Raw genomic sequence first — 57,671 nt, 5'->3', positions numbered from 1 at the left:
AAAGAATTTATTACACCAATTAACGCCCAAAGTGCAATAGATACTGCAGAAAGCGACAGGTCAAAATCCATTGCAGCATGAGCGTAAAGACTTACTATTGCTGTTATAACAGCAGAAATTAATATTCTGTCTTTTTCCTCCAAATATCCCTTATACACTCTGTACATACCCCTAAATAGTGACAAAAGCAAAAACATTATAGCGATAGCTCCAATAATACCCGTATCTAAAAGTACCTGCATGAAATAGTTATGGGTTTGTGTAGTCCAATACAGATAAGATTGGTATTTAAAATATAGTGATGCCCATGCGCCGCCACCTGCTCCAAATATAGGATAATCTTTGAAAATTTTAAATCCATCTTTATAAAATTGCATCCTCTGTGAACTACTGCGGCTGGTAAGGTCTATATCTTGCACACGTGATGCAATATCCTCTGGCAAGTACTTGTATTTTAACATTATGTTTTGTACTTCATAAGGAGCATTTTTAGGATATATTTGCGCCTTTGTAATAGTAACTGACGTGTTTCGGAAATTATTTACAAATGTTATGGCAAGCCTTTTTGTGTCTTTTAAAGTAGAAAATTCTATTGTTTTTTCTCCTATGAAATTGTCTTTGTCGTAGAATTCTGCAATTTTAGTCGGTTGGTCATTTTCATTTCTGCTGTTTATTATTATGCCGTAAGCCCAATCCTTATTCGAGGGATTTTTGGCTACAACATCGTATTTTAACACATAAACTCTGTCAGGTTCTGCACTCACAAATCTCGTGACGCTTTTTATGCTGTCAGACTCCTCTACATCATGTTTTAAAGTCAAAGGAACTTGCGTCGTAAAAACTATGTATCCTGCTACCAACACAAAAATTCCAATTACAGCAGCAATAGCTATTCCAACTTTCACATTTATTTTATTGACAACACTTACAAAAAAGCTTATTGCGTATGTAACAATTAGTGAAGCAAAAACGCCAATCAAATACCATTTGATTAAATTGAGAACTACACCGCTGGCAACTGCTGAATTAAATTTTACTATAGGCAGTGCTGAAGCAATTAAAACCCCTACAAAATACATAAAAGGTTCTATTCTTTTGCCTCTTGGCATCAAAAACATGAGGATAATGCCAAGGAAAGGAAGCATAAGCCATGCTCCGCGAGATAAGGTAAATACATAGGCGTAAAACTGTGTATAAGCGGTTACGCCGTATATTGCCTTTAAATATTTATTATCAGTATAAGAAATTAAAGCTAAATTGACAAGGAAAAAAGCCATCAAAAATGAAGCTGTTGTATTGGGGTACTGAAAAGTAGAGTTTATCCTGCCTCCTACCCATGAACCGTTGTAATGGATGAGATTAACTGAAGATCCCAGCCCCACAACCGCTACTACAAAAGAGCTTAAAACTAACACATTTAACAGTATAAAAATTTTTTTGTTATCTCTTACAGTCCTACTAACTATGAAATATATAAACAAATAATCAAAATATCTCAAAACTTCCCCTATGCTCGCCCTTATATTTACAGCAAAAAAACTAGAGATTATATACGCCCCTACAAGAGATAAAGCAGCATAGTCTAAGCTAGTACTTATTATGGGTTCTTTTTGCACAATTTTAAAAATAGCCCATATAATAAATACCGCAGAAGTCAATGCAATTGTGGGAAACATTTCTTTTTCAAAGTACATGCCTCTAAAAAAAGGTGGATAAAATACGAGAACTAAAAGCAATATATAAAATATTGTGTCTATGCTTACAAAACTTCTGTATGCTTTTTTTGTTTGTTTTTTTAATGTCTTGCCCTTTTTTTACAGCTACTTTTTGTGCCATTTTCAATCCCCTTTTCTTGTAGCATTTTAATCCATTAAGACCACAGTATATACATATTCGACAAAAATTTCACTTTTCCTTCTTTTTATCAAACTATCAATTACAAATTTAAAATCACAAAAACGCACAATTTGCGTCAATCACACATTTTAATTGAAAGAATATAATAAAGTGAAAATAGAAAAAGGAGGATGGGTATGAGGCTTAAGTACTTAATTGTATTCCTGTTAGTATTAGCCCTTACAGTTTCTTTATTTGCAGGGTGTACAAATAAAAGTCAAAAACTTACAAAAATTAATTTTGTAGAAACAGTCCATTCTATTTTTTACGCTCCCTATTACGTAGCTGTAAGCCAAGGCTTTTTCAAAGAACAGGGGCTGGAACTCGTCATTACAACTGCTCAAGGGTCAGATAAAGCTGCAACGGCCGTTTTATCTGGCACAGCAGACATAGGACTTCAAGGACCCGAAACCACTGTATACGTACTTAAAGAAGGTAGAGATGATTATCTTGTAAACTTTGGGCAGCTCACAAGAAAAGATGGGTCTTTCCTTTTGGGGAAAAAGCCTGAACCGGACTTTAAATGGGAAAATTTAAGAGGTAAAAAGGTAATAGGTGGAAGGCCTGGCGGGATGCCTCAAATGACACTGGAATACATTTTAAAAGAACACGGCATAAATCCAAAAACAGATTTAACCCTTATCACCAATCTTCAATTTACAGCCGCAGCGGGAGCTTTTATGTCTTCCGATGCTGATTACGTGGCGTTATTTGAACCTACAGCTTCCCTAGTTGAAAAACAAAAAGGTGGATACATTGTAGCATCAGTTGGCGCTTCCAGTCATGAAGTTCCTTATACGACTTTTAATGCAAGAAAAAGCTATATTGAAAAACATCCCGATATAATACAGCGTTTTGTAAATGCAGTGTATAAAGGAATGCTGTGGGTGGAATCTCATTCTCCTAAAGAAGTAGCGGAAGCAATTAAGCCTTTCTTCCCAGATGCTGATGTAGACCTTATGGCGACAGCAATTGAAAGGTACAAAAATCAAAACACCTGGGGCACTACTCTAAAAATGAAAGTTGAGGACTTTGATTTTCTACAAAATATACTTTTAGATGCAGGTGTAATAAAAGAAAAGGTGGACTCACATCCTCTAATCAACAACACTTTCGCTGAAAAAGCTGAAAAAATGATCAAAAAGTAAAGTTTTAAATTGTGCTCAATATGTCCCTCCCATATTGAGCACAATTCCCCTTTTATTAACTGACTTTTCACATAGAAGGGAGTGCTTTTATGAATAAAATAATGGTAAGCCTCAAAGATGTATCCTTTAATTATCACACTTTAGACGGTGAAACAGAAGCTTTAAAAAATATTTCTTTTGATGTGTACGAAGGAGAATTTGTAGGGATTATAGGCCCTTCTGGTTGTGGCAAATCTACTCTTCTTTCTATTATTTCTGGTCTTTTAAAGCCTTCTTACGGAAGTGTAGAGGTAAATGGAAAAATAGGCTATATGCTCCAAAAAGACCACCTTTTTGAATGGCGAAATATATGGCAAAATGCGCTACTTGGACTTGAAATACAAAAAAGTCTAACAGAAGAGTCTAAAAAATACGTAGAAGGTTTGCTTGTAAAATACGGCCTCGGCGAGTTTAAAAACCATTATCCTAATCAATTGTCAGGTGGGATGCGACAAAGAGCCGCTCTCATAAGGACATTGGCTTTAAAACCAGACATACTTTTACTAGATGAGGCCTTTTCTGCTTTAGACTACCAAACAAGACTTGCTATATCCGATGAAGTGTATAAAATTCTTAAATATGAGCAAAAAACTGCGGTCATAGTAACTCACGATATCTCAGAGGCAATTTCTATGTGTGACAGAATTGTAGTGCTATCAAATAGGCCTGCCCATGTAAAAAAGATTTATGACATTGTCTTAACCTGTGAAGATCGAACTCCCATAGGCTGCAGAAAAGCTCCTGAGTTTAGAGAATATTTTAATTCTATTTGGAAGGAGTTGGATGTCCATGTATGAAGCAGCAACCCCTTATATTTCAAAGGAGCACAGGGAATTTTTAAAAAAAGTTAAGAGAAAAAATGTATTGATACGAGTCACCCAATTTGCATTATTAATCCTCTTTTTCGCTACATGGGAAATTGTCGCAAGGTATAAAATTGTAGACCCTTTTTTGGTCAGCCAGCCTTCAAGAATGTTAAAAACTATGATGACTTTAAGCCAGAATGGTTCTCTTTTTATGCACATATGGGTTACTTTGAGTGAAACGATAATAGGTTTTACTCTTGGCACAATAATTGGCATGATAATCGCTATACTTTTGTGGTGGTCAGATTTTTTGTCAAAAGTTGCAGAACCTTATTTGGTTGTACTTAATAGCCTCCCTAAAATTGCATTGGGTCCTATATTTATAGTTTGGATGGGAAATGGAGAAGCTCCAATAATTACAATGGCTCTTGCTATTTCATTGATAGTAACTATAATCAGCTTGCAAACGGGTTTTAAAGAAGTTGACGAAGAAAAAATAAAACTTTTAAAGACTTTTGGTGCCACAAAAATGCAAATACTTACAAAATGTATTCTTCCCGCCAGTGTCCCAACGATTATTTCCGCCATAAAAATAAACATCGGACTTTCCTGGGTGGGAGTAATTACAGGAGAATTCTTAGTTTCTAAAGCAGGTTTGGGATATTTGATTGTCTACGGCGGTCAAATTTTTAAGTTAGATTTGGTAATGACAAGTGTCCTGATACTCTCAATACTTTCTGCCTTGATGTACATTTTTATAGTGTATCTTGAAAAAAAGCTGATAAGGTGGAGATAGAAAACAGTGTTTTTTGTCTTTTTATGTGCTAAAATATGTATTGTAGTACTATAAATGCGGGGTGAAAACTAATGAAAATTGCATTAGCACAAATAAATCCAGTTGTAGGAGATATAAAAGGAAACTTTAAAAAGATAGTAGAGTTTATAAATACAGCAAAATACCAAAAAGCTGACCTTGTGGTGTTCCCTGAATTGTCTACTGTAGGTTATCCTCCTAAAGACTTTTTGTTTATGCAAGATTTTTTAGAAGCCAATGAAAAATATATAAATGAAATAGTCTTGCCCGCTACTTATCAAATCGGAGTAATACTTGGTACTGTAAGGCAAGACACAGAAGGCAATCTTTACAATTCTGCTTTTTTTATTTATGACGGTAAAATAGTCGAGGTTTTTGATAAGACTTTATTTCCAAACTATGACGTATTTGATGAAAAAAGGTATTTCAAACCAGCACAAATAAGAAAGGTAGCTTCTTTTAAAGGGATAAAATTAGGAGTTAATATATGTGAAGACATATGGAAAGATTATGTTTTTGAGCCAAATGTAGATTATTCTGTTGATGTTTTAGAAGAACAATTTAAGCTAAAACCTGATATTTTTATAAATATTTCAGCATCTCCTTACTACTTGGGTAAGCAAAATATGAGAGTAGAAATGATAGAGAAAAAATAAAAAAGTACGCAATTCCTTTTGTTTACGTGAATCAAGTTGGTGCAAATGATGAATTGATATTTGACGGTTCTAGCTTTGTAGTAAATGAAGAAGGCAAAAGAGTTGTGCAGCTTAAAGCTTTTGAGGAAGACATTAAAATTGTCGATATGGAAGAGCTTAAAAATTTTAAAGAGTTACCTGAGATAAAAGAGGATATATCATGGGTATACAATGCTCTCGTAGTTGGTGTAAGAGATTATTGTAAAAAATCAGGTTTTAAAAAGGCAGTAGTAGGCTTAAGCGGAGGAATAGATTCTGCAGTAGTTTGTGCCATTGCAGTAGAAGCTTTAGGAAAAGAAAATGTTCTTGCAGTTTCAATGCCTTCAAGATATTCCTCTGAAGGAAGTAAAACTGATGCAAGAATACTGGCTGAAAATTTGGGAGTTGAATTTAGAGTAATCCCAATAGAGCCTGTGTTCAAAAGTTATTTATCGGTTTTCAATGGGGATAACAGCGTTATAGGTGACCTGGCAGAAGAAAACATACAGGCAAGAATAAGAGGTAATTATTTAATGTTTATATCAAATAGGGAAGGGCACATTGTTTTAACTACCGGAAATAAATCAGAATTGGCAATGGGATATTGCACTCTTTACGGAGATATGAGCGGAAGCCTTGCACCAATTGCAGATGTACCTAAGACAATGGTATACGAGCTTGCGAGGTATATAAACAGAGAAAGAGAAATAATTCCAATTTCTATAATTGAAAAAGTTCCTTCTGCAGAATTAAGACCTAATCAAAAAGATGAAGACTCATTGCCTCCTTACAAGATTTTGGATGAAATATTAAAGATGTATATAGAGGAAAACAGGTCAGCAAAAGAAATAATAGAAAAAGGATATGATGAAAGATTGGTAAAAGATGTTATAAATAAAGTCAACAGAGTAGAGTACAAAAGAAAACAAGCAGCACCTGGACTCAAAGTCACCACCAAAGCCTTTGGAACAGGAAGACGTATGCCAATTGTTCACAACTTTAAACTGTGATTTTTAAATAACTTGTGAGGAGGAGATATTTTGTCAAAACAATTAAAAAGCGACATTGTGCTTATCTTAGTAACTATGGTGTGGGGGTCTACATTTATAATAGTCAAAAACGCTATACAGACACTCCCGGTATACAATTTTCTTTTTATGCGCTTTTTATTGGCTTTTTTGCTTCTGGCAATAATATTCCATAAAAAGTTAAAAAACATTGACAATAAAACATTGGCTGCTGCTTCAATAATTGGCACAATGCTTTTTTTAGGTTATGCCTTTCAGACAATGGGACTTAAATACACTACAGCATCTAAATCAGGGTTTATAACAGGGTTTAGCGTAGTGTTAGTGCCAATTTTAGAAGCAGTGCTTCTTAAAAGAAAGCCTTCAAAACCTGCAATTTTAGGAATTTTACTCGCTTTTATAGGACTCATACTGCTCACTACAAATATTGACTTATCTATTAACATAGGTGATTTTTTGACACTTTTGTGTGCCTTTGCTTTTGGAATGCAGATTGTTTTGATAGCAAAATACGCTTCTACTTTAGATACTTATTTACTTGCTACTATTCAAATCGGAGTAGTTGCTGTTTTAAGCGGAATTGTGAGTTTAATATTTGAAAAGCCTTTTATACCCACTTCTCTTGATGTATGGCCAGCTATAATAATAACAGGGGTATTCGCAACTGCTTTTGCATATGTTGCCCAAAACACAATGCAAGCCTACACTACTGCCACTCATACAGCTTTGATATTCGCACTGGAGCCAGTTTTCGCTGCAATAGCTGCTTTTTTAATTGCCGGAGAAGTGATGTCTTTTAGAGCAATAATAGGCGGAATTTTTATGTTTGCAGGTATAGTGCTTTCCGAACTGCCTGAAAAGGAAGTGAGTAAATAATAAAAAACTTCCTACTGCTTTTAAAAATCATCAGTAGGAAGTTTTATTTTTACATTTTTTGATATTTGCTAGCAATTTGCAATCTCATCAAAGCCCTCTTTAAGGCTGCTTCTGCCAAAAGATGTTCCTGTTTGCTTCTTTTTTGCCTAAGTTTTTCTTCTGCTCTTTCTTTGGCTGCTTGAGCACGAGCTATATCAATTTCTTCGGGCCATTCTACTGCACTGGACAAGATTGTCACACTGTCTCTTTTGACTTCCATAAAGCCGCCGGAAATAAATGCCTCTCTCCACTGTCCGTCTTTTTTTATCTGTAAAGTACCTGTACCTACGGCTGCTGTCATGGGGATGTGGCCTTTTAAAATACCTATTTGACCTGTGGTTATGGTCACTATTATTTCTTCCACATCCCCTTCGTAAAATTTTCTATGAGGAGTTAAAACCTCGAGGTGAAAATTTTTATCCATTCTTTTCACCTCATTTCATTTTTTCAGCTTTCTCGTAGACTTCGTCTATGTTTCCTACCATGTAGAAAGCAGCCTCTGGGATATCGTCCATTTCTCCCTCTACAATTTTCTTAAATCCTCTTATCGTCTCTTTCAGCGGCACATATTTGCCAGGTGTTCCAGTAAAAGTTTCTGCTACAAAGAAAGGCTGTGATAAAAACCTCTGTATCTTTCTTGCTCTGTAAACTATGAGTTTATCTTCCTCTGTAAGCTCTTCCATACCCAATATAGCAATTATATCCTGCAGTTCTTTATACCTCTGCAAAATCTCTTGCACTTTTCTCGCAACATAATAGTGTTCTTCTCCTACTATATGAGGTTCCAATATACGTGAAGTAGAATCTAAAGGATCTACTGCAGGATAAATTCCCATTTCTGCAATACTTCTTGACAAAACTGTTGTAGCATCTAAGTGGGTAAAAGTTGTAGCTGGTGCTGGGTCAGTTAAGTCATCAGCAGGTACGTAAACAGCCTGAACTGAGGTAATAGACCCTTTCTTTGTAGAAGTAATCCTTTCTTGTAAAAGGCCTAAGTCTGTAGCCAATGTAGGTTGATATCCAACGGCAGAGGGCATTCTTCCTAAAAGAGCTGAAACTTCTGAACCAGCTTGGACAAACCTGAATATATTGTCTATGAATAAAAGAACGTCTTGGTGCTCTTCATCTCTAAAATATTCTGCCATTGTAAGCCCTGCAAGACCTACTCTCATTCTGGCTCCCGGCGGCTCATTCATTTGTCCAAATACAAAAGCAGTTTTGTCTATAACCCCTGATTCATGCATTTCATGCCACAATTCGTTTCCTTCACGAGACCTTTCACCAACACCGGTGAAAATTGAGTAACCACCATGCTCTATGGCAACGTTGCGTATTAGCTCCATTATTAAGACAGTTTTGCCAACACCTGCACCACCAAAAAGCCCTATTTTACCGCCTTTTGGATAAGGAGTAAGTAAGTCTATTACTTTAATACCCGTCTCCAAAATTTCAGTAGCAGGGCTTTGTTCTTCAAAAGGCGGTGCTTTTCTGTGAATTGACATGTACTTCACATCTTTGACTTCTCCTAACTCATCTATAGGCTGCCCCAATACATTAAACATTCTGCCTAAAGTCCCTTTTCCAACAGGAACCATTATAGGGCTGCCTGTATCTATACATTCCATACCTCTTTTTAAGCCATCTGTTGAAGCCATTGCAACACATCTTACTACATTGTCTCCTATATGCTGAGATACTTCTACAACTAATTCTCTGTCTTCCATAGGTATTTTTATGGCGTTGTTTATAGGAGGAAGTTCCCCTTCAAATCTTATATCAACAACAGGACCAATGACCTGTGTAATATACCCCTTCTTCAATTTATCATCTCCTTTTATACAGATGCCCCTGCGACTATTTCTGATATTTCCTGAGTAATAGAAGCCTGCCTGAGTTTATTATACTCTAAAGTAAGTCTGTTTATCATTTTATCGGCATTTGACGTTGCTCCATCCATTGCAATCATCCTTGCAAAATGCTCTGAAGCAAAAGCTTGAACAAGTATACTGTATATGAGACCTTTGAGATACTCAGGAACAAGCACATCAAAAACTTCTGAAGCAGAAGGCTCGTATATCATGTCACTGTCAATTACTACTTCATTCTTTTCAGCTTCTTCTCCTTCATTGGCTAACGCCATAAAGTTGTCAATGTCTAAAGGTAAAAGTCTTAAAACCCTTACCTTTTGTACAAGTCCTTGCATTTCAGTATAAACAATAGATATTTCATCTGTCAGCCCTCTATTGTAAGCATTTAATATGACATCGCTAATTTCTCCTGCTATGGCTGTAGTTGGATTTTGAGCGGTGTATAAAAATTCAATGTCTACATTATAACCTTTTTTGATAAAATAACGTCTTCCAACCTCTCCTATCACCATTAAATTTACATTTTCTTTGCCGATAAGTTCTTCAGCTTTTTTTATAACATTGTGATTGTAAGCGCCGCAAAGGCCTTTGTCACCAGTTACAACTATTAAAGATTTTTTCTTCTCACTTTTATCATCTTTTTTCTCAAGATATCGTGAAGTAACTTCTCCAGTGTGAAGTAATATATCTTTCATAGCTACTTGAATTTTATGATAATAAGGTCTCACATTGTCTAACATGACCTTTGCTTTTTGAAATTTTGAAGCCGATATTAAATACATCGCTCTTGTAATTTTGCGAGTTTCTCTTACACTTTTAATCCGCAACGCTATATCTCGCTTTCCCATTAATTATCACCCTTTGCGGCGTACTTTTCCTTATACTCTACAATTGCAGCTTTTAATTTTTCTTCTGCCTCGGAAGTTAAATCTTTTGTCTCTCTTATAGATTGTTTTATTTCCGGATAATTTGAATCCAAAAATTCTAAGAGCCCTTTTACAAAAGGTCTCACCTGCTCTACTTCAATATCAGCAACATATCTGTTCATTACTGTGTATATAGCTATTACTTGGTCCTCTACAGGCATAGGTTGGTATTGAGGCTGTTTAGTAATTTCAACAATTCTTTCCCCTTGTCTTAAAACTTCAAGTGTTGCTTTATCCAAATCCGAACCAAATCTAGCAAAAACTTGTAGCTCTCTATACTGGGAAAGTTCCAATCTTAATCGGCCAGCTACTTTTTTCATGGCCTTTATTTGTGCGGCACCGCCAACACGGGATACAGATAGACCCACATTTATAGCTGGTCTTATTCCTGAATAGAAAAGCTCTGACTCAAGGTATATTTGTCCATCTGTGATTGAAATTACATTTGTAGGAATGTATGCAGATATATCTCCCGCCAATGTCTCAACAATTGGGAGTGCCGTCAACGAACCTCCCCCGTATTCATCTGCAAGCCTTGCAGAACGTTCAAGAAGTCTTGAATGAAGGTAAAATACATCGCCAGGGTATGCTTCTCTTCCAGGTGGTCTTCTCAAAAGCAAGGATATAGTTCTATAAGCAATAGCATGCTTTGAAAGGTCATCATAAACTACAAGTACATCTTTGCCTTGATACATAAAATGTTCTCCCATAGCGCAACCTGCATACGGAGCAATATACTGAAGTGCAGCTGAATCACTGGCAGTTGATGCGACAACTGTTGTATATTCCATAGCCCCATACTTTTCTAACATGTTTACAATTCCTGCAACAGTTGAAGCCTTTTGTCCTATAGCTACATATATACAATATACTCCTTTGTCTTTTTGATTTATTATAGTATCTATAGCAATAGCAGTTTTACCTGTTTGCCTATCTCCAATTATTAATTCTCTCTGCCCTCTTCCTATAGGGATCATAGAATCTATAGCTAAAATACCTGTCTGTAAAGGTGTATCCACAGATTTCCTTCTTACTATTGGTGGAGCGGGATATTCAATGGGGCGTTTTGCTTCATAGTTTATTGGTCCTTTACCATCAATGGGCTCCCCTAAAGGATTTACTACTCTTCCTAACATTTCTTTTCCTACAGGCACTTCCATGATTCTGCCTGTTCTTTTTACTATATCCCCTTCTTTAACTTTTTCGGGGTCTCCAAGGACAACAACACCTACGGTATCTTCTTCAAGATTTAAGACCATTCCAACGACTCCACTTTCAAACTCCACCATTTCTCCGTAAATAGCATTGTCAAGGCCATAAATCCTCGCTATTCCATCACCTGATTGGATGACGTGTCCAATTTCCTGAGTTTCAAGGTTAAAATCGAAATTTTTTATTTTTTCTTCTATAACTGAGCTTATTTCTTCAGGTCTTATGCTCATACTCTTTCACCTTCTTAAATTCATTTTACACAGCTTGTTGCATATTTTTTAGAAGTGCAGTAAGTCTTGCTTTGACTGAACCATCGATTATTGTATTCCCAATAATAAGTTTTAAACCGCCTAATATGCTTTTATCTACTATTGGTTCGATATTGATGTGTTTTTCTAACTTTTTCTCTAATTTTTCTTGAAGCTTTTGCAATACTTCTTCTTTTAGTGGATATGCAGAAACGACTTTTACATCTGTAATATTAAAATACTCTTTGTATAGCTTTTTAAACTCCTTTCCAATGTCTTCAATTAGATCTTCTCTATGTTTTGATATTATTATTTTGATAAAATTGATAACTTCTTTATCGGTATCCTTTAAAATCTGCTCCACAAATTCTATTTTCTTTGTTTTATCAATACTTTTATTCTTAAAAATCCGCTTTACTTTATCCACTTGAAGAATTTCAATTGCTTTATTTAACTCCTCATAATACTCTTTCACTTTATTTTGCTGCTTCGCAACATCAAAAAAGGCATAAGCGTATCTCTTCGCAATTATTTGTGCCATGATGCCCCCGCCTCCTCGATAACCTCATTGATGAGGTCTTCGTCAGCAACAGGTAGCTTTTTCTCCAGCACACGGGAAGCGGCATCTATGACTAATTGCGATATCTCTGTCCTTAAATCATGCATAGCTTTGATTTTCTCTAACATTGCCTCTTCTTTTGCCTTTTCTATTATATTTTCTGCCTCTTTATTGGCATTTTCTATAATTTTGTTTGCTTTGTCTTCTGCTGCCTTTTGTGCCTTCTCAATAATAGCTTTTCCTTCATTATCAGCATTTTTTAGTATTTCTTCGTACTTAGCTTTTAAATTATGAGCTTCTTGCCTTTCTCTATTTGCTTCTTCTAAGGAGGATTTAATTTTGTTTTCTCTATTTTCAAGAAATTGTGTAACAGGTTTGAATAGAAGCCATTTCAAAATAAAATAAAGAACTAGTAAATTAATTATTGTAAAGATGAAAGTCGATATATTAAAAATGCCCAATTTTTTCCCTTCTTTCATCAGGAAATTTGTCTCAAACTTATGGCTTTAATATTATTATCAGGAATGCCACCAGCAAACCGTAAATAGCTGTTGCCTCTGCAAGCGCGCCTCCCAATAAAAGAAGCTGCATAATTCTTCCACCTGCTTCTGGCTGTCTTGATACAGCTTCAACTGCCTTTCCTGTCGCAAGACCTATACCAATACCTGCACCTATCCCTGTTAATGCAGCAATAGCTGCTCCTATAGCTAATAAATCCATTTAAATCCTCTCCTTTTCTTTTTATTTTTATTAAAATTTTTTAATCATTTCATTATTTTTATTATACATTATTCTATAGCTTCTTCAATATATAACATGGTCAAAAACACAAATACCAACATCTGTAATAATCCATCAAAAAGGTCAAAATATAAACTAAATACTGCAGGAACTACTATTGGCACAGCCCTTTCAATAAGTTCCATTATCGTAACTGCTGCAAATATGTTGCCAAAAAGTCGGGCTGCCAGCGACAAAGGTCTTGTAAATAAATCCAAAACATTGATAAAAAGGTTTATAGGAGACTTAAAAAAGTGCTTTACGTACCCTTTAAGCCCTCTTGCTCTTATGGAAGCTATAATAACAGTAGTAATCGACATAATGGCAAGGGCTGAAGTTGTACTAATATCTTTAGTAGGAGGTGTTAAGCCAAAAATGCTTATAGTGTTGGCTAAAATCAAAAAAGCTGCTACAGTTCCTAAATAAGGAGCATAATCTCTCCAATGCTCTCCTAAAGCACCTTCCACAAATTTATTAAATCCCTCCACCATAAGCTCTACAACATTTTGTGCACCCTCAGGAACTAGTTTCCATCCCTTAGTAACAACAGCAGCACCCAAAATTAGTACAGCCATTATAATCCATTCTACTACTATTGTTTCTGTAATAGGAATACCTCCAAATAGCGGTATGGTAAATACCACTGAAGACCCTATCTCCAATTACCTCACCTCCTCTTATATACCCCCAACATGTATAATTATATACTTATTAAGAAAGATTTTCAATTTAGTATATTTACTTTGTTGTTAAAAATAAGCAATTTGTTACAGTTTTTTACCTACTTCGCAACTCTTCTTCTAGATTTTTGTCTAACACAAATAGATAGACGTATTCTCCTTTTTGAGGATTCATATCCTTATAGATACTTATAACATTACAACCTGTAAGGCGCATTATCATCTCCTTAAACTTGGGTTTTAATATTTCATCCAACAACTCCCTTAATTGTTTTACCAGCCTTTTACCCTCTTCAGTAGATATAATTTGCATCTCCTCATGGCTCAAAGATTTACTAAGCCTTACAATAATCATATCCTCGCAAATTCGGGTTTTTGCTGCCTCTGCACCTCTTCCAATTGCTTCTTTTGTGAGTTTTATCATTTCTTCGTTTATTTTACTTTCTAATACCCCTTTCATTATTTTCTCCCTCCGCACAAATAAAAACAAAAATTTTTATCAATAGTTAATAAAAATTATACCCCTTATAATGTTCTAACACAACAATTTTAATGCTGCTAAATTTTTTATTTCATCAAAAATAATCAAAAATTTAACGATTTTCTCGTGCTTTTTTACAAAATTAAAAATTTATTTTTTTGTCCACTCCTCAAAAATTGATAATACTTGGGATACTCCCATTTTCTTTAAAGAAGAAAAAACTATAATTCTTTCGCTATCAATGTTAAAAGTTTTACAAATGCCTTCTACCGTATTTACTATCTCTGATTTATTGACCTTATCAGCCTTTGTTAATACCACTGTAAAAGGTAACTCTTTATGTCTAAACCAATTTACCATTAAAAAATCGTCTTCTGTAGGAGTTCGACGTATATCTATTAAAAGCAAAGCATGCCGCAGATTCTTAGAAGTATTTAGAAAAGTCTCTATGTTATGTGCCCACTGTTTCTTCATTTCTTTTGAAACTTTTGCATATCCATATCCCGGCAAGTCTACTAAATAAAAGCCATTATTTATCAAATAAAAATTTATGCCCCTAGTTTTTCCAGGTTTAGAACTTGTCTTTGCGAGATTTTTTCTGTTTAATACAGTATTTATCAAAGTGGATTTGCCCACGTTTGACCTTCCTACGATTACTATCTGAGGAAAATTATCTTTAGGATACTGCTCTTCATTAAAGGCAGTACGAACCAGCTCTACAGTTTTAATTTTCATAAATGCCCTCCTTAGACAAGGCATAGTCAAGAACTTCATCAATTTTTTCAACAAATTTAAATTCTAATTTTTTCTTTACGCTTTGAGGAATTTCATCCAAATCTCTTTTATTTTCCAAAGGAAGTATAACCTTGCGTATCCCTGCTCTGTGAGCTGCCAAAACTTTTTCCTTTACTCCTCCTATAGGTAAAACTTTGCCGGTTAAAGTTATTTCTCCTGTCATAGCTACATCTTTTTTTACAGGAACTTTTTTAAGTGCAGACACCATAGCAGTAACCATAGTTATTCCCGCTGAAGGACCATCTTTTGGAATTGCACCTTCAGGCACATGTATATGTATATCGACATTTTTGTAAAAATCTTTATCTATATTCAGTTTCTCGGCATTCGCCCTTATATAGCTAAAACCAGCTTGTGCAGATTCCTTCATCACATCCCCTAATTGCCCTGTGAGATTGAGCTTGCCACTTCCTGGCATTATAGAAGCTTCTACAGTTAAAATTTCTCCTCCTACCCTTGTCCATGCAAGTCCAAAAACTATCCCTACTTCGTCTTTTTGATTTGCTTTATCAGTGCGGTAAATAGGCTTGCCTAAATAAGACTGTAGATTTCTTTTTCCCACTTTTACTACTTGTGCGTTTTCTTCAACTATCTTCTTTATAGCTTTCCTCACAATTTGAGATAAATTCTTTTCTAAGCCTCTTACTCCTGCTTCGCGAGTATATTCTGAAATTATTCCGTAAATAGCAGATTCTTGGATTATTATTTTGTTATCTGGCACCCCATGTTCTTTTAAAATCTTAGGTATTAAATAATCTTTTGCAATGTGAAGTTTTTCTTCTTCAGTATATCCAGAAACATATATAACTTCCATTCTATCTAAAAGAGGTGCCGGTATGGTATCTACCGTATTAGCCGTTGTTATAAACAATACCTTTGAAAGGTCAAAAGGTAAATCAAGATAATGGTCTCTAAAAGTGGAGTTTTGTTCTGGGTCAAGAACTTCAAGCATTGCAGAAGCAGGGTCTCCTCTAAAATCTGAGCTCATTTTATCTATTTCATCCAGTAAAAACACAGGATTTTTTGAACCGGCTATTTTTATGGAATTTATAATACCTCCTGGTATAGCTCCGACGTAGGTACGCCTATGTCCCCTTATTTCTGCTTCATCTCTCACTCCACCAAGGGATAATCTGACAAATTTTCTGTTCATAGCCCGCGCTATAGACCTGCCTAATGAAGTCTTACCAACACCTGGAGGACCTACAAGGCATAAAATAGGACTTTTAATTTTGTTGTAAAAACTTCTAACTGCTAAAAACTCTATTATCCTCTCTTTTACTTTCTTTAAGCCGTAATGGTCCTCATCCAATATTTTTTGTGCTCTTTTTAAATCTAAAATATCTTCTGTTTCGTAATTCCATGGCAAATCCAAAATCCAATCCAAATAAGTTCGCACTACAGAAGCTTCTGCAGAACCAGGCGCCATTTTAGAAAGGCGTTTTAATTCCTCTTTCGCCTTTTTTCTAACCTCTTCGGGTAAATCTTTTTCATTTATTTTCTTTTCATACTCCTCAATCTCTTGGTCAATCTCATCTGTCTCTCCTAATTCAGCTTTTATAGCTTTTAACTGTTCTCTTAAATAATATTCCTTCTGTAATTTGTCAATTTGACTTCTAACTTTGGCATTTATCTCTCTTTCAATGTTTAGTATTTCTAATTCCTTCATTAAAAATCCTAAAAGAGTTTCTAGCCTTTTATTTACATCAAAACACTCCAAGAGCTGCTGACTTTGATTTGTATTTAAAGATATGTGAGCCGCAATCATATCTGCAAGTCTTCCAGGCTCTTCTATGCTTATAACACTGTATAAACTATCTATAGGCAGTCTCGAAGTCATATTTACATATTCTTCAAAAGCAGAAATAACACTTCTCATTAAAGCTTCAAGCTCTGGTGTCTTTTCAATTTCTTTTTGCTCTTCTTTTTCTATAACTTCTACCTCAAAAAATTCATCATCTCTTGTCACTTGCTGAATTTCAGCACGACTTATCCCTTCTACCAAAACTCTTATAAGTTCTCCTGGCAGTTTTAACATTTGTTTGACTTTTGTAATAGTGCCAACTTTGTAGACGTCGTCAATAGAAGGGTCTTCTATCTCAGCTTCTTTTTGCGTTGTAACAAATATCAACTGATTTTTCATAAAAGCTTCTTCCAAAGCCCTAATTGACTTTTCTCTTCCTATATCAAAATGAAGCACCATGTATGGAAAAATAGTTAATCCTCTTAAAGGAATCATTGGCAATATATACTTTTTTTCTGTCATATCTTCACCCTCTTTTATGCAATATAATCCAAGCCCCCTTCCCATTCACTATTTTAGTATGTGAAGGAGAAGGGGGATTGATGTAAAAATTTTATTTTTTTTACGAAACAGACTCCGTCTTTTTTATTTTCTTTTTGGCTTTTTGAGCATCTGAGTAAACCAATGTTGGCGGAGCCTTCTTTAGTACCGTCTCCTCTGTAATTATACACTTTTCTATGTTGTCACTGGATGGTATTTCGTACATCACATCCAACATAATTTCCTCTAAGATTGCCCTCAGTCCTCTTGCGCCGGTCTTTCTCTCCAAAGCCATATCTGCAATGAGCCCTAAAGCTTTCTTATCAAATTCAAGCTTTACACCATCTAATTCAAACAATTTTTCGTATTGTTTTGTCAGCGCATTTTTGGGCTCTGTCAAAATCCTTACTAAGTCATCCTTACTCAATGGGTCTAATGTAACTACTATTGGCACCCTTCCTATAAACTCGGGTATCATACCGAATTTAAGAAGGTCCTGTGGCATTATATGACTTAAAATCTCGCTTAAGTCTTTTTCTTTTCTGCTCTGTACTTCTGCGCCAAATCCTAAGCTCTTTTTCCCTATTCGGGATTCTATTATTTTTTCTATGCCTTCAAAAGCGCCACCACATATAAACAATATATTAGTTGTGTCAATTTGTATAAACTCTTGATGAGGATGTTTTCTTCCACCTTGTGGCGGCACATTTGCAATGGTCCCTTCTAAAATTTTTAACAAAGCCTGTTGTACGCCTTCTCCTGAGACGTCACGAGTAATAGAAGGATTTTCTGACTTTCTCGCTATTTTATCTATTTCGTCAATGTAAATTATACCTTTTTCAGCTTTTTCTATGTCATAATCTGCTGCTTGTATGAGTTTTAAAAGTATATTCTCTACGTCTTCACCGACATATCCAGCCTCAGTTAGAGAAGTTGCATCAGCTATTGCAAAAGGAACATTTAGAAGTTTTGCCAGTGTCTGAGCCAATAAGGTTTTCCCAGAACCTGTGGGACCTAAAAGTAAAATATTGCTCTTTTGAAGTTCTACATCGTCTGGCTTTATCCTGCTGTTAATTCTCTTGTAGTGATTGTAAACAGCAACAGCTAAAGCTTTTTTAGCTTTTTCCTGTCCAATTACATATTGGTCAAGAAATTCTTTTATTTCCTTTGGCTTCGGAAGTTCTCCAATTCCCATATCCATATCTTCTTCAAATTCTTCATTTATGATTTCTTGGCAAAGTTCAATGCATTCATCACAAATATACACGCCAGGCCCTGCAACTAGTCTCTTTACCTGGTCCTGTGTCTTTCCGCAAAAAGAACACTTTAATTGCTTTTGATTATCGTATTTAGCCATAATTTCACCTCTTCTGGGGCATCACTTTTTGTTCCTGATAAGCACTTCGTCGATAATGCCGTAAGCTTTTGCCTCCTCCGCGTCCATGAAAAAGTCTCTTTCAGTATCAGCTTTTATCTTTTCAATAGGTTGCCCCGTATTTTCTGCTAATATTTTATCCAGCTTATCTCTTAATTTCAAAATCCTTTCTGCATGAATTTTTATGTCTGTAGCTTGGCCTTGCATTCCTCCTAAAGGTTGATGAATCATTATTTCACTGTTAGGAAGTGCAAACCTCTTTCCTTTTGCACCTGCTGCTAGTAAAAATGCAGCCATAGACGCAGCCATTCCAACGCACAAAGTCACTACATCTGGCTTTATATACTGCATGGTATCGTAAATTGCAAATCCTGCAGTTATTGAACCGCCTGGACTGTTTATATAAAGCCAAATGTCTTTGTCGGGGTCCTCAGCTTCCAAGAACAAAAGCTGAGCAATAACTAAACTTGCTGTAGTATCATTTATTTCTTCTCCTAAAAATACAATTCTGTCTTTCAAAAGGCGAGAAAATATATCGTAAGAACGTTCGCCTCTATTTGTCTGCTCTACAACAATAGGTACAAGACTCATAATAATCACTCCTCTTTACTTATTATTTTACACTCACTAAAAATAAAGTCAATCGTCTTATAATACGCTATATCTTCTTTTATGCCATTTATCTGGTTTTCAGTCAAGCTTTTCTTGAATTCTTCCAGATTTATTCTGTAATTCTCTGCCATTTCCTTTAATCTGTTTTCTAATTCTTCCTCTGTAACTTGAATATTTTCGACCTTAGCTATTTTGTCTATGACTAGTTGAGTTTTCACTCTATTTAAAGCTCCATCCCACATCTCTTTTCTTAAATTTTCTAAGGTCTTCCCTGTAATTGATAAATAGCTATTTAAATCCAAACCTTGATATCTCAAATTATAATCTAAATCCCTCAAAGAAATATCTATTTGCCTTTCCACCATAACATCTGGTATATCAACTTTTGCATTTTCCACAACTTTCATTACTGCTTTTTCTTTCATCTCATTTTCTGCATCTAATCTATTTTTCTCTTCTAATTTCTTTCTTATGTCGGCTTTTAACTCTTCTAATGTCTCAAACTCACTTACATCTTTCGCAAACTCATCATCCAATTCAGGCAATTCCTTTTTATTTAAAGCCTTAAGAGTGACTTTAAAAACAGCCGATTTGCCTCTTAATTCTTCTACCCTATAATCTTCAGGGAAAGTTACACTTACATCAAAAGTGTCATTTACATTATGGCCTATTATTTGGTCTTCAAAGCCAGGAATAAAAGTATTGCTACCTAATTCTAATTCATAATTTTCCGCCTTGCCGCCTTCAAAAGGCTTGCCATCTATAAAGCCTTCAAAGTCTATTACAGCAATATCTCCACTTTCTGCTGCTCTTCCTTCAATAGGTATAATTCTCGCATTTTGCTGCCTTAATTTTTCTAATTCGTATTCTACATCCCCATCGTACACATCATACTCTATTTTTTCAATTTCTATGCCTTTATATTCACCTAACTCTACCTCAGGCATGACAGGTACAGTTGCTTCTAAAATCAAGTCTTTTCCTTTGCCGATTTGTAAAATGTTAATATCCGGATAATCTACTGGCTCTAAATCAAACGTTTTAAGAGCTTCCTTGTACGCTTCGTCAAAAACATACTCTACAGCATCTTCGTAAAGGACACCTTCACCATAATATCTTTCTACAATAGCTCTTGGCGCTTTCCCTCTTCTAAAACCCGGTACATTAAATTTTGAAGCATTCTTTTTAAAAGCAAAATTTAAACCCTCTTCAAACTTTTCACTTGGTATTGTAAGTTCAATCGTCGCAATACTTTTCTCTAATTTTTTAAGACTCGCACCCATTAAGTAAATCCTCCTATTCTCTTTCTTTCGTATAAAGTCTTCTAAACTTATAATATTATAACATAAAAAAACGGTGAATCAAACTCAAGTTGTCATAATTTTATGCAAAAAAAATAATGCCTACTGCATTATTTTCCTGTCAAATATATATTTTTCTCCCTTAAATTTTTATTGGTGCGGGCAAAGGGACTTGAACCCCCACGGGTAACCCCACCAGATCCTAAGTCTGGCGCGTCTGCCAGTTCCGCCATGCCCGCATATTAAAATGGTGCACCATTAGGGACTCGAACCCCAGCCCCGCTGATTAAGAGTTTACACAAGACCATTTTATCAAAGTTTTTTTAATATGTCAAGAATGCCTCTAAGCAGGATCGCATTTCCCTTTTAATAATTTTAGAAGTACTTCAGGGTCATTTTCTTTTTCAATCATTCTAGCCTCATCTTCACCTCTATGAATAATATTTCTGACTACACTATCTGCTAATTTTGAAATTTTTAGCTCGTTAATTTCTCCATATGCTTCGTACAGTCGTTCATCTTGTATTACAAATGCATGCAAAAATATCCAAGTATACGTTCCGCCGTAGGATTCCAAAAAGTTACGTTTCATTTGTCGTTAATCATGATAATAGCATTGGGGGAGTATTAGAACGCTCTCATACTGACATTATCGCAGAATACTTTTAATATGACAATATCACAGAATAATAACACATTTTTCTTTTTACTTATTGACAATGCAAAGAAAAATAAGTATAATTAAAGTAACAAGTAAATAGAAAAAAAGGCAAAGGCGCCTTTAGAAAAAAGGTGCCTTTGCCTTTTTTAATTATTAGCCATCAAATTTAAATTTCCATCAAACTTTATACCAAATATTATCCCCTAAAAAACCTTTTTAAAATATGCAGACCATTTTTATTATACCACAAATTAATTCAAATTTGAAAAAAGGGGCACAAGGAGGTGAAAATGGTTACTAATAGGACGTCCCTAATGTATACTGAATATTTTAAGAAAAATAGAGAAAAATGAGAAAATTGTAGATATGCTTTATAAAATGATTATAATTGATAGCCAGCAGAATTTGCAGTGTATTTGCACCCTTTTAAAAAGGAGAGGGGTGTAGCAGGACAGGTTATGTGCTTATAGCAAAAATGTAAGACTATTTTAAAAAAACATGAAATTTTAAAGGAGGATGGTAAGCCGTGCGTAAAGGCTTTGTTAGGGGAGTAGCGGCAGGTTTATTATCGTTTTTACTTTTATTTGCTTCGGCGTGTGGAAATAAGTCTGAGAGTAGCGATGTTATAAAAATTGGAGCAAACTTAGAGCTGTCGGGAAATGTTGCCACATTGGGTCAATCAGGCTTAAATGGAATTATGTTAGCAGTAGATGAAATTAATAATGCTGGCGGAGTTCTTGGTAAAAAGATTGAAATAGTCAAGTATGACAATAAGTCTGATAATACAGAAGCCGCTTCGGTTGCGACTCGGTTAATTACCCAAGATAAAGTAGTTGCTATTATTGGTTCGATGACTTCTGGCAATACCCTATCTTATGTTAATATTGCCGAAACTAATAAAGTTCCTGTGATCTCGCCCTCGGCAACTAACCCTGATGTTACAGTAGATCCTAAAACAGGCAAGGTAAGGGAGTATATTTTCCGGACTTGCTTTATAGATCCTTTCCAGGGGACGGCAATGGCGAAGTTCGTTTTAAATGAATTAAAGCTTAAAAAAGTTGCTGTTTTAAAAGATAATACAGCTCCTTATTCGGTGGGTTTAGCTAAGTTTTTTGTAGAAGCTTTCAAAGCTGGCGGTGGCGAAATTTTAGCTGATGAAAATTACACTAGCCAAGATCAGGATTTTCGCTCGGTATTAACCAAGATTAAAAATTTAAAGCCTGAATTTATTTATGTACCTGGTTATTACGAGCAAGTGGGCCAAATTGTAAAGCAAGCACGTGAGCTTGGTATTAATGTTCCTATGGGCGGTGGTGATGGCTGGGATTCGCCAAAACTTGTTGAAATTGCTGGTGCAGCTGCGCTTAATAACACCTTTATTACCAATCACTATTCGTCTTTAATGCCTGACCAAAAAGTTCAGGACTTTGTTAAAAAGTATAAGGAAAAATACAGCAGCGAACCGGATGCAATGGCTGCAGTAGGTTATGATACGGTACTTGTTTTAGTTGATGCCATTAAACGGGCTGGTGAAGCTACACCCGAAAAAATCAAAGAAGCTTTAAAGACCACCAAGAATGTAGAAGGAGTTACTGCCAAAATCTCCTTAGATGAAAATCACAATGCTGTTAAAGGCTTAGTGATTTTGGAATACAAAGACGGTAAGCAAACCTATAAAGCTTACGTAAATCCTTAAAAGATTAAAGGGGGGGAATATTCCTCCCCTAAAGAAAATGAATTTAATTAGGTTAGAGGTGGTTAATATGATGGAATTTATCCAGCAGTTAATAAATGGAATATCAGTAGGAAGTATTTACGCTTTAATTGCGTTAGGATACACTATGGTTTATGGTATTATAAAACTCATCAATTTTGCCCATGGCGATGTTTACATGCTTGGTGCCTTTGCAGGACTATATGCGACCTTGGTTTTAAAAATGTCTTTTGTTCCAGCGTTAATTTTTTCCATGATTGTGTGTGCTATTTTAGGCATTATTATCGAAAGATTGGCATATCGTCCTTTAAGAAACTCACCTAAAATTGTAATTTTAATTACTGCAATAGGCGTTTCCCTTCTTTTAGAATATACCACGATGTTTTTCCTGGGTCCACAGCCTCGAGCATTTCCGGAGGTTTTTAAAGAGGTTTCGTATTCATTACTTGGCGGAAAGGTTACCATATCAAATAGGGAAATTTTAATTATTGCGGTCACGGTTATCTTAATGATTTTACTACAGTATATAGTTCATAATACGAAAATTGGAAAAGCAATGCGGGCAGTTTCTTATGACATGCAAGCTGCTCGTTTAATGGGAATAAATGTGGATACGACAATATCCATCACCTTTGCTCTTGGTTCAGCTTTAGCTGCGGCAGCAGGGGTACTGGTAGGGATATATTACAATAAAGTATTTCCCTTAATGGGAATTATGTTTGGTTTAAAAGCCTTTGTTTCAGCGGTTTTAGGAGGAATAGGAATTATACCTGGAGCAATGACCGGAGGGCTTATTTTAGGGATTACCGAGTCCTTAGTAAGTGGGTACGGCAGTTCTTTATATCGGGATCCTGTAGCTTTTGTGATTTTGATTATTATCCTATTAGTTAAACCTTCTGGCTTATTTGGGAAAAACGTTCGGGAGAAAGTGTAGGTGTTACAGAATGCTGAAAAATTGGTTTACAAAGGAAAATCTTGCAGTAACGTTGTTGCTAGTAGTGCTTATGGTAGGAGTTCAGGTTTTGTATTCAGCAGAAATCATTAGTCCTTTTGTGATGTTAAACTTAATTATTATCGCAATCAATATTATTCTTGCAGTAAGTTTAAATTTAGTGGTTGGTTTTACGGGACAATTTTCTATTGGCCATGCGGGATTTATGGCATTAGGTGCTTATGCGTCGGCTATTATGTCTTTAAATTTTAATGCCCCTTTTATTGTATCCTTGTTAGTTGGAGCAATAGTGGCGGGTATTGGCGGTATTATAATTGGCATACCTACCTTGCGTTTAAGAGGCGATTACTTGGCTATTGCTACTTTAGGACTGGCTGAAATAATCCGGGGGGTAATAACAAATATTGATTATTTAGGTGGAGCTTACGGTTTAATGGGGATACCACAGAGGACTAATTGGCTGTGGGCTTTTGGGTGCATGCTGGTTACAGTTTTAGTTATCAAAAACTTTGTTCAATCCAGCCACGGTCGGGCGTGTATTTCAGTTCGAGAAAATGAAATTGCGGCGGAAGCCATGGGAATAAATACCACGAAATATAAAGTTATAGCTTTCACTATGGGTTCATTTTTTGCTGGAATTGGCGGGGCACTCCTTGCTCATTATATTACCTTTATTGAACCAAATGCTTTTAACTTTTTAAAATCCTTTGATATACTTGTGATGGTAGTTTTAGGAGGACAGGGGAGCCTCACCGGTTCAGTGGTAGCGGCAATTGTACTAACGTTAATTTCTACATTTTTACAGAGTTTAGCAGAACTGCGACTTATAATTTATGCCATAATCTTAATCTTGGTGATGTTATTTAGACCCCAGGGACTTCTTGGAACCCATGAGTTATCCTTTAAGCTTTTGCAGAGAAAGAGAGGTGTAAGTCATGGCAGCCATTCTGCAGACGCATAGCGTGGGGATTAGTTTTGGAGGATTAAAAGCAGTTCAGGATTTAAATCTTACCTTAAATGAAGGAGATTTAGTTGGGTTAATCGGACCAAACGGTGCAGGTAAAACGACGGTTTTTAACCTTTTAACCGGGATTTACCTTCCAACCACTGGTGATATAATCTTTAAAGGCGAAAGCATAGTAGGGTTAAAGCCTTACCAAATTGCTGCTAAAGGCATAACCCGTACTTTCCAAAACATTCGTTTGTTTGGCGAACTTTCGGTTTTAGAGAATGTTTTAATTGCCAGGCACTTGCATGTTCCATATAATATGATGCATGCTATATTCCGTCTTGGGAAGTTTTACCGTGGAGAAAAAGAAATGCGGGATGAAGCTTATGAGCTATTAAAAATCATGAACTTAGCTCATAAGGCAGAAGAAAAGGCCAAAAACTTACCTTACGGAGAACAGCGCCGATTAGAAATTGCCCGGGCGTTGGCTACTCACCCTTCCTTATTACTTTTAGACGAACCAGCAGCAGGCATGAACCCTCGAGAAACGACGGAGTTAATGGAATTAATTGGCTTTATCCGGAGTAAGTTTAACGTGACTATTTTACTCATTGAGCACGATATGCATTTGGTAATGAACATTTGCGAGCAGATTTACGTCTTGGACTATGGAGTTAATATTGCTCACGGGACGCCTGAAGAAATTAAAAACAACCCTCGGGTTATTGAAGCATATTTAGGAGAGGGGGCGTACCTATGAGCGGGAAGGAAGTATTAAGAATTGAAGAGTTAAATGTATTTTACGGGGCCATTCATGCTTTAAAAGGAATATCGCTTACCGTAAACGAAGGAGAAATAGTAACCTTAATCGGGGCAAATGGTGCGGGGAAAAGCACTACTTTAAATACAATTTGTGGATTGGTCAAGCCTAAATCAGGAAAAATAATTTTTGAAGGTAAGGATATTACTGGTAAAACTGCTCATGACATTGTAAAAATGGGTATAAGCCAGGTGCCTGAGGGCCGACGGGTTTTTGCTAACATGTCAGTATTGGAAAACTTGGAGTTAGGTGCTTATCTTTTAAAAGATAAAGCAGAATTTAAACGCAGGCTTACCAGGGTTTTTGAACGGTTTCCGCGGCTTGCGGAAAGAAAGGGACAACTGGCCGGCTCTTTATCTGGCGGAGAACAACAAATGTTAGCGATGGGGCGAGCATTAATGTCAGCACCTAGACTTATGCTTTTAGATGAACCTTCAATGGGCTTAGCCCCCCTGTTGGTTAAAGAAATTTTTGCGATCATTAAAGAACTAAACGAGCAAGGAACTACTATTCTTTTAGTAGAACAAAATGCACATATGGCTCTTTCTATTGCTCATAAAGGCTATGTATTAGAAACAGGAAAAATTGTGTTATCTGGCCCCGCCTGGGAGCTGGCGGAAAACCCGCAGGTAAAAGAAGCTTATCTCGGGGGGTAAAGGAAGTTAGATAAGGCATTTTACTCGTCAGATTAAAGGCGAGCCCTCTGCTTTTATACATAAAGAGTTTGGTTCGTCATGATATTATTTTTATCAAGAAATTTACATTATAATAAAATTTTGAAAGTTTGCTCTAGGAATTTACAGTAGGCATTTAGTATAAGTACTCTATTTTTTTATAGGTTGGTTCTTAACCAATTCAACATTTATTATACAGCCTTAAAAATAAAAAATATAATCTTACAATGAAACAAAGGCGTTTCATTTGTATGAGTATGCCTTTGTTTTATTTTCTTAATATTTTATGCTTTAATTAATCATTATTTTATCTACGTAAGAAAATGGCATTTTAGTTCTTATAATGCCATCTGGTTGTGGCAAGACTAGAGGATGGAAGACTACATCACTAGAAGATTCGGTTAAAGGAGGTGAAAGGGTGAATCGCACTCATTTTGAAAAAGAATTAGAAGAACTTCATTATGACGTATTAAAAATGGGTAGCCTTGTAGAAGAGGCGATAGCAAACGCCATTGCTTCTTTAGTAAACCATGATACAGAATTAGCTCAAAAGGTCATCGATGGTGATGACAGAATAGACAAAATGGAAGTAAAAATTGACAATAAATGTGCAAAGATTATTGTAACCCAGCAGCCAATTGCAAGGGATTTGAGAATAGTTTTGACAGGGCTTAAAATTGTTACAGACTTAGAAAGAATGGCAGACTATGCAGTAGATATAGCAAAAACTACTTTGAGGATTGCTCATCAAAAATATACAAAACCATTGATAGATATTCCTAGAATGGCTGAAATCGTAAGAGAAATGGTAAAAATGTCATTGGATTCTTATGTTCACCAGGATTTAGACCTTGCAAGAACGATTGGCGAAAAAGATGATATAGTAGACGCTCTTTACAAACAAGTATTTAGGGAACCATTAACTGATATGATAGAAGACCTAAGAAACATCGACCAAGCGAGTCAGTTTTTGTTTGTAGCTCGTTATCTTGAGAGAATTGCTGATCATGCTACTAATATATGTGAATGGGTAATTTTCTTAGATACAGGAGAGCATATAGATTTAAATTAAAAATATTAATTTGGTGTATTTTGGTTTTCATTTTTATACATTTTTTAATAGCTTCAATAGGAATTCCTCCTGTAAATTGTTGATATGGAGTGTATTAAAGCAATAAAGTTCCATATTTTCATCAGCTGTTATTTAAAATACCTATGGTAGCTACTTTACTTTGCTTCCATTCAAAAGTTATCTACCTGCCATTAAATATAATGATACACCTTCAAAGCTTCAAAATTAGCATGTTAATGCTTATAATTCTAAATTTTAGCAATGCTTTGCAAAATCAATTTTCCTTTTTATAGCTGCACATCTTCCCTGGTTAAGGATAGCAGGTATTTTATATTTATGTACATGGCATTTGAAATCGCGGTAAAATCATATGCCTCTTCTTGCAACATTGCCATTGCAGGTGATGCTCCAAAACTCAAAAGTGCGTTTGCATTATCATTCATCACAACATAATTTGTGATGACATGTATAAGTGGCACTTTCCCTTTTACGAGTTCAAAAGTTTTACAATTTCATCAATCATAAAATTTTCTCTTTTCTTTTAAAAAAAGTTTGTGTTACAGTATAAATTACAGCAGTCAAAAATATTGTTGTTATGGTGGGAGTTAGATACCATTTTAATAATGAAGTACCGTTATATACCATGTAATTATACGTAATAATTCCAATGATAGATGATACAACTGCAGGAATATTAAGGTACCCACTTTCTTCATATTTTAATATAAAGAAGCCTACAAAAACTACTGTGTATACTGGAATAAATACACTACCGATAGCATATAAAAAGTTTTGATATTTATCAATTGGGAATAAATATGCTGCTATGATACCTATCAGCGAATAAATTATTAATAGCTCTTTTTTACTGAGCCTTGTTTTAATAACTGCCATTGTAGATATCGCAGCAGAGTATACATCCATAAAAGTAGTCGTCACTGTTGATAAAAGTATTATTAGCAATGGTACAAACCCAGTTTTTATTGATGCAAAATATGAAATTATATCTTTTCCTTCCGTTTTCAATGAAACAAAAAGACCTATAAAATACATAAAACAGCTTGCAATAAAATAACCTAAAAATGTATATATAAAGCTAGATTTTCTATTTTCACTGTTGATCGTATAATCTCCTACTAAAGGCAGCCATGATACAGGCATAGCAACGGCAAGTTCGATTGCATCTACAAAACTTATATTACCTGTTGGTGTTAAAATTTTCCCGCCCTTTAAAAATACTACAACACCAATAGTCAATATAAACAACAATATTACTGCAATGTTATTTACCCAGTATGCTTCACTTTCAAAAAATAGTGACCATAATAAAACAGATATGCCTACAAAAAGTATTCCTACACCAACAGACATACCAATGGCACCATTAAAAGCTTTTGCTGATTGTATAATCATGACTGCTGTCCATCCAATCAATTGTAGAATGTTTAGTGCTCCTAAAAAAATTGTACCTTTATTGCCCAAAACAACTTTTGTTGATTTTATTGCTGGCAACTTAAGGATGTATGACATAAGCCCCCCAAGCGAGAAAAATAATGTACCAATGATATGGCCTATTAAAATAGCCAACAAGCCTTTAGTTAAACCTAGAGGTGCAAATAGCGAACCTGTATAGATTTCAGCAATTGAGATTGCTGCACCTGCCCATATTAGAAAAAGGGTAAAATTTTTAATTTTCATGATTCACACCCGCCTTTCTAAAGTAAGTTTATGAGATAAATTTCTTATATTTTACTAAAACCAATACCACTACATATCCTATAACCGAGCCTATTGTACTGGAAAGCGAAAATGGAATGACAAACATAAAAGCCGAACCGGAACTTCCAAGTATATACTTAGCTATAGGATAAGAAAGCAAAGCCCCTATAATGCCTGTACCTATAACTTCTCCTATAGAGGCAAAATAAAATTTACGTGTAAATCTATAAAGATATCCAGCAATGAACGCACCAACCATTCCTCCTGGAAATGCCAAAAGCGATCCAACACCAAGGATGTTCCTCAAAAGTCCTATAATAAAAGCTACTTCTAACGCTCCCCAAGGGCCCAAAAAAACTGCTGAAATAACATTAATAGCATGTTGAACAGGTGTAACTTTGGCAGCACCTACACTAAACCATACATATTGAGAAGCAAAGGTGCCTATAGCAATAATAAGTGCCATAAAAACCATACGATGTATTTTATTCATACTCCACCTTCTTATCTTTTTCTATTATCTCCGGCGTGAGATTATATATCTCATCAAAAAATGTCACTTTAAAACTGCCGGGCCCTTTGACATTGCTGCTTTGAGCGGCTCTTTCACCTGCTATTCCAAAAGCTACAAAAGCTTCTACTGTAGCTGCAAAATAATCTTCACATACTCCGCAGAAGCTCGCTACTACAGAGGTAAGCATACAACCTGTGCCAGTAACAGTGCCCATCATAGGATGCCCATTTTTTACATACGCAATTCTTTTTCCATCAGTAATTATGTCAGTAACACCTGACACTGCTACTACAACGTTGTACGCGTTTGCTAAATCTTTTGCAGCTTCAGAAATATCATCTGCTCCGCTTTGAGATTCTACACCGCGTATCTTCCCACCTTTGCCTGCAAGTATTGAAATCTCAGCACTATTCCCTTTTATCACAGAAATTTTTACCTCTTCTAATATCTTTTTTGAGCTTTGTGTCCTAAGCTTCGTAGCTCCCGCTCCAACAGGGTCTAATATAACTGGTACTTTAAGTCTATTTGCAGCCTTTCCTGCCTTTATCATCGCTTCTACTTGTTCATTTGTAAGAGTGCCTATATTTAAAACTAAAGCATCTGCTGCACTTACCATTTCTTCTACTTCTTCCAAGGCATGTGCCATGACTGGCAATGCTCCTATAGCCAGTGTTATATTAGCACAATCATTGACAGTAACTATATTTGTAATATGGTGAACTAAAGGTTTTTTCTCTCTTAAAATTTTCAACAATTCTTTTTTCATTTCAAATTCCTCCTATCGTTTATCGCTTTTGCTATAACCTCCAAAAGTTTTCTTGTATTGTTTTCTATATCCCCATAAAATACAGCTGAAACTGAAGATATCCCGTCTACTCCCGACTTTAACATGACTTCATAAGCATTATCTTTTGTTATACCTCCTATTGCAACTACGGGAATAGTGACTGCCTCTTTTATCTTTTTCAGCCCTTCTATTCCAATAGCTTCCGCCTCCGGCTTTGTAGGAGTCTTAAACACCGCTCCCACTCCTAAATAATCCGCTCCATCTCTTTGTGCTTTTAAAGCTTCTTCCACTGTCCTCGCTGATACCCCTACTATTTTATCATGACCTATTACTTTTCTTACAACATCTGCCGGCAAATCCTCCTGTCCAACGTGAACTCCATCTGCATCTACTGCCAAAGCTATATCCACTCTGTCGTTAATAATGAGAGGGATTCTATTTCTTTTTGTCACTTCTTTAACTTTGAGAGCAATTTCATAAAATTCCCTACTTGATATGTCTTTTTCTCTCAGTTGAATTACTGTTGCACCGCCTTTTATTGCTAATTCTACTGCGTCAGCAATATCCATATCCTTTATGTAAGACCTATCCGTTATAGCATAAAGGGTTAAGTCCATATCTCACACCTTCCTTATTTCTATATTCCAAAAATGGTTAGTGGGACCTACTCCATGCCCTATGGCCAACGAATGTTTTATAGCCCCTGTAATGTATGACTTCGCTCTTTTTATTGACTCAACTAAATCATAGCCTAAAGCGATATTGGCAGCTATAGCTGAGGAAAATGTGCAGCCTGTACCATGCGTGTTTTTAGTATCGATTCTCTCTGATGTAATTTCATAAAACTCTTTTCCATCGAAAAATACATCTAAAGCATCTCCTGTAAGATGTCCACCTTTTACCACCACTGTTTTTGCACCAAAATCTAAAATTCTTTTAGCTGCCTCTTTCATGTCATACACACTTTTGATTTCCCTTCCAATTAGCTCTCCTGCCTCCATAAGATTTGGCGTAACTACAAGGCTTAAAGGAATCAGTTCCTCTTTCAAAGCCTCCACTGCTTCCGGCTTCAATAAATAGCTTCCACTTTTTGAAATCATAACAGGGTCCAACACAATATTTTTTACATTGTAATCTTTTAACCCTTTTGCAACCATTTTAATTATGTCTTCATTAGACACCATACCTATCTTCACTGCATCTGGATATAAATCCTCAAAAATTGCCTTCATCTGCAAATACACCATATCAGGACTTATATCCTCAATTCCCAAAACCCCCATTGTATTTTGCGCTGTTATTGAAGTAATGACACTCATGCCGTATACTCCATGGGCTGAAAAAGTCTTTAAATCTGCCTGTATACCTGCTCCTCCCCCAGAGTCAGAGCCGGCAATAGTAAGGGCTAATTTCATAAAAACACCTCCAAATAATAAAATAAGCCCACCTGTGAGGTGAGCATTTTTACAAATGTTTTAAAAAGCATGCTTCCCTACGCAGGCATTACCCTGACAGGTTCAAAGGGTCGGGAACGAATCCCCTCTCAGCCACTTTTTGGCTCCCCTAGCACTTGTCATATTTAGTTTTAAGTAAATTGCTTAAACTAATTATACCACAAACGCAAAAGAATTCAACAATTATTTTGAAAATGATATCAATATTTAATGAGTTAAGTTATAAATTCCCCTTTTTCTGATAAAATTTAAGTGTTAACAAAAAAACATAAAATTACTGCCCTTAGCTCATTTTTGTAAGCTAAGGGCTCTCCTCAATTTCTCAGTCTTCATTTCTTATTTATCAAAAAGATATCCTATTTGAACTTGTTGTGCTATTGTTTGTCCTTCGCTGTCTGCAAAGATTAAAATTTCTTTGCCTTCAACATGGTTAAAATAATAACTATACTGTTCTTGTTCATTGCCTATTGTCTATCTGCTTGCTGTGAAATTTTTAAATTAAATTTTAGAAAGATTCTTCATAAATCTTGGCAATAACAGCTTCAGTTGCTTCCACTGGTGCATTAGAAAGCAATCCGTCCAGCGAAGGCGTAGTTTTAGCAAGCCTTACCAGAGTCGGAATATCCTCTTTTGTGAATCCAAAGTCCGAAAGTTTTTGGGTGCATCCTACATTAAAGAGCCATTCTTCAACCTTTTTAGCTACATATTCTGCTTCAGCAGGCAGACCTTTTAGCCCAGGCACTATAGGACTATATACTTCAGCCAGAACTTCTGCAACAGATGGATAAATAGCCTTTACCACCGCAGGCAGTATAGCACCAAGTCCAAGACCATGAGCTATCTCGGGTTTTACTGCACTCAGAGGATGCTCTAGCGCATGGGTAAGGTGCAAAAGGCCATTGTCAAAAGAAATACCAGCTAAAGCAGAAGCGTAAAGCAAATAGTATCTGGCCACAAGGTTTTCAGGGTCATTTACAGCAGCGGGTAGGTAACGAACTATCAGCCTCACTGTTTCTTTTGCCATTAGGACGCTGTAAGGTGACGCTACAAGAGTGGTAGCAGCTTCGGTAACGTGGTTTAAAGCATCTATAGTAACCGCTATTGTCTGTCTTTTGTCAAGCTTTGTCATAAGGGAAGGGTCATCTATGGCATACATAGGATACAGGCAATCATAAGCAATTGCAGGCTTATAATTTTTTTCTGGGATTGTAGCCACCGCAAATCTGTCTACTTCGGTACCAGTACCATGAGTAAGGTTTATAGCTATAATAGGAGCAGCTTTTTCAGGTATGAATTTCTGTTCATAAAGTTCTCTTGCATTTTTATCAGTGTATTCCAGCAGTACAGCCACACTTTTCGCGGTATCTATAGGGCTGCCACCGCCAATGCCGATAACAGCTTTTGCCCCGGTTTCCCGGCCGATTTTGGCCGCCTCATCGATCATGTCAACAGTAGGATTGGGCCCAACTTTGTCATAAAGTGAATATTTGAATCCGAGTGTCTCAAGAGCCGGTTTTACCACATCCCAGGCCCCACTGGCTTTATAGGAACCTTTACCGGTTACAAGAATGACATTGTTGATACCTTTGTTTTTAAGAACTTCTAGAATATCTTTTATCTTTTTTATACTACCTATTCCAAAATAAGTCGTGTTTTTGCAGCGAAGTTCAAAAACCTTATTTGGATTTATTTTTGTTTCCCACACTTTAATTACCTCCTATTGTTAAATTTATAACAATCTCTGTATACAATTATAGCACTATCTTAGAAAATGGTCAACCCCAAGTTATAATATCTATTCTTATCTATTACCTTTATTGCCCCATTTATAAATCCTTATAGTATAGTAAGTAACTATATTTACTTATTCTTTCTTTAAAGAAGTATGAAAGGATTCTATACATGCATTATCATAAGGACATCCTTTACTGCTAAATGAATGTTAATTAATCGGCGTATACTAATAATATTAAAAGTCAGGGGCTTGAAATTATCAAGCTTCCCTGACTTTTAACATATTTTTGTCTCACGTTTGCTAGTCTACAATTACAGTAGCTGTACCAGAGGTAGGTGTAGTATATACATGGCTATACCCGCCTTCTCACGTTACAGTACTACCACACAAAATCTTCTTTTGCTTTTATTTTACACCGCACTTGGTTCTCTGAGTTTGGATTAGGGCAAAACAAGGCTTGAGTTATACTGGTCCTCGCTTATTTGGACTCAAAGGACTAAAACTCCTCTGCTTGCATTATTTCGTAGAATTTCTTCGTAAAACTTACTCGGCAGCATATATCCTAGTGATTGATGGGGCCTTATACAGTTGTATTCTACAATAAACTCATCAAGTTTTTTAAAAAACAGGCCATACCCAATAAACTCATGTAATTTTATAAATTCCTTCTTTAATGTTCTGAAAAATCTCTCCATGTTAGGATTTCTCACCGGTGATCTTACAGGTATTCGATCATGCAATACCGTGGGATTCGCAAAATTTTTTAAATTCCTTTGACTTAAACTGGGAACCATTATCTAAGTCTTAAAGATATTTGTGCGAAGCCGTTTTAAAACAATTGAAATAACATAACAACTACGATAAAACTAAGCAACAGCGGTTTTTTCCTTCTCTTTTTGCTTGATACAATGCTCGATCTGCCCTCTCCAGTAAGGACTCAACCGAGTCACTGTTCTTTGCTAATGTTATACCCAAGCTTGCAGTAACCCTACGATGAGGAAAAGGATAATTCTCTATGGTTTTTCGTATTCTCTCTGCAACTGCAACAGCACCTTCTTCATCAGTCCCCGGAAGAATAATTATAAACTCCTCACCGCCAAAACGTCCTGCAATATCCACAGTCCTTATAGAATTCTTTATTATCTCTGCCGTCTTCTGCAGCATCACATCGCCAGCCACATGGCCAAAGGTGTCATTGTAAGTCTTAAAGTTATCAATGTCAAGGAAAATAACTGCTAAAGGAAGTCTATACCTGACTGTCCTTTCAAGTTCACTAATCAACATGTTACGGATCGCCCGTTTATTGAAGAAACCTGTTAAAAAGTCGGTTTCAGCCTCTTTTTCTATGCGACTTACAATCTTTGCATTAGCCAAAGCTATTGCGGCAAAATTCACATATATCTGTAGATTTCTGTTATCATTGTCATCCACAGAATCAGGTGAAAACATTATGCCTAGCAAGCCCACAGCGCCAATAGAAGTCCATAAGGGATAAATCATAGTTTTACTTTCAACATCAATCTCCAAATTCGTGAAACCAGTTAATGTTTTTAATTCATCAATATCAAGAAATGATGGTTCAACTTTTGAAAAAATCTTCTCAATCACTGGCTGAATCATCGACCATTCCTTCCCAACCAAAAGTTGGCCGTACTCGCCTTTAGCCTTTGCTATCTTAATCTTATCACCCTCTCGCAGACCAATAAAACCAAGTTCGAGCCTGTATATTATTATCAAGGAATTTATTATAAGTTCTAAAACCTTATCTAATTCTACAGTCGAAATTAACAAACGACTAATTTCGTAAATACTGTTTAATTCAAGTCTACGTAATCCAAGGATGTTCTTTTCAATGATGGCTCTAAGGACCTCATTTATTGTTTGATAAATGTTATTAGCTTTAACAGCAAAAGTATTTTCTTTTTCAATATTTGCTTCAGTTACACCCTCATTTGGTGTAACAATGAGGAAGCCTATCTTTTGAACATGTGTGCCTAAACGATAAGCATACAGTCTAACACCATAAGGACAGGTAAATACACCTTTGTCCTGTAAAGAGGTTAGAGTGTTTTTGTAAAAAGTGATACATTCCTTATCGCAGATTTTATTTCCATTATTTACATTTTGGCATACTTCAACTTTTTGGCTAAATTCAGAAAAAGGATTACCATTTACATCAAATATATAAATATTTGTGCCCATCACCTTGGCAAGAGTATCTTGAAAATCTTGCCAATATTTCAATGAGATATTTAGTAGAAGATTTGTCGGCATATATAAGTACACCTCATTTCAGCATATTAGTTTCGTTTAATTTTCCAAGGATATCTATTCCGTTTGGTGTGATTTCATATTTCCTAAGGTCACGGCTATGATTGATGCCACGTGCTTTAAGAACTCCAACCGCTTTTTTAATGCTTGAATTGCTTTCTACATATCTGAAGATGATTATATTATCTACTGCAAATGATAATTGAGCTTTAGATACCATTAACGGTGAAAATGGATTTTCAGTAAGTACAGTAAATATAGTGGTAATATTCCTCCTTTTTAACTCTTGTGCTATTGCCCAGATGTAATCTTTATATTTCTGTAGGTCAACTATACTACTTTCAAAAGAAGTTATACTATCGATAACAAATCTGTTTACATTATTTTTTTCTATCATATCTATTATTTCAAAAGCATGTTTATCTATATCTAGCTCTATTGGAGAAATAAACCTAATATCCAAACGACCGTCTTGCAAATATTTATCTATTTCCCATCCTAGCGAGTAAGCGTTTCTCTTAAGCTGAGCAAGAGGTTCTTCAAAGGATAGTAGTAATCCCTTCTCACCTTTTTCTGCTCCTTCAAGTAAGAATTTGAGAGCAAACAAAGTTTTGCCTGTACCTGTTCCGCCCGAAAGGATAGTAATAGTCCCTTCTGGCAATCCACCGCCCAGCATTTCATCTAAACCATTGATTCCAAATCTCTTTTTCTCTGTTGTGACCTCATATTCAAGTTCTTTACCAACCGGTTTCATCCTTGGGTATATTTCTATTCCTGCAGGAGTTATTTCAAACATATGTTCGCCTTGTTCAAAAGAAGTTCCTCTCATTTTTAAGATTCGCAAATATCTTTTTTGAAATCTCTTTTCTTCCTGTCCATAAAGATGAAAAATGCCATCTGCAATAGCAAATTCACTCAAAACGGTTAGTTCTTTCTCCTCATATTCGCCTATAAGAAACACAGTAACCTTCCATATTGACAAAGCAGCAGCTAAATCAAAGACAAAAACCTTAAAAGTTTTTCGTCCGGGAATAGGTCTCTTATAGCTTTAAAACTATCAATCACAACTATATTAGGCTTATACTTTTTCACCATGTCAGTTAAATACCCTAAAATCTTATCATAACCTTGTTTACGTGCAACGCTTCCAAGGTCTTCATAAATAAACTTATCACCAAAAAATTCGTCAGAAAAAAACTCAAATTCTTGTAAATGTCTTACCATCTTAAATTGCGATTCTGAAATAGTTGTTAGGTATAAACTCTTAAGTTCATTTCTTGCACTATTAAAAATAATGTTTTGAACAAATATTGTTTTTCCACTACCTGGTGCACCGGAAACAATATTAAGCGAATATAGAGGTATACCTCCACCAAGAATACGATCAAGATTTTTAACTCCCGTTTTCAATCTTTCCATCTTCTTTGCCCCCTTATGAATTGTCTCCATTATCTTTCATTTCTTCACGTAGTATTTTCATAATTTTCTCTGCATTTTCACTACCGATCAACCTGCTTAGAATTTCAACGTATCTTGTAATAAACTTCATGAACATTTCATCTACCGGGAAGTCTTGGTTTTCCTTTAAACTGGTTAATATTTCTTTACACGATATTCCATTTTCATCAAGGTGAAGCAGTTCTATTTCCTTATATTCTGCTGAAAGATCCCACACAACTCTTTCTACTAAAAGCTGAACAGAAGCTTTACCAAGGTACTTTTCAGATGCAGTCCACATTTCATTTAGCAAATTTTCGTATCGTCTCACTTTTTCATCAATTAAATCATGCATAGCCGTTCCTCCTATCTTGATTTTTAAGTTTTGTAAGCCCAAAATCCACCAATGATTTATAAGCGTTTATTTAATATTCTTATTTAGATATAAATTTCTCTTCTACAAAATGAATAAAAACATCCACTATCTGAGGGTCAAAATGCTTTCCACTCTGTTCACGAATGTATTCAAGAACCTTCTCTATTTGCCAAGCTTTTCTGTATGGGCGATCATTGGATAATGCATCAAAAACATCAACTATCGCAAAGATACGTGCTGCTAATGGTATCTCTTTTTCTTTTAATCCACGAGGATAACCAGAACCATCCCATTTTTCATGGTGACAATAAGGTATATCCAAAGCTGGGTGTAAGTATTCAATCTGAGAAAGCATCTGATAAGCATATACAGGGTGCATTTTCATTATTACCCACTCCTCATCTGAAAGTTTCCCTGGTTTTAGCAATATACTGTCCGGTATACCCAGTTTACCAATATCATGTAACAGGGCACCACGTTTTATGTGGATTAGTTTTTCTTCAGGAATACCCATTTCTTTAGCAATGCTAATAGTCAATTCTGTTACGCGTCTACTGTGCCCTTCAGTTTCTTTATCTCTAAGATCAAGGGCATAGGAAAGAGCCTCTATTGTTTCGTCATAAGCTTTTAAAAGCTCCAAATTTGATTGTTGTAAATTATGAAAAAGTTCAGCGTTGTCCATTGCAATTGCAATTTGCCCTGCTAATATTTCTAAAAATTCTTGCCATTCATCAGTAACATTGCGTTGATTTCTCAGAAAAACTTCTAATACTCCTAATATACGACCTTTTGCAATAAGTGGAACAACGTAATAAGACTTGAAGCCTTCCAATCGGAAAAAGTCTTTAGATATATTTTCATTCACTTTTTCAATGTCAGGTATATAAAAAGTTTTTCTTTCCAAAATAGCACGCCCTGCAAAGCTCTTTTCTACATCGAGAAAGATTTTCTCAATCATATTAGTATAAAATCCTTGTCCAGCCATATATTCTAATTTTTGAAAATAAGAATTCAGCCTGAAAACAGCAGCTGCATCAATATTTAATTCTTTCATAGTCTGTTCTAAACCTATATGAATTGTAAGGCGTGGATCAATGCTTCCGGTAATAGCCATATCGATTGTCCTGAGAGCTTGAATATGCTGCAAGCGTCTGGTTGCTTTTTCAAAAAGGTTGGCATTTTCTAAAGATGCAGCAGCTTGATGAGCAAATGTCTGAAAAAGCTGCACCTTTTCAAAACCAAAAAACCTTTTTGTTACTGTAAATATTTAGAGAACCAAAAGTGTGTCCTCGTGTTGTTAATGGAAAAGCAGCAGATGTAATAAACCCTGCTTCAGTCAAAGCTTTCATTCGCCATGGCTCAAACCTTTGATCGGCTGAAATATCTTCAATTACCTGTGGAATGCCAGTTCTAATGGCAACCCCTGTGGGCACTTGCCCCTCTAGAGCATCATCCCAACGCACATTTAAATCTTTAGTATATGGATGTTCGGTCGGATATTGATATAAGAGTGTCACTTTTCCACCAGCCTCTGCACGTCCTATCCAAGCGAAAGAAGCTCCTAAATCTTCCACACATGTTCGAGTTATTTCATACGCTACCTTTTCTAAATTTAAACTCTCTGAAAACTTTTGAGTTGTATTGTATAGTATTTCTAAAAGATGTAACCGTTTTAGTTTTTGTTTCTCAGCTTCTTTTATCTTGGTTATATCATGAGCTATCCCTAAAAGAAAATCATTATCTAACTTTGAAATATTTATCTCTACCGTAACCTGTTTCCCTTCTTTTGTATTTAAATTTCTCTCAACAGTTATAGATTCTTCGTTTAAAACCCTATTGATGTCGATTGGTTTTTTAGCTAAATCTTCAGGTGAAATAATATCAGTTAAAGATTTTATCAGCAGTTCATCTCGAGTATAACCTAATAATTTACAAGCAGCTGGATTGAGATCTTGAATCTTTCCTTTTGAGTTAACGATGAAAATAGCATCGTTGGCTTTTTCGAATAAATCTCTATAACGACCTTCACTTTCTTGAAGTTCAGCTCTTTGGTTTCGAATAATATTTACAAATCTGCCTAACAATATTCCTATTGCAAAATAAGCTATGCTTCCTACAATTAAGCTACGGATTGTTGCTTGTTTTGTAACATAAAAAGAAATAATATTTATAAAAGTGGCTAAAATTGGTGATACTATGCCACCTACTAATCCCCAATATAAAGCAGAGCCAATAATTAAAAACAATGCCAGAATTGCAATAAAAAATGTAGGTAGTATCTTTACTAAAAATAACAAAATTATCGAATAAAAAACAAGTAAAATAAATATCTTGTCAATCTTTCCTATAAAATCTTTCATGTTACGAACGAAGTTGGACATAAAAATTACTCCTCCACAGACAAACCGTTTTGCAAACTTAAATGAAAATTGATGACTTCAATTCTTTCTGGTGCAATGTTATGCAGGAAAAACAAAATACCCCCCAGAAAGGATGAAGTCCTCATGCAAAACATTGTATCATTAAAGTGTCCAAAATGCAATAATACTCATTCGTTTTATAAAATATGGCAAAGATAAAGACGTGGATTTATGTCAATATGGTAGACACAAAAACTCGAAATTTTTATGCAGATTTTTTAATCAAATCCTCAAATTGTTGCGGAGTTATATACCCTATACTGCTATGTAGTCTTTTTCTATTATACCAAGCTTCAACTCTACTATAGTGTTTTTGAACTCTTCACTATATTTTCTTTGACCTCTTGGCATTTTGTGACACTTTCTCTCTTTATATTTTTATTTTAACCTGTTCGAGTTAAAGTATCTACAATAATATAATAACACCATATCACAACATTAAAGTAATGTGAATGGATATATTGACGATAACAAATATATTTTAAAAACATCTTTTCTTTTAGAGCATTAAATGTTAAACTCATATCGTAAAGGTTTCTCCTTCTATCAATGTTTTTAGCTTTAACAACTAATATTAGAGAAATACGGTACTTTCACGCATATTTTAAAAAATTACTCATTTTTATTTAGCCACAAAAAACTTTGCTATCTTTTTAATAATTTTATTTGCCAATTTGAAGTTTAAATTTATTGAGGTAGGTGAACTTTTTGTTAGAACTAATAAAAAAAGCTGAAGAAACACACACTCTCTCAAAGAATGAAATAGTTGAGCTTTTAAAGGACGATCAATATAACGATGAATTATTTAAAGCCGCGGATAGAGTAAGAAAAAAATATGTGGGAGATGAAGTGCATTTAAGAGGACTTATTGAATTTTCTAATATATGTAAGCAAAATTGCTTATATTGTGGTCTAAGAAGAGATAACAAAAATATAAAACGTTATAGATTAAAGCCAGAACAGATAATTAATTTTGCCAAAAATGCCCGCAATTTAGGATATAGAACTGTAGTATTGCAGTCTGGCGAAGATGATTTTTTCAATGTTGAAAGGATGACTAAAATCATAAAATCCATAAAACAACTCGATATTGCAATAACTCTAAGTATAGGCGAAAAAACAAGAGAAGAATATAAGGCATATAAAGAAGCTGGAGCAGATAGATATTTGTTAAGAATAGAAACAACGGATAAAGAACTTTATGAAAAACTCGATCCTAATATGAGTCATGAAAATAGAAAAAGGTGTCTTAAAGATTTAAAAGAATTAGGTTACGAAGTTGGAACTGGATGTCTCATAGGACTTCCTGGACAAACTATAGAATCCATTGCAGATGACATTCTATTTTTTAAAGAAATTGATGCTGATATGATAGGGGTTGGTCCATTTATCCCGAATCCCGATACACCATTAAAAAATGAAAAGGGAGGCACATTTGAACTCAGTTTAAAAGTTATGGCCATAACAAGGCTTTTGATGCCTGATATTAATATTCCGGCAACTACAGCAATGGAAACCCTAAATGTTAATGGAAGGTTGATAGCACTTCGTAGTGGAGCAAATGTTGTAATGCCAAATGTTACAGAAGGGGAATACAGAAAATTGTACGCATTATATCCAGGCAAAATCTGTATAAATGACACTCCCGCTCATTGCTTTAGCTGTATTACTGGTAAAATAAATAGCATAGGCAGACCAATTGCAAAAGATTATGGCTATAGGAAAAAGGTCATGTCAAAAAAGTAAGGGACGGGGTCTTCCCCGTCTTTTATGCATACATATTTCCATAGGGTCTTTTGCCTATCGGATGCAATTTGACAAAAGAATGATTCATAATCTTTTGAAAATCATAATCAAAATATTGACAAAAATTTTTAACATACTTTTGGATAAACGCGTAATCTTTGTCATCTATCTTTTCTTTAATAACTTCTTTTCCAAGTTTATAGTCTTCTACATCTCCTCTCAAATATATAACTCCTCCATGCATACCTGTACCACAATATTCTCCAACTATATTTTCATCATTTTTCAAGTTTAGCACAATCATACATCCACCTGCCATATATTCACCAAAGAAATCTCCTGCACTTCCTCCAATAACTATTACGGGAACTTTATCTTTGTATTCTTTCATGTGTATGCCAACTCTATAACCAACACTATCTTTTATATAGATAGATCCACCCCTCATTCCGTAACCAACGACATCACCTGCATGTCCATGTATAATAATATTCCCATCGTTCATTGTATTTCCTATTGCATCCTGTCCATTACCAAAAACTTCTATTGTAAGGCCGTCCATAAAAGCCGCCATGTCATTGCCAGGTGTACCTTCGATATTTATTTTTGTAGTCCCAGATAAATTATCTCCTATATATCGCTGACCATTGACATTTTTTAAATTAATTATGTCTTCACCTGAACGAACTAACTCTTTAATTATTTCATTAAGGTCTCTATAATAAATTCCTGACGCATTTATGGTTTTCATCGTACCACCTCCAGGTCAAGCATTTTTGCCTTTCTTAATTCTTTTGGCAAATATATAAATCCAAAATCATCATTTAAAAGATATTTCTTAAATAGAGTTATATCCGTTTCATTTTTTATAAACCCAGTAAATAATCCAGCCCTATCAATATCATTAATTAATATAAATCCTACTAACCTATTTTCTTTTACCACAAATTTTTTATAAGACCTCCTGTTATGATCAATTTTAGAGATAATCTCAAATTCCTCCTGCTGTGGATTTGTTATACCAGCTGTTATCATATTTGTATTTTTATAACCTATTGAGTTCATAGGGAAAATTCCTTTAAAACTTTTATTTATGCCAATCATGCTAAGCCCTGCAATTTCCCCTTGCATGTATGCATTTGGCCATATTGGCACAACCCTATTTGACTCAACAAGCATATCATAACCTTCGGCTACATCTCCTGCTGCATACACATCTTCAACGCTTGTTTTCATAGTGTTATCTACTAAAATACCACGGTTTATAGAAATTGATGTGTTTTTTACAACATCAACGTTTGGCACAACGCCTATCGCGATAATAAGATTGTCGGCTTCTAATTCCTGCCCATTTTTGAGCAAAACCCCTTTAACATATTCATCTCCTATGATTTTATCCACTGTTGTTCCCGTAATTATTTTTATGCCGTCATTCTGAAGACTTTGAGATACCAAAGATGCTCCTTCTGTATCAAGAATTGTACTTAAAATTCTATCGGCAAGTTCAACTATTGTTACATCTACCCCTAAATGGTGAAGACCTTCTGCTGCTTTGAAACCGATGAGACCACCCCCTACAATTACAGCTTTTGAACCCGGCTTGGCAGCTTCCTTTAATTTTTTAGCATCGTCCATTTTAATAAAAGTATGAACATTTTTTTTGTTTAATCCTTCTACTGGAGGTATTATAGGTTTCCCGCCCGTTGCAATGAGAAGTTTGTCAAAACTTATGCTATCCCCGTTTTCAAGATACACTTCTTTTTTTCTTTCATCAATAGAAACAACTTTAATACCAAATATAGTTTCTACTTTATTTTTGCGATAAAAATCTTTCTCTCTATATATCATTTTGTTCTCAGACACTAAATTCCCAAGATAATAAGATATAAGGGGCCTTGAATACACGTGATATGTTTCATCCGAAATAACAACTATTTCAGAACTTGTATCATATTTTCTTATTGCCTCTACTGCACCTACCATCGCAACAGAATTACCAATTATTACTATTCTCATGCAGAAATGCCTCCTTCACTATAGACAAGTGCCTCATTAGGACAATTCTTGACACAAGCCGGCTCTCCCGCTTCAGCACATAAGTCACATTTTGATGCAACCTTATTATTTACATCTCTTATAATTGCACCAAACTCACACACAAGCACGCAAGTCCAGCATCCAACACATTTATCTGTATCACAAATTACAACACCAGTTGACGGATCCTTTTGCATCGCTCCTGTAATACATGATTTAACACATGGAGCGTCATTGCAATGCCGACACTGGAGTGAAAAAGATACGGATTTATTTTCTTCTATGACAATTCGTGGTGTCGGCCTCTGGGTTTCCAACTTAAATGCTTTTAAAACATCTTTATACTTTGAATGAGATGTAATACAGTATACTTCACATAATCTACATCCAACACACACTTCTTCTTTCACATAAACCTTTTTCACAAATATACCTCCTATTCGCCGGCAGCAAGAATGCCAAGTATATCAAGTTCCTTTTGTGTCATTCCTATGCCACGAAGCATTAACCTATTGCCTTTAAGACTTTCAATATCATTTATACCCATTCCACCAAGCATCTCTTTTATTTCATGACTCCATGCTTGAACAAGGTTAACAAGACGTTTATATCCGATTTCTGGGTTTAATCTTTTAACAAGGTTAGGATCTTGAGTAGCAATTCCCCAATTGCATTTACCAGTATGGCATTTTTGGCACATATGACATCCCAAAGCAATCAAAGCAGCTGTTGCAATGTAAACAGCATCTGCACCAAGAGCTATTGCTTTGACTATGTCTGCACTGTTTCTAATACTACCCGCTGCAACTAAAGATATTGTATGTCTTATACCTTCAGAACGGAGTCTTGCATCTACAGCAGCTATTGCAAATTCAATTGGAATTCCTACGTTATCCCTTATTCTCTTTGGAGCAGCCCCTGTACCGCCTCTAAATCCGTCTATTGCTATATAATCTGCTCCAGCTCTTGCTATTCCCGAAGCTATTGCCGCCACATTATTGACTGCTGCAATTTTAACACCAACAGGTTTTTGATAATCGGTAGCTTCCTTCAATGAATATATTAATTGCGCAAGGTCTTCAATTGAATAGATATCGTGATGCGGTGCAGGAGATATAGCATCACTTCCAGGTGGTATCATCCTTGTTGCCGAGATGTCCTCACTCACCTTTTCACCGGGTAGATGACCACCTATCCCAGGCTTTGCACCCTGACCAATTTTTATTTCAATAGCCGCCGCAGTATTAAGGTATTCTCTATCAACACCAAAACGTCCTGATGCTACCTGTACAATTGTGTTTTTGCCATATTTCCGGAAGTCCTTATGAAGCCCCCCTTCACCAGTATTATAAAGTATCCCAAGCTCTTCAGCAGCTCTTGCCAAAGCTGCGTGAGCATTGTAACTTATTGAACCATAAGACATTGCTGAAAACATTATTGGTGTCTCAAGTTTGAGTTGTGGAGGCATTTTTGTTTTAACATTAAGGTTTTCGTCTATTTCTATCTTGTCAGGCTTCCTACCTATATATACCCTTAATTCCATAGGTTCTCTTAGTGGGTCTATAGAGGGGTTTGTAACTTGGCTTGCATTTATAACCATTTTATCCCAATATACAGGATAAGGCCTATCATTTCCCATGGATGACAGAAGAACTCCACCTGTTTCTGCCTGTCTGTATATATCTCTTATAGCATCGTAAGTCCAATTGGCATGTTCTTTAAATGTTTGAGGATGTTTAATAATTGTAAGAGCTTGTGTTGGACACAATACGACACATCTTTGACAATTTACGCAATTCATATCATTTGAAATCATTTTATCTAGATGTTCATCATAACTGTGAACTTCAAATGAACACTGTCTCATACAAACCTTACAGTTAATGCATTTATCGTAATCTCTGAGTACTTTAAATTCTGGAGTAAGGTAGCTTAAACTCATGCAGTAACCTCCTTTGTAGAATACATTTCTTTTTCGTTGTCACGTATGAGCTCAGCTATAACAGGTTCTCCACCTCTAGGAATCCATACGCTTTCAGGATTTTTGCATACTTGCCTTATTGCTGACTCTTCGCTGGCTACATATATCATATCGCCTTTTTTTGCAGCAGTAAGTGGCCTTAGTTTAATCCTATCGTTTATTGCTATAAAGCCATCTTCATATGCTATTATCATTGAAAATGGACCATTTAGGAGTGCTCTCCCATAAATTATTTTCAGGTTAGTGTATAAAATTTTTCTTTTGGTGACATCCTTTCAACCTGCTTCCACAAAGGCGATGCAACTACTTTGCATGCAAGTTCTATTGGTAAACCATGTCTTCTTAATAGAAGATCGAAAATGTATGCCGCAACTTCTGTATCAGTTTGCAAGGTGCAAATATATCCAAACTCTTCTAAATATTTACGATTAGTATCGTACGAAGAAAGCTCGCCATTGTGAACAACAGAGATATTTAACAGATTAAAAGGATGTGCACCACCCCACCATCCTGGTGTATTCGTTGGAAATCTACCGTGAGCCAACCACATATATCCTTTGTAAGATTCCAATTTATAAAAATTTGCAACATCTTCTGGGTAACCTACTGCTTTAAATACTCCCATATTTTTCCCGCTAGAAAAAACATATGCGCCTGGTATGTTACTGTTTATATTAAATACAAATTTAATTGTAAATTCATTTTCATCCAGTTCTGATAATTTCAATTTCTCTGGCCTTGGTATAGCAAAATATCTGTAAATTAATGGTGCATTTTTAATATGTGCCGTTTTTCGTGTGGGTATTTTTTCTTCTAAAGCGACTATATAATTTGCTTTTAAAATATTCTCTGTTTCCTGTTTAGCTATCAAATCATCATAAAACATATGAAATGCAAAGTAATCTTTAAAATCAGGATAAATGCCATATGCAGCAAAACCACCTCCAAGACCATTTGATCTATCATGCATTGTCGCGATGGAATCTGCTATAGATTGCCCCGAAAATAGACGACCAGTGCGATCAATTATGCCACTTATAGCACATCCCGAAGGTATTCTTACATAACCTTCCTTCAACATTTTATAACCCCCTTAAAAAATTTTTATATGCAATATTTTTTTTGAAAGTTGCATCAAGCGAAAATGTTTACTGTTTAAAATTGTCCTCAAATTGTGGCAAAATGCTTATCACTCCTAAATTACGAGTGTTATGTTAATTATAATATATTTTATTAATTTTGCAATACGTTAATATGAAAAATTCATAAATTATTTTTAGGTTAATTCTTCACTTAAATGTAGTGGGCAAAAAAAAACAGTTAGATACTTTAACATCATAGGTAACTTATATGTAGAATGACAACACCCCCACTTTCTACGCATAAAAAGTGGGGGTGCTTTTTTATATCTGCAATGCTCTTTCTATTGTTCTCGTTCTTCTCCCTAAACATCCAAAAGTCGGCAAAAATTCGCCCAAAAACGGGAAAAAACTTCCTGATTCTTTTCCCACAGCCTTTTTGTCTCCTCTTTAAGTTGAGCCACTGCTCCTGGTCCAGCAAACTCTATAAGTTCTTCTTGATAAATCTCAGTCCAATAACTAACGATTATAGGTGTAACTTCTGGGTGAAATTGTAAAGCCCAGGCACAATCCTGATAAGCAAAAGCCTGGTTAGTACAAGTTTCACCTTCTGCAAGGAGAACAGCCCCTTCAGGCAGTTCAAAAGTATCTCCATGCCATTGAAAAGCCCAAAACTCTTCTGGCAAATCCTGAAAAAGAAAGGCCTTTCCCCCTGCTTTTGTCAAATGTATTTTATACCACCCAATTTCTTTTACCGGGTTAGGTTTAACTGTTGCTCCCAACGCCCTGGCAATAAGCTGCCCTCCCAAACATATTCCTAATACTGGTATTCGTCTTTCTATCGCATCGCGTATAAGTTCTTGTACTTGATAAAGATATGGGTACTTTTCTTCTTCGTATGCTCCCATTGGACCTCCCAATATTATCACAGCATTATAGTCAGCCACCGTTTTAGGTAAAATAGCTCCAGGTTGATTCATTACGCGAATATCTAACTTCCATCCTTTCTTCGAAAAAATTTCAGCTATAAGGCCTGGTCCTTCCTGACTTACATGTTGGATAATTAAAACTTGCATTATCTCCTCTCCTTTGTTAAACAATAGGGTCAAGACTTTTACAAAGCTCAGAAATTGTAGATTTTGAAAATTCAGTATCACAGAGTTTATAAGTGATTTCTTCAGCTTTTCGTGTAAATATTTCGTTAGCCACCATCTTCATTAATGCCAATAAAAGAGCCTATTTCTTGAATAGTAGCCATTACGATAGTCTTGCCTTTCTTCCATTCTTTCATATGGTTCAGATTCGATTTTTAAGTAGCTTGAGCTAGTAATATTTGATCAAGTACAGATTCTGAGGATTTGCGTGACTTTTCATAAATAGACATTTTTAGAGGGGTGCAAGAGGCAAGACAGACTATCTTTCATTTGTGTGGTGTTTTGGATGCCTGCTATTGCCTAATTGTAAGTATGGCTCCCCCAAACTTTAAATTGCGCTTTCACCTTTTTCGCCAGTTCTGATTCTGACAGCATCTTCAACATTGTATATAAATATCTTACCATCGCCTATTTTACCTGAGCGGGCAACTTTGATGATTGTATCCACAATCCTATCAACCTCTGAGTCTTTTATAATTAACTCAATTTTTATCTTTGGCAAGAGGTTTATATTAATTTCAACACCTCTGTAATATTCTGTCTTTCCCTTTTGAAGACCGCAGCCCATTACTTGTGAGACTGTCATGCCCTTTATCCCAAGTTGATTTAAAGCATCCTTTACCTCTTCAAGCTTTTCAGGTCTGATAATACACTCAATCTTTTTCATTGACCTTCACCCTTTTCAAATAAAATTTATCACAAAACCACCAAACTTAGTTTACTGCCTCAGACTTCGTTACAAAGTCACCATAAGCTGTCGCACCATGTTCTGCAACATCCAGACCTTCTACCTCTTCCTCTTCGGAAACTCGCAAACCGACTGTGAGTTTGATTATCGCAAAGAGAATAAACGCTGTCACAGTAGTCCATACAAATGTTGAAGCAACCCCGGCAAGTTGGACCAAAAATTGCTTTATCCCTCCACCATAGAACAGCCCTCCTTCTGTTGCGAAAAGCCCAACCATCAATGTCCCAAACGCACCGCAAACTCCATGTACCGATATTGCACCAACAGGATCGTCTATCTTGAGCTTTTTATCAATAAACTCAACAGATATAACAACCAAGATTCCAGCAAGCCCACCTATTATTGCAGCACCCCATGTGCTCACCGACGCACACCCTGCTGTAATTGCAACAAGCCCAGCCAAAGCTCCGTTTAGTGTCATGCTGACATCAGGCTTTTTGTACTTTAGCCATGTGTATATCATTGCTAAGTTTGCTCCCATCGCAGCTGCCAAGTTGGTATTGACAGCAATATCGCCAATTTTGCCATTCATACCTGATAGTGTTGAGCCTGGGTTGAATCCAAACCAACCAAACCACAATATAAATGTACCCAGCGCTGCCAAGGTTATGCTGTGTCCTGGAATCGCGTTGACCTTACCGTCTTTGGTATATTTTCCTATTCTTGGCCCAAGCATTGCTGCACCAATCAGCGCCGCCCAGCCACCTACTGAGTGAACAACAGTGGAGCCTGCAAAGTCGATAAATCCTAATTTGCTCAGCCATCCACCCCCCCATGCCCAATGACCAACAACTGGATATATGATAAGTGAAATTACAGCACTGTAAATACAGTATGCTATAAATTTTGTTCTTTCAGCCATAGCACCAGATACAATTGTTGCGGCTGTTGCTGCAAATACTGTCTGGAAAATTAAAAAGGACGTCATAGGAATTGAAAGCTCTAAATGTTCAAATGAATCACTGAAGAAAAATCCTGATGTGCCAATAAAGCCACTTGCATCTTTTCCGAACATTATTGCAAATCCTATTAACCAGAACACAACCGAACCAATTGCAAAGTCCATTAGGTTTTTCATAACAATGTTGCTTGCATTCTTTGCTCTTGTGAACCCCGCTTCAACCATTGCAAAACCTGCTTGCATGAAGAATACCAGGAAAGCTGTTACAAGTACCCAAACATTGTCAATAGCTGTTGCAACTTTTTCTGGTGTAATTTGGTCTGCTGCTTTTGCAGTACAGATTCCACCTGTTATTACAAAAATGAGAATCATAAAGCTTAAAAATACTTTCTTTACCTTAATCATTTTTAAAAACCTCCTCATAATTGAATTAAATTTTAAGAAGACTTATAAATCATTAAATACACCTACTTGCGCCCCTCTTTTCAAATTTGAATTGTTTTGATGTGATAAAACGATCTACATGTTTTAAAAAGGTTTTTTAGGAGATAATATTTCTTTATAACTTGATGGAAATTTAAATAATTAAAGGTTAATGATTAAAAAAGGCAAAGACAGCCTTTTTCTAAAGGCGCCTTTGCCTTTTTTTATCTGCTTGTTACTTTAATTATAATTGCTTTTCTTTGCCTTTGTCATTTGTACTTTAAAATATTAATAGTCACTGTAAAAAGTTAAATGTTAAATAACATATCGGCATATGTTGGTAGTGGCCACAATTCTGCATCTACGATTGTTTCCAGTTTATCGCCGATTTCTCTTAAAATGCCCATTTTTGTAAATATTACATCTCTGTAATAACAAGCCTTGCTATAAGAATCACTATTCATATTTGAAGCTTCATTAACTGCATTTTCAAGTTCAGAGATGTTTTTCTTAAATTCACTCATTAGCGAAGAAACTTCTTCTAACAATTCGGTTTGTGCACTTATATCAACATTTAGACCTGTTGCTCTTACAGAATTTATTGATTCTGCGATTTTTGTGGCAAAATTTATTATAGCTGGGAGTATTTGACGTTTTGCTATATCCAACATTGTCAGAGCTTCAATATTAATTGTTTTTATATAATTTTCAAGAGAAATCTCATATCGCGATTCAAGCTCAACTTTGCTTAAAACACCGTGTTTTTCCATGAGTTTGACATTCTTCTCTTTAATTAAAGCAGGAATAGCTTCAACTGTTGATCGAATATTTGGAAGTCCTCTTTTTTCTGCCTCTTTTACCCATTCTTCTGAATAACCATTCCCATTAAATATAATTCTTTTGTGCTTCTTTACAATTTCCTTAAGCAACAGTTGCACTTCTTCATCAAAATTTGTGGCCTTTTCCAACCTATCCGCAATCTGGGATAGACTTTCAGCAACAATGGTGTTTAATATAAAATTAGCAGTTGCAATTGATGAAGAAGAACCAACCATTCTAAATTCAAATTTATTTCCTGTAAATGCGAATGGAGATGTTCTGTTTCTATCTGTTGAATCCTTTGGTAGTGCAGGAAGAGTTGATACACCTACTTTTAGTACTCCTCCTTGTTTTGAAGTTGTTGCACCACCATTTTCGATTTGTTCAAGAATATCCGTAAGCTGTTCGCCAAGGAAGACTGATACAATTGCGGGCGGTGCTTCATTAGCACCAAGACGATGGTCATTTCCTGGTGTTGCAGCAGCTACTCTGACCAAATCAGCGTATTCATCGATAGCTTTGATTACAGCACACAGGAATACTAAAAATTGTGCATTTTCGTGGGGTGTATGTCCCGGATCTAAGAGATTTTGACCATCATCGGTGCTCATTGACCAATTAATGTGTTTACCGGAACCATTGACTCCTGCAAAAGGTTTTTCATGCAAAAGGCATACAAGTCCATGTCTTAAAGCAATTTTTTTCATTAGCTCCATTGTTAATTGATTATGATCTGATGCAATATTAGCTGTATTGTATACTGTAGCGAGTTCATGCTGAGCAGGAGCAACTTCATTATGCTTAGTTTTAGCAGGAATTCCTAATTTCCACAATTCTTCATCTAGATCTTTCATAAATGCTGATATTCTTTCTTTGATAGAAGCAAAATAATGATCTTCCATTTCTTGACCTTTTGGTGATTTAGCACCAAATAGAGTTCTTCCTGTAAGTATAAGATCTTTACGCTTATCATACATCTTTTTGTCAATTAAGAAATATTCCTGTTCAGGTCCTACGGTTGTAATAACCTTTTTTGCTGTAGTATTACCAAATAATCTTAATACTCGAAGAGCTTGTTTTGATAAAGCTTCCATAGAACGCAGTAAGGGTATTTTTAAATCTAGCGCTTCGCCTGTATACGAACAGAAAGCGGTGGGGATATATAGCGTATTATCTTTTATAAAAGCGGGCGATGTACAATCCCATGCTGTATATCCTCTTGCTTCAAAGGTAGCCCTTAAACCACCTGATGGAAACGAAGAAGCATCAGGCTCGCCTTTAATTAATTCTTTTCCAGAAAATTCAGTTATTACCCTACCATCTTGAGTAGGAGAAATGAAAGAATCCCGCTTTTCAGCAGTAATTCCAGTTAATGGCTGGAACCAATGAGTAAAATGAGTTGCTCCTTTCTCAATTGCCCAATCTTTCATTGCATTTGCTACAACTTCAGCAACTGCTGGTTCTAATGGAATTCCCTCATCGATTGTTTTTCTTAAAGCTTTGTATGTTGCCTTTGGAAGGCGTTCTCTCATGACAGAATCGTTAAAAACATTTGAACCAAAAATGTCGCTTAGAGTGTTTTGTGCCATAGTAATTTCCTCCTCTTAAATTTTTATAAATTAACATAATAAATTGATAATTAATTAAAATACAAATATTAAAAACAAAACAAAGGCGCCACCTCTAAAATACAGGATGAAACGCCTTTGTTTCATTCACACACTATTAAATTTTCATGTTGATTTTATAATAGCACATTTTTATTTTGATTTCAAGTACTTTTTTATCAAAGATAGTGTCAAGATACTGTAGGATAATTTTTATAAACAACTCCTGAAATATCTTAAATCATGGCTTTCACCGTGTGCTTGTTTCTATTGGTATTTTATATTATATTTTCATATTTTATTGCCTTAAAAATTTTACTAAACACTCTTAATTTTGCCATCAGCTTTAATCCTTTTCTACTCCATCCCATCTTCTCTTGACTTGTAATATGTCCTTTTATATTCTATTTCTCCAAGCATTAAAGATGAAGTAATTGGATTCTTTCTGAACCATTCGAATGGCCTCGTCCGGAGGCAACGGTTTGCTGAAATAATAACCTTGAACTTTGTCGCACCCGCTCTCTATAAGACAATCAAGCTGTTCTTTTGTTTCCACACCTTCGGCAGTTACGCCGAGTTTCATCCTGTGCCCCAAGAAAATAATCGCATCGACAATAGCCTTATTTACCTCTACCTTTATCTCGCTCACAAATGACCTGTCAATTTTCAAACCATCAACCGTAAATTTTTGGAGGTATTTGAAAGAACTATTTTCCGTTCCGAAATCATCTATTATTATTTTGACCCCTACCTCTTTCAAGCGATAAAGATTTCTAACCACCGTTTCCATTGCTTCTATAAGGATGGTTTCAGTAATCTCCAGTTCCAAATATCTCGGTTCAAGTTCAATCTCGTTTAGTATATCAAACACAACTTTTGCAAAATCAGGCTGCTGCAGCTGATGCACTGAAACATTCACCGAAACATTAAAGCCAGAATACCCCATATTAAGCCATTCTTTCATTTGCCTGCAGGCTGCCCTTAACACCCATTCACCTATAGATATTATTTGTCGTGTCTCTTCAGCAATCGGAATAAAATGAATGGGACTGATCAGTCCTTTTTTAGGATGCTGCCACCTCAACAGTGCCTCCATACTCGTCACTTTACCAGTCCTTATATCAACAAGAGGCTGATAGCACAAAAAGAACTGACCTTTTTCCAAAGCCAACCTTAAATCTCTTCTTATTGTGCTGGCAACTTCGACTTCTTTTCTCGTAATGCTGTCAAAATATTGAAAACCATTTTTTCCATCTCTTTTAGCCCTGTACATTGCTATATCTGCATTTTTGACTATAACTCTTTCATTTTTTCCATGGTCAGGATATATGGCAATACCTATGCTAATAGTGACATGCAATTCATGATTATTGAACTTTATCGGTTGGTTGAAAAGTTCCAATATTCTGTTTGCAACCTTATTCGTATCGTCCATATCAATTATGTCAGGTAACAAAATGACAAACTCATCACCGCCCACTCTGGATACCGTATCTGATTCACGCAGACACGCCTTCAGTTTCTTGGCAATCTTTTTCAATAGCCTGTCACCTATATGATGTCCCAGGGAGTCGTTGATTGTTTTGAAATTATCAAGGTCGACAAAAAACACTGCAAGTTTCTTCCCATTCCTTTTTGCATCTGCCATGGCAATTTTGAGCCTATCCATAAAAATCTCCCGGCGAGGGAGGCCAGTTAAAGGATCATAGAATGCCATGTATTTTAACTTGCTTTCCATCTGTTTCCGCTCAGTAATATCCGTGTGTGACCCTGCCATTCTTATGGCTCTGCCATCTTCATCCCACAATGCCTTTCCCCTGCTTAGAATCCAAATATATCTACCGTCTTTTGTTTTGATCCTGTATTCGCATAAATAAAATGGTGTCTTTTTCTCAAGATGATTACGTAGATTATTAATGACGGTTTTAACATCTCTGGGATGGATGAATTTAGTCCATGTTTCACGGTAGTTGCTTATTACTTCTTTATCAAAGCCAATGATATCCTTCCACCTCTCGGATATGTATGCCGTATCCGTTATCAAATCCCAGTCCCATAGTCCATCGCTTGCTCCTTCAACTACCAGTCTGTAGCGTTCTTCACTTCTTTTCAATTCTTCCTGCTGCCTTTGTATTTCAATTAAGTTCTGCCTCAACTCTTCTTCCCGGGCCATAAGTTCTTCATTCATTGCAGAGAGCTCTTCCTGTTGAGCCATCAATTCCTCGTTTAAAGCAACAAGGTTATTATTTGCTTCTTCAAGTCTCCTTTCAGCATTCTTTAGGTCTGTAATGTCTATACCAGTTGAAACAACATACCTGTTTCCTTCATCATCCCAAATAATACTGTTATGCCACATAATATAAATTTGTCTGCCATCCTTCAAAACCATCGGATTTTCACATTTGTAATGAATACCTTTATATCCAATGTCGTCCAAATTTTCTTTTATACGACTTATCGTGTCCCTGGGAATTATTGAACTTACATCTATCCTCTCTGTTTGTTCTTCAACCGCTATACCAATTACAGCCTGGGTATATCTGTTGAACCAAACTACTCTACCATCCAATGCCCAGACTACTATAAGCATCTGCTCGTTTTCAAAAATTCTGCTTAAAAATTCTTCTCTCTTCTGAAGATAAGCAATTGATTTCTTTGATTCTTCAATAAAACTCTTATTTTTCTTCTGACTAGGTAACTTCTCCTTCATTCGCCATTAATTTCTCCTTTCTGGACAACTATTCTTTAAATAATGTCTTCAACGACTTTTTCATCTTTGTCTAAATATAATTTTATTTTTTCACCATTTTTTAATTTGTAGCCTATTTTATCAAAGTATAATTCGACTCCTTCATAGCCGTAAAGGATTTTTACTATTGAATTTTTACTTCCCTTTAATAATACGTAACTGCCGACGCCGTGCGATCCGGCTTCTTTTACAAAGATATTTTTGTCAAATTCGATCGTGCTCATTTTAACCTTACCATTAATGGAAACTGAACCATTTGTAGAAATTTTTGTGTTATAACAACCTGCTTCTGAGGTTATAATTACGTCCTTCATAGCATAAATTTTGCTGTCATGAACCCATTTTGCAAGTATACGCCCCTTGTTTTCATGTTCCTCGGCTAAAATCCTTGATATGAAGAGGATTTTTTCATAAATTTCTTTTAATGAATTTAAATGTTTTATAAGACCAATAATATCGTAATCCAAAATGTTGTTGAGCGTTTTAACGAGACTTTTTAAATGCTCCAGAAGATTTTGAAGTACATTTGAACTACGTATCATACTTATTTCTCTTGATGATGTTTTTAACTCTTCTTTTAAGGTTTCGATTAATTTGATTTTCTCGCTTAAATGTCTGGAATTATTCATAACCGTTGGTAGTTCTTTAATATGGACAAAAATTGCCGATAATTTCTCAACAATAAGATTTACGGCGTGAAGTTCTATTTTATCAAAAATGTTTCCTGGTAAAAAACCGGCATGTAACTGGCTATCAACAATTCCGCCATGGATAATAATATTTTGCCCTCCCTGAACTACTGATTCGTAAACTGAACCAAGTATCTGAACATTTCCTGAAGCAATTATTTGATTACCTTTTTCAACATTTCCGTTTATTATAATGTCACCATCGAATGTTACAGACCTTGAATTCTTCGTGATACTTCCTTCGTAAATTAACATGGGAATAGAATTAAAAAAATATACAAATTTATCATTTTCGTCTTTTTTATGTACAACCGGCCTTATGTCAGCTATCGCAACTATCTTATCTTCATCTTCTTTAAAAACTATGGAATCGCTGAGAATTTTTACTTCAACGTCTCTTACAGGCGGTGCATGTATAATTCTACCTCTTACGCTAATTCCATTTTCACCTTTTATGGGTTTATGTAGTTTTCCGATAACATCACCTTTTCTTGCAAAGGGTATACTTGCCATCTTAAATATATCTTCTTCAGAGAATGTTTCGGTATAAAGAATTCTCGGTTTATCGGTTTTTATAATAAATTCCAGATAACCATCCCTGCCACTTTTATATGGTATTCCTCTTGCTATTACTGCTTCTTTTTTATTTTGGGTATATACGTTAATTAATGCACTTTTATCTACACTCACTATAATTCCATTCTTACGAAGATCGCTTTCCAGTATATTTAAAAATTCATGAATATCTACATTATCCCAAGAAGAAAAAAGGGTTTTTTTTAAGGTTACAATCATTTCATCATCCGAAATTTCTACAATAACCCCCATTTTCTTCAAAATATCACTTAATTCTATTTTCATAAAAACACCCCCGCGTGTTAGGCACCCCAATGAATATTAATGGATACTTTATATTCAAAGATATCTTCTACCTCCTTGTAAGCTCCAAGCGACTATTATCTATTAACTCCAAAACTTATTATTCTAAAATTGCCATCTTCCGTTGTCCTTATTGTGGTAAAACTCGAAAAATCAAAGCTTGCAGGGAACGTGGATATCCACTTTTCTCGCCCTTATTATCTTGATAAATGTTTAAAAACAAATTGAATGGGGGTCAAACAATATTGGGCTTTGTTTTGTTTGACAAACTCGTCTGCTTTAAGTCAGCCTTATATGCAGTTCTTGGTCATCGGGCCGGGATTTATCATCTAATGTAATTTGGATGATTATTTTCGTTTTTTTTTTTGAGAAAAAGACAATATAAATTTTTTTAGTTGTTTTCAAGTTATAACTTACTTACAAAAGCAAAGATATACAATATAAATAGTTAACTGTTTTGTTTTTTACATTATTATCTGTTAAAGTACTATATTCGACAAAAAAAGCATAATTCCTTCTTAAAAATTAAAAAAAAAAAAAAAAAAAAAAAAAAAAAAAAAAAAAAAAAAAAAAAAAAAAAAAAAAAAAAAAAATTTTTTACCCCCCCCCCCCCCCTTGTTTTTTTTTAAAAGGGGGGGGGGGGGTTTTTTTCCCCCCCCCCCCTTTTTTTTCTTAAAAAAAAACTCCCAAAAATATTTTTTTTTTTTGGCCCCCCCCCCCCCCCCAAAAAAAAAACCTCTTTTTTGGGGGGGGGCCACACCAAAAAAAAAAAAAAACCGCTCCCCCCCCCCCCTCCAAGAAAAAAAAATTTTCCCCCAAAAAAAAAAAAAAAAAAAAAATGCCCCCCCACACAAAAAAAACCC

At 35.5% G+C, this 57,671-nt stretch carries 51 protein-coding genes, 1 tRNA gene, 4 pseudogenes and 1 riboswitch (1 of these 57 running past the window's edge); of the genes and pseudogenes, 12 read left to right on the top strand and 44 right to left on the bottom strand.

The window, feature by feature from the left end; all coding sequences use genetic code 11:
- Window positions 1-1,836, bottom strand: a pseudogene (locus THESIDRAFT1_RS08425) (O-antigen ligase family protein); it reaches 651 nt to the left of the window's first position.
- 197 nt (window positions 1,837-2,033) lie between these two features.
- Between THESIDRAFT1_RS08425 and THESIDRAFT1_RS08420 the strand changes: the two are divergent.
- The 5 genes and pseudogenes from THESIDRAFT1_RS08420 to THESIDRAFT1_RS08400 all read left to right on the top strand — a co-directional run bounded on the left by THESIDRAFT1_RS08420 (window position 2,034) and on the right by THESIDRAFT1_RS08400 (window position 7,281).
- Entirely contained in the window at window positions 2,034-3,044 is a 1,011-nt protein-coding gene (locus THESIDRAFT1_RS08420; RefSeq protein ID WP_006570101.1) for an ABC transporter substrate-binding protein, read from the top strand.
- Window positions 3,045-3,133: 89 nt separating this feature from the next.
- Complete coding sequence (locus THESIDRAFT1_RS08415; RefSeq protein WP_006570100.1) at window positions 3,134-3,880, top strand: ABC transporter ATP-binding protein; 747 nt, start codon at window positions 3,134-3,136, stop codon at window positions 3,878-3,880.
- A complete protein-coding gene (locus tag THESIDRAFT1_RS08410; protein ID WP_006570099.1) occupies window positions 3,873-4,685 on the top strand; it encodes an ABC transporter permease in 813 nt (270 codons plus the stop codon). Before THESIDRAFT1_RS08415 ends, THESIDRAFT1_RS08410 begins: the two co-directional genes overlap by 8 nt.
- A 71-nt stretch (window positions 4,686-4,756) precedes the next feature.
- Window positions 4,757-6,387, top strand: a pseudogene (locus THESIDRAFT1_RS08405) (NAD+ synthase).
- A 30-nt stretch (window positions 6,388-6,417) separates the two neighbouring features.
- Entirely contained in the window at window positions 6,418-7,281 is an 864-nt protein-coding gene (locus THESIDRAFT1_RS08400; RefSeq protein ID WP_006570097.1) for a DMT family transporter, read from the top strand.
- 49 nt (window positions 7,282-7,330) lie between these two features.
- Here THESIDRAFT1_RS08400 and THESIDRAFT1_RS08395 read toward each other — a convergent pair whose 3' ends face one another.
- The 16 genes from THESIDRAFT1_RS08395 to THESIDRAFT1_RS08320 form a co-directional block, all read right to left on the bottom strand.
- On the bottom strand, window positions 7,331-7,744 hold the full coding sequence (locus tag THESIDRAFT1_RS08395) for a F0F1 ATP synthase subunit epsilon (RefSeq protein WP_004397392.1): 414 nt from the start codon (window positions 7,742-7,744) through the stop codon (window positions 7,331-7,333).
- A gap of 10 nt (window positions 7,745-7,754) precedes the next feature.
- Window positions 7,755-9,140 carry a F0F1 ATP synthase subunit beta gene (gene atpD, locus THESIDRAFT1_RS08390; protein WP_003870594.1) on the bottom strand — a complete coding sequence of 462 codons (1,386 nt, stop codon included), beginning with the start codon at window positions 9,138-9,140 and terminating at the stop codon, window positions 7,755-7,757.
- 14 nt (window positions 9,141-9,154) lie between these two features.
- Window positions 9,155-10,036, bottom strand: coding sequence for an ATP synthase F1 subunit gamma (gene atpG / locus THESIDRAFT1_RS08385; protein ID WP_006570096.1), 882 nt, complete (start codon window positions 10,034-10,036; stop codon window positions 9,155-9,157).
- On the bottom strand, window positions 10,036-11,556 hold the full coding sequence (gene atpA, locus THESIDRAFT1_RS08380) for a F0F1 ATP synthase subunit alpha (protein ID WP_006570095.1): 1,521 nt from the start codon (window positions 11,554-11,556) through the stop codon (window positions 10,036-10,038). Before atpA ends, atpG begins: the two co-directional genes overlap by 1 nt.
- Window positions 11,557-11,581: 25 nt before the next feature.
- Window positions 11,582-12,115, bottom strand: coding sequence for an ATP synthase F1 subunit delta (gene atpH, locus THESIDRAFT1_RS08375; protein WP_003870591.1), 534 nt, complete (start codon window positions 12,113-12,115; stop codon window positions 11,582-11,584).
- Window positions 12,103-12,594 (bottom strand): F0F1 ATP synthase subunit B, encoded by a 492-nt coding sequence (gene atpF / locus THESIDRAFT1_RS08370; RefSeq protein ID WP_019907458.1) that lies wholly within the window; start codon window positions 12,592-12,594, stop codon window positions 12,103-12,105. The genes atpH and atpF overlap by 13 nt, the downstream gene beginning before the upstream one ends.
- Before the next feature lie 37 nt (window positions 12,595-12,631).
- On the bottom strand, window positions 12,632-12,853 hold the full coding sequence (gene atpE / locus THESIDRAFT1_RS08365) for an ATP synthase F0 subunit C (protein WP_003870589.1): 222 nt from the start codon (window positions 12,851-12,853) through the stop codon (window positions 12,632-12,634).
- Between the two features lie 68 nt (window positions 12,854-12,921).
- Complete coding sequence (locus THESIDRAFT1_RS08360) at window positions 12,922-13,575, bottom strand: F0F1 ATP synthase subunit A (RefSeq protein ID WP_004397403.1); 654 nt, start codon at window positions 13,573-13,575, stop codon at window positions 12,922-12,924.
- 115 nt (window positions 13,576-13,690) lie between these two features.
- Entirely contained in the window at window positions 13,691-14,053 is a 363-nt protein-coding gene (locus THESIDRAFT1_RS08355; protein WP_003870587.1) for a Na-translocating system protein MpsC family protein, read from the bottom strand.
- A gap of 171 nt (window positions 14,054-14,224) precedes the next feature.
- A complete protein-coding gene (gene yihA, locus THESIDRAFT1_RS08350; protein WP_006570094.1) occupies window positions 14,225-14,809 on the bottom strand; it encodes a ribosome biogenesis GTP-binding protein YihA/YsxC in 585 nt (194 codons plus the stop codon).
- Window positions 14,799-17,135, bottom strand: a complete 2,337-nt coding sequence (gene lon, locus THESIDRAFT1_RS08345) for an endopeptidase La (protein WP_006570093.1) — start codon at window positions 17,133-17,135, stop codon at window positions 14,799-14,801. The genes yihA and lon overlap by 11 nt, the downstream gene beginning before the upstream one ends.
- A 100-nt stretch (window positions 17,136-17,235) precedes the next feature.
- Window positions 17,236-18,510, bottom strand: a complete 1,275-nt coding sequence (gene clpX / locus THESIDRAFT1_RS08340; protein WP_003870584.1) for an ATP-dependent Clp protease ATP-binding subunit ClpX — start codon at window positions 18,508-18,510, stop codon at window positions 17,236-17,238.
- Window positions 18,511-18,531: 21 nt separating this feature from the next.
- Entirely contained in the window at window positions 18,532-19,119 is a 588-nt protein-coding gene (gene clpP, locus THESIDRAFT1_RS08335) for an ATP-dependent Clp endopeptidase proteolytic subunit ClpP (RefSeq protein ID WP_003870583.1), read from the bottom strand.
- Between the two features lie 5 nt (window positions 19,120-19,124).
- Window positions 19,125-20,423, bottom strand: coding sequence for a trigger factor (tig, locus tag THESIDRAFT1_RS08330; RefSeq protein ID WP_006570092.1), 1,299 nt, complete (start codon window positions 20,421-20,423; stop codon window positions 19,125-19,127).
- Between the two features lie 172 nt (window positions 20,424-20,595).
- Window positions 20,596-20,680 (bottom strand) — tRNA-Leu (locus THESIDRAFT1_RS08325).
- A 104-nt stretch (window positions 20,681-20,784) separates the two neighbouring features.
- On the bottom strand, window positions 20,785-21,033 hold the full coding sequence (locus THESIDRAFT1_RS08320; RefSeq protein WP_006570091.1) for a hypothetical protein: 249 nt from the start codon (window positions 21,031-21,033) through the stop codon (window positions 20,785-20,787).
- A gap of 595 nt (window positions 21,034-21,628) precedes the next feature.
- On the opposite strand from THESIDRAFT1_RS08320, the gene THESIDRAFT1_RS08315 reads away from it, so the two are divergent.
- The 6 genes from THESIDRAFT1_RS08315 (at window position 21,629) to phoU (ending at window position 27,283) form a co-directional block, all read left to right on the top strand.
- Window positions 21,629-22,798: an ABC transporter substrate-binding protein gene (locus THESIDRAFT1_RS08315; protein ID WP_006570090.1), complete on the top strand. Its 1,170-nt coding sequence runs from the start codon at window positions 21,629-21,631 to the stop codon at window positions 22,796-22,798.
- 67 nt (window positions 22,799-22,865) lie between these two features.
- On the top strand, window positions 22,866-23,750 hold the full coding sequence (locus tag THESIDRAFT1_RS08310; RefSeq protein WP_006570089.1) for a branched-chain amino acid ABC transporter permease: 885 nt from the start codon (window positions 22,866-22,868) through the stop codon (window positions 23,748-23,750).
- Between the two features lie 10 nt (window positions 23,751-23,760).
- A complete protein-coding gene (locus THESIDRAFT1_RS08305; RefSeq protein WP_006570088.1) occupies window positions 23,761-24,729 on the top strand; it encodes a branched-chain amino acid ABC transporter permease in 969 nt (322 codons plus the stop codon).
- Window positions 24,704-25,477 carry an ABC transporter ATP-binding protein gene (locus THESIDRAFT1_RS08300; protein WP_006570087.1) on the top strand — a complete coding sequence of 258 codons (774 nt, stop codon included), beginning with the start codon at window positions 24,704-24,706 and terminating at the stop codon, window positions 25,475-25,477. Before THESIDRAFT1_RS08305 ends, THESIDRAFT1_RS08300 begins: the two co-directional genes overlap by 26 nt.
- Window positions 25,474-26,193, top strand: coding sequence for an ABC transporter ATP-binding protein (locus tag THESIDRAFT1_RS08295; RefSeq protein ID WP_006570086.1), 720 nt, complete (start codon window positions 25,474-25,476; stop codon window positions 26,191-26,193). Before THESIDRAFT1_RS08300 ends, THESIDRAFT1_RS08295 begins: the two co-directional genes overlap by 4 nt.
- Before the next feature lie 436 nt (window positions 26,194-26,629).
- Complete coding sequence (gene phoU, locus THESIDRAFT1_RS08290) at window positions 26,630-27,283, top strand: phosphate signaling complex protein PhoU (RefSeq protein WP_039929280.1); 654 nt, start codon at window positions 26,630-26,632, stop codon at window positions 27,281-27,283.
- Window positions 27,284-27,570: 287 nt separating this feature from the next.
- Here the strand turns inward: phoU and THESIDRAFT1_RS08285 are convergent, their stop codons facing one another.
- The 14 genes from THESIDRAFT1_RS08285 to THESIDRAFT1_RS08225 all read right to left on the bottom strand — a co-directional run bounded on the left by THESIDRAFT1_RS08285 (window position 27,571) and on the right by THESIDRAFT1_RS08225 (window position 39,957).
- On the bottom strand, window positions 27,571-27,762 hold the full coding sequence (locus THESIDRAFT1_RS08285; protein ID WP_012268609.1) for a hydroxyethylthiazole kinase: 192 nt from the start codon (window positions 27,760-27,762) through the stop codon (window positions 27,571-27,573).
- Window positions 27,763-27,802: 40 nt separating this feature from the next.
- Window positions 27,803-28,981, bottom strand: a complete 1,179-nt coding sequence (cytX, locus tag THESIDRAFT1_RS08280) for a putative hydroxymethylpyrimidine transporter CytX (protein ID WP_006570084.1) — start codon at window positions 28,979-28,981, stop codon at window positions 27,803-27,805.
- A 28-nt stretch (window positions 28,982-29,009) separates the two neighbouring features.
- Window positions 29,010-29,495, bottom strand: coding sequence for an energy coupling factor transporter S component ThiW (gene thiW / locus THESIDRAFT1_RS08275; RefSeq protein WP_006570083.1), 486 nt, complete (start codon window positions 29,493-29,495; stop codon window positions 29,010-29,012).
- The gene (gene thiM / locus THESIDRAFT1_RS08270) at window positions 29,488-30,282 is read right to left on the bottom strand and encodes a hydroxyethylthiazole kinase (RefSeq protein ID WP_003870579.1); all 795 of its coding nucleotides are present in this window, start codon (window positions 30,280-30,282) and stop codon (window positions 29,488-29,490) included. The genes thiW and thiM overlap by 8 nt, the downstream gene beginning before the upstream one ends.
- Complete coding sequence (gene thiE / locus THESIDRAFT1_RS08265; RefSeq protein ID WP_003870578.1) at window positions 30,279-30,920, bottom strand: thiamine phosphate synthase; 642 nt, start codon at window positions 30,918-30,920, stop codon at window positions 30,279-30,281. Before thiE ends, thiM begins: the two co-directional genes overlap by 4 nt.
- Window positions 30,921-30,923: 3 nt before the next feature.
- Window positions 30,924-31,718: a bifunctional hydroxymethylpyrimidine kinase/phosphomethylpyrimidine kinase gene (thiD, locus tag THESIDRAFT1_RS08260; RefSeq protein ID WP_006570082.1), complete on the bottom strand. Its 795-nt coding sequence runs from the start codon at window positions 31,716-31,718 to the stop codon at window positions 30,924-30,926.
- 57 nt (window positions 31,719-31,775) lie between these two features.
- A riboswitch (TPP riboswitch) is annotated at window positions 31,776-31,878 on the bottom strand.
- Between the two features lie 384 nt (window positions 31,879-32,262).
- Entirely contained in the window at window positions 32,263-33,462 is a 1,200-nt protein-coding gene (locus tag THESIDRAFT1_RS08255; RefSeq protein WP_006570081.1) for an iron-containing alcohol dehydrogenase, read from the bottom strand.
- A 518-nt stretch (window positions 33,463-33,980) separates the two neighbouring features.
- Window positions 33,981-34,286: an integrase core domain-containing protein gene (locus THESIDRAFT1_RS14955; RefSeq protein WP_083837420.1), complete on the bottom strand. Its 306-nt coding sequence runs from the start codon at window positions 34,284-34,286 to the stop codon at window positions 33,981-33,983.
- 61 nt (window positions 34,287-34,347) lie between these two features.
- A complete protein-coding gene (locus THESIDRAFT1_RS08245) occupies window positions 34,348-35,766 on the bottom strand; it encodes a diguanylate cyclase (RefSeq protein WP_006570080.1) in 1,419 nt (472 codons plus the stop codon).
- A gap of 13 nt (window positions 35,767-35,779) precedes the next feature.
- Window positions 35,780-36,724, bottom strand: coding sequence for an ATPase domain-containing protein (locus THESIDRAFT1_RS08240; protein ID WP_006570079.1), 945 nt, complete (start codon window positions 36,722-36,724; stop codon window positions 35,780-35,782).
- 29 nt (window positions 36,725-36,753) lie between these two features.
- Window positions 36,754-37,182, bottom strand: a complete 429-nt coding sequence (locus THESIDRAFT1_RS13520; protein WP_006570078.1) for an RAD55 family ATPase — start codon at window positions 37,180-37,182, stop codon at window positions 36,754-36,756.
- A gap of 13 nt (window positions 37,183-37,195) precedes the next feature.
- On the bottom strand, window positions 37,196-37,555 hold the full coding sequence (locus THESIDRAFT1_RS08235) for a hypothetical protein (RefSeq protein WP_006570077.1): 360 nt from the start codon (window positions 37,553-37,555) through the stop codon (window positions 37,196-37,198).
- Window positions 37,556-37,634: 79 nt separating this feature from the next.
- Window positions 37,635-38,804 (bottom strand): HD-GYP domain-containing protein, encoded by a 1,170-nt coding sequence (locus THESIDRAFT1_RS08230; RefSeq protein ID WP_006570076.1) that lies wholly within the window; start codon window positions 38,802-38,804, stop codon window positions 37,635-37,637.
- 4 nt (window positions 38,805-38,808) lie between these two features.
- On the bottom strand, window positions 38,809-39,957 hold the full coding sequence (locus THESIDRAFT1_RS08225) for a PAS domain-containing protein (RefSeq protein ID WP_006570075.1): 1,149 nt from the start codon (window positions 39,955-39,957) through the stop codon (window positions 38,809-38,811).
- Window positions 39,958-40,704: 747 nt separating this feature from the next.
- On the opposite strand from THESIDRAFT1_RS08225, the gene hydE reads away from it, so the two are divergent.
- Window positions 40,705-41,742, top strand: coding sequence for a [FeFe] hydrogenase H-cluster radical SAM maturase HydE (gene hydE, locus THESIDRAFT1_RS08220; protein ID WP_003870576.1), 1,038 nt, complete (start codon window positions 40,705-40,707; stop codon window positions 41,740-41,742).
- A gap of 22 nt (window positions 41,743-41,764) precedes the next feature.
- Here hydE and THESIDRAFT1_RS08215 read toward each other — a convergent pair whose 3' ends face one another.
- The 13 genes and pseudogenes from THESIDRAFT1_RS08215 to THESIDRAFT1_RS13515 form a co-directional block, all read right to left on the bottom strand.
- Window positions 41,765-42,493 carry a GltB/FmdC/FwdC-like GXGXG domain-containing protein gene (locus tag THESIDRAFT1_RS08215; RefSeq protein ID WP_006570074.1) on the bottom strand — a complete coding sequence of 243 codons (729 nt, stop codon included), beginning with the start codon at window positions 42,491-42,493 and terminating at the stop codon, window positions 41,765-41,767.
- Complete coding sequence (locus THESIDRAFT1_RS08210) at window positions 42,490-43,758, bottom strand: NAD(P)/FAD-dependent oxidoreductase (protein ID WP_006570073.1); 1,269 nt, start codon at window positions 43,756-43,758, stop codon at window positions 42,490-42,492. The genes THESIDRAFT1_RS08215 and THESIDRAFT1_RS08210 overlap by 4 nt, the downstream gene beginning before the upstream one ends.
- A complete protein-coding gene (locus THESIDRAFT1_RS08205) occupies window positions 43,755-44,204 on the bottom strand; it encodes a 4Fe-4S dicluster domain-containing protein (RefSeq protein WP_006570072.1) in 450 nt (149 codons plus the stop codon). Before THESIDRAFT1_RS08205 ends, THESIDRAFT1_RS08210 begins: the two co-directional genes overlap by 4 nt.
- A gap of 11 nt (window positions 44,205-44,215) precedes the next feature.
- Window positions 44,216-45,721 carry a glutamate synthase-related protein gene (locus THESIDRAFT1_RS08200; RefSeq protein ID WP_004397460.1) on the bottom strand — a complete coding sequence of 502 codons (1,506 nt, stop codon included), beginning with the start codon at window positions 45,719-45,721 and terminating at the stop codon, window positions 44,216-44,218.
- Window positions 45,718-46,841 (bottom strand): annotated as a pseudogene (locus THESIDRAFT1_RS08195) (class II glutamine amidotransferase). Before THESIDRAFT1_RS08195 ends, THESIDRAFT1_RS08200 begins: the two are co-directional and overlap by 4 nt.
- Window positions 46,842-47,204: 363 nt before the next feature.
- On the bottom strand, window positions 47,205-47,915 hold the full coding sequence (locus THESIDRAFT1_RS08190; RefSeq protein ID WP_006570070.1) for a type 1 glutamine amidotransferase: 711 nt from the start codon (window positions 47,913-47,915) through the stop codon (window positions 47,205-47,207).
- A 19-nt stretch (window positions 47,916-47,934) separates the two neighbouring features.
- Window positions 47,935-48,190, bottom strand: a pseudogene (locus THESIDRAFT1_RS13260) (transposase); the annotation flags it as partial.
- 131 nt (window positions 48,191-48,321) lie between these two features.
- A complete protein-coding gene (locus tag THESIDRAFT1_RS08185) occupies window positions 48,322-48,660 on the bottom strand; it encodes a P-II family nitrogen regulator (protein ID WP_006570069.1) in 339 nt (112 codons plus the stop codon).
- Between the two features lie 46 nt (window positions 48,661-48,706).
- Entirely contained in the window at window positions 48,707-50,047 is a 1,341-nt protein-coding gene (locus THESIDRAFT1_RS08180; protein ID WP_006570068.1) for an ammonium transporter, read from the bottom strand.
- 326 nt (window positions 50,048-50,373) lie between these two features.
- Window positions 50,374-52,473: a glutamine synthetase III family protein gene (locus THESIDRAFT1_RS08175; protein WP_006570067.1), complete on the bottom strand. Its 2,100-nt coding sequence runs from the start codon at window positions 52,471-52,473 to the stop codon at window positions 50,374-50,376.
- Between the two features lie 415 nt (window positions 52,474-52,888).
- Window positions 52,889-55,201, bottom strand: a complete 2,313-nt coding sequence (locus THESIDRAFT1_RS08170; RefSeq protein WP_006570066.1) for a bifunctional diguanylate cyclase/phosphodiesterase — start codon at window positions 55,199-55,201, stop codon at window positions 52,889-52,891.
- Between the two features lie 35 nt (window positions 55,202-55,236).
- On the bottom strand, window positions 55,237-56,790 hold the full coding sequence (locus THESIDRAFT1_RS08165) for a FapA family protein (RefSeq protein WP_006570065.1): 1,554 nt from the start codon (window positions 56,788-56,790) through the stop codon (window positions 55,237-55,239).
- A gap of 536 nt (window positions 56,791-57,326) precedes the next feature.
- A partial coding sequence (locus tag THESIDRAFT1_RS13515; RefSeq protein ID WP_208854054.1) for a hypothetical protein occupies window positions 57,327-57,671 on the bottom strand: 345 nt, incomplete at its 5' end.

Source organism: Thermoanaerobacter siderophilus SR4, assembly GCF_000262445.1.
GTDB classification, from domain to species: domain Bacteria; phylum Bacillota; class Thermoanaerobacteria; order Thermoanaerobacterales; family Thermoanaerobacteraceae; genus Thermoanaerobacter; species Thermoanaerobacter ethanolicus.
The sequence above is the reverse complement of the archived record's forward strand: the minus strand, read 5'-3'. Positions and strand labels throughout refer to the sequence as shown.

Bases quoted from the DNA above. Each gene is read 5' to 3' on its own strand.
- thiD (WP_006570082.1), bottom strand. From the start codon at position 31,718: ATGAAATTAGCCCTTACTATTGCCGGCTCTGACTCTGGGGGAGGAGCA.
- THESIDRAFT1_RS08320 (WP_006570091.1), bottom strand. From the start codon at position 21,033: ATGAAACGTAACTTTTTGGAATCCTACGGCGGAACGTATACTTGGATA.
- thiM (WP_003870579.1), bottom strand. From the start codon at position 30,282: ATGAAAAAAGAATTGTTGAAAATTTTAAGAGAGAAAAAACCTTTAGTT.
- lon (WP_006570093.1), bottom strand. From the start codon at position 17,135: ATGACAGAAAAAAAGTATATATTGCCAATGATTCCTTTAAGAGGATTA.
- clpP (WP_003870583.1), bottom strand. From the start codon at position 19,119: ATGAGTCTTGTACCTATTGTTGTAGAGCAGACAAATAGAGGCGAACGT.
- THESIDRAFT1_RS08165 (WP_006570065.1), bottom strand. From the start codon at position 56,790: ATGAAAATAGAATTAAGTGATATTTTGAAGAAAATGGGGGTTATTGTA.
- THESIDRAFT1_RS08190 (WP_006570070.1), bottom strand. From the start codon at position 47,915: ATGCAAGTTTTAATTATCCAACATGTAAGTCAGGAAGGACCAGGCCTT.
- yihA (WP_006570094.1), bottom strand. From the start codon at position 14,809: ATGAAAATTAAAACTGTAGAGCTGGTTCGTACTGCCTTTAATGAAGAG.
- THESIDRAFT1_RS08175 (WP_006570067.1), bottom strand. From the start codon at position 52,473: ATGGCACAAAACACTCTAAGCGACATTTTTGGTTCAAATGTTTTTAAC.
- THESIDRAFT1_RS08185 (WP_006570069.1), bottom strand. From the start codon at position 48,660: ATGAAAAAGATTGAGTGTATTATCAGACCTGAAAAGCTTGAAGAGGTA.
- thiW (WP_006570083.1), bottom strand. From the start codon at position 29,495: ATGAATAAAATACATCGTATGGTTTTTATGGCACTTATTATTGCTATA.
- THESIDRAFT1_RS08395 (WP_004397392.1), bottom strand. From the start codon at position 7,744: ATGGATAAAAATTTTCACCTCGAGGTTTTAACTCCTCATAGAAAATTT.
- atpH (WP_003870591.1), bottom strand. From the start codon at position 12,115: ATGGCACAAATAATTGCGAAGAGATACGCTTATGCCTTTTTTGATGTT.
- atpA (WP_006570095.1), bottom strand. From the start codon at position 11,556: ATGAGCATAAGACCTGAAGAAATAAGCTCAGTTATAGAAGAAAAAATA.
- tig (WP_006570092.1), bottom strand. From the start codon at position 20,423: ATGGGTGCGAGTCTTAAAAAATTAGAGAAAAGTATTGCGACGATTGAA.
- THESIDRAFT1_RS08415 (WP_006570100.1), top strand. From the start codon at position 3,134: ATGAATAAAATAATGGTAAGCCTCAAAGATGTATCCTTTAATTATCAC.
- thiE (WP_003870578.1), bottom strand. From the start codon at position 30,920: ATGGACTTAACCCTTTATGCTATAACGGATAGGTCTTACATAAAGGAT.
- THESIDRAFT1_RS08215 (WP_006570074.1), bottom strand. From the start codon at position 42,493: ATGAAAACCATAAATGCGTCAGGAATTTATTATAGAGACCTTAATGAA.
- THESIDRAFT1_RS08295 (WP_006570086.1), top strand. From the start codon at position 25,474: ATGAGCGGGAAGGAAGTATTAAGAATTGAAGAGTTAAATGTATTTTAC.
- THESIDRAFT1_RS14955 (WP_083837420.1), bottom strand. From the start codon at position 34,286: ATGGTTCCCAGTTTAAGTCAAAGGAATTTAAAAAATTTTGCGAATCCC.
- THESIDRAFT1_RS08210 (WP_006570073.1), bottom strand. From the start codon at position 43,758: ATGAGAATAGTAATAATTGGTAATTCTGTTGCGATGGTAGGTGCAGTA.
- THESIDRAFT1_RS08410 (WP_006570099.1), top strand. From the start codon at position 3,873: ATGTATGAAGCAGCAACCCCTTATATTTCAAAGGAGCACAGGGAATTT.
- atpG (WP_006570096.1), bottom strand. From the start codon at position 10,036: ATGGGAAAGCGAGATATAGCGTTGCGGATTAAAAGTGTAAGAGAAACT.
- THESIDRAFT1_RS08225 (WP_006570075.1), bottom strand. From the start codon at position 39,957: ATGTCCAACTTCGTTCGTAACATGAAAGATTTTATAGGAAAGATTGAC.
- THESIDRAFT1_RS08245 (WP_006570080.1), bottom strand. From the start codon at position 35,766: ATGCCGACAAATCTTCTACTAAATATCTCATTGAAATATTGGCAAGAT.
- clpX (WP_003870584.1), bottom strand. From the start codon at position 18,510: ATGGCTAAATACGATAATCAAAAGCAATTAAAGTGTTCTTTTTGCGGA.
- THESIDRAFT1_RS08420 (WP_006570101.1), top strand. From the start codon at position 2,034: ATGAGGCTTAAGTACTTAATTGTATTCCTGTTAGTATTAGCCCTTACA.
- THESIDRAFT1_RS08305 (WP_006570088.1), top strand. From the start codon at position 23,761: ATGCTGAAAAATTGGTTTACAAAGGAAAATCTTGCAGTAACGTTGTTG.
- THESIDRAFT1_RS08235 (WP_006570077.1), bottom strand. From the start codon at position 37,555: ATGCATGATTTAATTGATGAAAAAGTGAGACGATACGAAAATTTGCTA.
- THESIDRAFT1_RS08200 (WP_004397460.1), bottom strand. From the start codon at position 45,721: ATGAGTTTAAGCTACCTTACTCCAGAATTTAAAGTACTCAGAGATTAC.
- atpE (WP_003870589.1), bottom strand. From the start codon at position 12,853: ATGGATTTATTAGCTATAGGAGCAGCTATTGCTGCATTAACAGGGATA.
- THESIDRAFT1_RS08355 (WP_003870587.1), bottom strand. From the start codon at position 14,053: ATGAAAGGGGTATTAGAAAGTAAAATAAACGAAGAAATGATAAAACTC.
- THESIDRAFT1_RS08300 (WP_006570087.1), top strand. From the start codon at position 24,704: ATGGCAGCCATTCTGCAGACGCATAGCGTGGGGATTAGTTTTGGAGGA.
- THESIDRAFT1_RS08310 (WP_006570089.1), top strand. From the start codon at position 22,866: ATGATGGAATTTATCCAGCAGTTAATAAATGGAATATCAGTAGGAAGT.
- THESIDRAFT1_RS13520 (WP_006570078.1), bottom strand. From the start codon at position 37,182: ATGGAAAGATTGAAAACGGGAGTTAAAAATCTTGATCGTATTCTTGGT.
- cytX (WP_006570084.1), bottom strand. From the start codon at position 28,981: ATGAAAATTAAAAATTTTACCCTTTTTCTAATATGGGCAGGTGCAGCA.
- THESIDRAFT1_RS08170 (WP_006570066.1), bottom strand. From the start codon at position 55,201: ATGAAGGAGAAGTTACCTAGTCAGAAGAAAAATAAGAGTTTTATTGAA.
- THESIDRAFT1_RS08180 (WP_006570068.1), bottom strand. From the start codon at position 50,047: ATGATTAAGGTAAAGAAAGTATTTTTAAGCTTTATGATTCTCATTTTT.